The following is a 50,366-nucleotide window of genomic DNA, read 5'->3' as shown; positions in this document are numbered from 1 at the left end:
CCCGGGAACAGTTCGCACCCGCCTCCACTCGTCATAAGCGGCAACATTTCCGATCAGCAAAAGCGATCCGCCACCTGCAACAAAGGATTTCAACAAAGCGAGTTGCTCATCGGAGAGACATTCTGAGTTCGGCAGAATCACAACGTTGTAGCGACCTAGCTCGCGAAGGTTCTCGTCGAAGATCAGATCGAAGGGTATCGACCGCTGAATCAACGTCTGCTCTGCGAGCACAGTACATAGCTGCACCTGAGCGTTGTTGTAGGTCAGAGAGGCATATGGCCTGAAGATCGCAACATTGGCTACGCCTTCCGTACCTTCATAGCTATCCCTGTTCCTCAAATAAAACTCAAGATAGGTCTTCGTAACATCGGACAACGGCCCTGACCCGAGATATCCGATCGTCTGGTTGAACGTGAGACTTTCGCCCAGAGCGAGAGGATTGTTTTCGATATAGGTAATCAGTACATTCGAATAAGCTCGCGCAAGTTTATAACTGCGAACCCTAGTAATCAGTCGGCCATCTTCATGGAGTGCGGGGTCATTTCCTTCCTCGCTCCAGAACGAACGTGTATATTTCAGCAGTCGTGCGTGGTCAGTACCGGCGATCCAAGCATGATTTTGTCCCGTAATGCCTCCCGAATTGATTTCGAGGGCAACCTCCGGATTGAGCGAATGAATGAGGTCGTACATCTGCTTGAGAGCGTCCGCCATCTCCTGGCATCGGAAGTCGATCCATTCTTGAAATGCGGGATCTGAGACAATCTGCATCTTGGCTGGCGGATTCTCGTTGTTCCACTGAGGCGGATTGATAAAATCTACCCGCGAAAATCCGAACCTTTCTCTCAACTGCGCGGGTGTGTACTTCGCTCTCAAGCGATTTCTGAATCCAGTTACACATGCAGGACAGTGGCACGAGTCCGGTTCTGCGTTCAGACCAAAGTTATCGAAGTGAATGAAATCGGTTTTCACATCGACCACCGCGTATCGCACTATTTTTTTTAGATAGTCTAAGTACTTCTGATTACTGAAGCATGGGCAGTAGCGAAACGATTGCTCATAGCCGTAAGGAAGCAGGATCGGTAGTCCTGCCATATCGCGCTGTATCCACTCGGCGGCTGCCGGCTCTTCGCAAAAGAAGGCTTCGTACATCATCGAATTCCATTGGATATAGGTGTCGGCCTTCATTCCAAGACCGTGCGCAAACTCCACCGCCTTTCGAGTTTGTTCCATCTCCTCCTGTTCCGCTTCCATGCCGAAGCCTTTGTAGAGGTGTGTATGAAACACCTCTACCCCCTGCCGGTGCAGCTCGCGAATCAGCTCTTCACTTTGCTGATATGCGCAGGTCTCCTTGGCATCGAGCCGATGGCCGCCACGACGCACCATGAAGATGTACGGCTCATGGAACCCGCCGGCATCGACCAGGCCGTGGTTCATCCAGTTCCCTTGAACTTCGGAAGGAAGTGCGGGTATCGGCCGTTGACTTGCGGGGATTCGTGGAGTAGCCGCCGCCGCGACCATTCCTCCCAGGAAACTTCGGCGATTCACCTTCATCGTCTCTTCTCCCTCAACCGTGAACCTGTATCACTTATCTTGCATGCTGGATGGGAGGATATCCATGAGCTGGGACGAAGACTCGTCGTCCAGATAGACGGTGGCGTCCCGGTGTGTCTTTAGCAGAGTTGCTGGGCACGCATTGGACATCGATTCCTCGATGACCCGGCGCACGATATGCGCTTTGCGTATGCCTGGGACCGAGACAATCAGCTTTGGCGTGCGAATCAATGGCGGGATCGTTAAGGTAATCGCGCGAGCCGGAACATTTTCCACCGTTGCGAACCATCCCTCCGCCACCTGCTGTTCTCGACATGCCGCGTCCAGCGACACTAGCCGCACATCGACCGGGTCATCGAAACTGCAAAGGAACGGATCGTTGAAAGCGAGATGGCCATTCTCCCCAATGCCTAAGAGGCAGAGCCGTGGATTCGCCGCCCTCAGCTTGGCGGCATATTCTCCGCAGAACGAATCGACATCGGAGGAACTTCCGTCGATCTCGTGAAACTCCTTGATCGGTACTTTCTGTAAAAGCTCATCCCGAAGATATCGCCTGAAAGAAGCCGAGTGATCGGCCGAAAGGTTCTCATACTCGTCCATGTGAAAGCCAACGATATGTTTCCATGGCACATCCTCTATGCCCGTCAACGCCCGAAGCATCGCAAGCTGAGATGCGCCCGTGGCGAAGATTACACCCAGGTCTCCGCTCTGCATCACCCCGGCGCGCATTGCTTCTGCCGCCGCGAAGGCTGCTGCACTGCCTGCCGCCTCTCTGCTTTCATACACCTCGAACTTCAGCAAATCTACTTGAAATCGTATTGGCTCAGCATTGGACATCTTGAGAGTACCGCCATCAGCTTGGAGTGGATGCGAGAACAAAACTCAAAGTCCGCAACGTATCGGACTGGTAGATCACGACGCTCAGGGATAGAAGAGATAAAGCTTCGAAATTCGCTCGTTCTCTCCGAGGTACACCGTTCCTTTTTGGTCGGAGACAATCGCCCCCACCACATAAGCCTGCCATGTGTAATAAGGACGGCGATTCACATCCACGAAGCCGAGCAGATCATAAATACCGGCCGACGGATCAAACGAAAACATCCGCGCCATCTCCGGTGCATCTCCGCCTACGCCGTACAACTTACCGTTGGAACCACTCGCCAACCCAGCAATGTGATATTGATTCAGCGGTTTCCCTAGGTTCACGATCGTCAACTTCACCGGGTCGAGCCGAAATAGATAGCCATCGGACGTTCCGCCGTAAATCATGCCCGACTGATCAAGCAGAAATGCATCCACCTTCGTATAGGGTTCTCGACCTGGTATCGCGGGCAAGTGAATCGCCAACTTTTCGAGTGCGCCTGTAGCGATCGCAACCCGGTATATCGCTGCATCTTCTCCCGAGGCGAACACGTTACCGTCCGTATCAACGGTCAGCATGCGAGACATGGTCTTTTCATGTTCGAACTTCTCACCCGGTGGACGATTCCTGGCGAGGATGCCGAGATCAGTAAATTTATTGTCCGCGAGCGAAAATTTGAACAGGTGGGCATTCGGCTTCGTCAGTCCGTAGATGACATTTCGCTGTCGGTCAATCGTGAGCGCGGCGATGCTCTCCCCGGGAATTGCTGTGCCATGGTCTACCACCGTCAGCGGTCTACCAATCTCGATCTGAAGGTTATCCAGATCGCGCGGAACGTATTCGAGAAGATGTCCAGTGGGTGACGCACCCAGAAAAACAGTCCCGGCAGCCGAGATGACGACTGCTTGTGTGATCGCCTGCGCTCCTGGAATCACGCCGAGCGGGACGACGTATCCGTGCTGCGGGTTAATCATGAACAAGTGCGATCTGATGCCGCTGGTAGCTCCAAAGACGTCTCCGTTCGGCGCCACCGACAAGGACGTAATCCCCGATTCTCCATTCGGTATGAGGTCAACTGGGCTGTAACCCAAGTCACGAGCATCGATTCTAGTCTGGGGCACGACGACGTAATCGTAGGCCGGATCGCGCTGTCCCTCAGCACCGATCGCCGATGAGAGCACGAGCACGAACAGAAGAGTTGATAAGAGCAACCTCATCTCAGTTCCCTGCTTTCGGATGATAGATAAACAGAGCTAGACGATAAGGCGTATCACCGATCATCCCCGCGCTTTGACCTTGCTCGCCCGAGATATTTTTCACGCCGATCGCGCCAACAAAGTAGATCGTCCCATCGGGTCCAGTGGTCGCTGCGTTTGTGCCGAGTACAGGCCTGCCATCGGGGAGATGCATCTCGCCAAGATCTTGCAGCTTTCCAGTATGCAAGTCGTATGTCATCAAGTGAGAAGCCTTGCCAGCCTCCCCACTACCGCCGTAATCGAATTCCTTTTCGGCCGCCGCATAATACAGCTTTCGATCATGCCCCAATGTCAGGCTCAGCGTCGCGTACGGAACATACCTCTTGTCTGCGAGGCCCGGCATCGCCATCTGTCCCAGACGCTTGATCGCCTGGTTGGGGGGGGCGGTGGGATTGAACGAAAACAATGCGGTCTCGCTTTCATCCAACCCGTAAAACATCTTGGTCTCGTGATCCCAGAGCACGACTCGCCACGCACTCTCCGACTTTCCATAATCACGGCCTAAAGAAATTCCCTTTTGCCGGATCGGCAACTGCTCCGTCAGTTCCGTGATGGCGTCGGTAGCCGGCGAATATTTATAAATATGACCCTGCCCAAAGCTCCCATAGACATTCCCGTCCTCATCGATACCAAGCGTGCGGCAGATCGAATCCCAGTTGTTCACTCTGCCCTCATCCACCTTCGCACCGCTTGCGACGTCGTAGTACACAAAGTGTCCGCGCGGATGAGTCAGCCCATAGATTCGGTTGTACTTCGGATCATAGGCACCCGTGTTCATCCCCTCAAAGCGAGGCCCAATCCCAAAGTCTTGCATCGTGCCTGTACGCGGATCATAGGCCATGTAGTGCGACCCTGGATAACCCTCTGGCGTTGCGTATCTCGAGTAATCGAACCAGAGTCCGGCATGCGTTGCAAAGTAGATGCGTCCATCCCTGCCCTCACCGAACTTCGCATGGATTTTCGATTGAGGCCCAATGGCGAGACCGCTTTGACCGGTGAGTTTGTTCAGGTCGCCTACATCCACCATCCGGTCCGCCTTCGAATCGAAATAAACAAGGTGGCCATCGCAGCCATGACACGCCAAACCGACGTACACCTTTCCGTCAGAAGCCGCGAGCAGCGCCGCCCAATTCCCGTCCATCTCCGCCAACCCGGGAAACGTTTTGTACTCCACCGTCACGGTGGGCTCGACCGCGCGCGCCGCCGTTCCGAGCAGGATACAAGTCGGCAGGACCAACGGCAGCCACGTGGATTTCATAGTTCTGCGGATTCGGAGCATACTACCCTTCCGTCATTTCTGGAAAATTGCGGGCTCACTCGAAACAAAAGAATCTATTTCGAAACATCCTAGCACGAGAACAGGAAGTACCCTGCAAAATAAGGTATCCGTTAGCAACTGCCTGTTTTCGCCAGTCGTGAGCCGTAGGCGTCTCGTTTCCTCTTGTACTTTTCTGTTACCTTTGCTTGTTACCATCCGACTTATTCAGTAAAGCTTGGAGGGCATCCGCATGAAAATACCCAGACTCAGCCCCACAGCCTATGGTGTTTTTCTGACTATCGTCGCGGGCTTTGGCGGGCTTCTTTACGGGGTCGACCTCGGTGTAATCGCCGCTGCCCTTCTGTATCTCGGTAAAACAGTAAACCTCACGTTGACCCAAACTTCGGCCATCGTCGCCGCGGTGCTCGGCGGCAGCATGGTGTCTTCTCTAATTGCAGGCCTGCTGGCTGACTGGCTTGGGCGTAAGCGCATCATGATCGCCAGCAGCGTGATGTTTGTCGGTAGCGTTGGGTTGATTGTCTTATCCCAGGGATTCAAGCTTCTGTTACTGGGGAGGTTGCTGCAGGGGATGAGCGGCGGCATGATCGCGGTCGTCATTCCGCTCTACCTGGCGGAATGCCTTGGCGCAAAAAGCAGGGGGCGCGGCACGGCGATTTTTCAACTGCTTCTCACCTTCGGCATCGTGGTCGCGTCCATCGCGGGGCTTTTCTACACGCGTGCGGCAGAAGCATCGATCGCCGCAGCAGCGGGCAATCACGCGCTGATCCTTGCTGCCGAGAATCATGCTTGGCGCGGCATGTTTCTCGTGACGATTTATCCGGGCCTGTTTTTCTTCGCGGGCACGCTTTTGCTCGTCGAGTCACCGCGCTGGCTCTTTCGTGTGGGCCGTAATGTCGAAGCCCAACAGGCTCTCCGCCGCCTTGTTCCTGCCACCGAAGCCGATCTCCAGTGGGAGGAGATGCAGGCCATCGCCGCTGAGAACAACCAAAAGACCCAAGGTCACGCACACGATTCCCTAGTACGTAGAAAATATGTCGTTCCGTTTTTGCTGGCGTGCCTTGTTCTCGCCTGCACGCAGGCCACCGGAATCAACTCAGTCCTTGGTTTTTTGGTGGTGATTCTGAAGCAGGCCGGCATGAGTCCCGCACGGGCAACGCAAGGCGACCTCGCCGTGAAAGTGGTCCATTGCCTCGTCACCATTGTCGCCGTGGTCCTCGTCGATAGAAAAGGGCGGCGTTTTCTGCTGAGATTAGGGACAGGCGGACTCGTGGTTTCGCTCTTGTTTTCCGCGGCTCTATTCCATTCGTTCGAATCGCAACGGCTCGACGTCAAAGGGCCCTTGCAAGCAGCAGTTGTGAACGATGCACTTCACCTAGCGCTGGATCCAGGCCGCTTCGGCGCAGCTCATGCCGGTCGAAGCAACGTCCTCACAGTCCTCTACTCGTACGGACATGGTTCTAAAGTGGCCACCGCCCTCGACACCGATCCAGTCCATCGATTGACCATCGCTCCCGAAGGCAAGGAAGTTGGATCCCCGCTCATCATCCAGCGGGCATATTACGGCCCGGTTGCGTCCGAATCCGTCGGTTGGCTAATTACGCTTTGCATGGGAATGTTTGTGTCCTTCTTTGCGATCGGCCCAGGAGTCGTTGTCTGGCTGATGCTGTCCGAGTTGATGCCAACTCGCATTCGCTCCACTGGGATGGGCATCGCTCTTTTGATTAACCAGGGAGTGTCTACCGCCATTGCAGCGGTGTTCCTTCCCGTTGTCGGTAACTACGGATTCTACGCAATCTTTCTATTCTGGGCTGCTTGCACGATCATTTACTTCATCACAGCAACATTCCTTCTTCCCGAAACGAAAGGACGGACGCTCGAAGAGATTGAACTACACTTCGAGCGTGCGAACAGCGAGGGAGTGGCGAGCGCCTCCTGAGCTGCTAATTTTCGATCGGAACCGCGCGACCGCCCTGCATCACGCTTTCGATGTGCATAGTGTGCGACGTATCATCGATCCTGAATCGGATCAAATCAGCGCGCGCGCCGACCTCGAGTAAGCCCCTGCGATTCGTAAATCGTCCCGGATTCACTGTAGCCATCGACAGGGCGTCCGCGAGCGAGATGCCAGTCGCTGCGCAAACATGACCGACTCCTTCTTTCAAGGGCAGCGTGGCTCCAGCAAGATAGCCCGATCCTACAAGTCCTAGCCGGCCATTCGTCTCCAGTTCAACCCGTCCACCGACGGGTGTCGTGTAAATGCCAGGCGGCATGCCCGCGATGGCTACCGTGTCGGAAACGAGAATGGATCTGGCCACGCCCTTCGCTCGTATAAACGTCTTCAGCGCGTCCGCGGGAAGATGGTGGCCGTCAGCGATCATCGCGGCTGACAGGCGGTCATCCGCCAGCTGCGTCCAGATTGCATTTCGGTGACGATCAATCGATGCCGCTATCCCATTGCCTAGATGCGTCGATAATCTCGCTCCTGCGTCCACGGCACTTCGGATTTGCTCCGGCTCAGCATGCGTGTGCCCCAGCGCCACTACTACGCCGCGTTTTGTTACCGCGGCAATGTAGTTTTCAACTCCGGAGAAATGCGGAGACAGCGTAATCATGCCTACCAGCCCTCCGGACGCGTCCTGCCAGCGGAGGAACTCCGCAAGCTCCGGTGGCCGAACGTCAGCCGTTCGATGCGCCCCCCGAAATCCATCCGTATCGCTTATGTGTGGTCCTTCAAGATGGACAAATGGAATCGTCTCGGCCACAACCTTGCTCAAGCGCCTTGCCTGGGCAACAGCCCGCAGAGCAGACGTGATTCTTTGCTCGGAAGACGTAATGATCGTTGGCAAATAAGTGGTGACCCCAAGGGCAAGCATCTTCTTTGTGAGCTCAACCACCGTTTGAGGTTCCAAACCCTCGGCATTCAGATCAGCGCCGCCATATCCATTCACCTGCATATCGATCAGCCCGGCGCTTAGCCACGCTGCATCGTCGTGTTTCGCCTCGCAGACGGAAACGATGACCCCATCCTGTACGATGATTTCGAGCGACATCCCGTCGCTTGGGTTTCTCCCGGTGATGCGCATCTTCAACTCCGGTAGCAGATTGCTCTGCCTCAATCGCGACGACGGATCCGCGTCCATTTCAAGCTGCAATCGTCGCTAACGCATGCTATAACATATCCATTGTTTTATATTGTTTTCTTTCGGATCGGGAAAGGTGGGCACCCGTGGCCAGGCGAACGCCTCTATATCGTCTATCTGTCGCCGCCCTCTTGCTTTCGCAGCCTTCTCTCGCACAGCAGCCTAACAATATCCCCACCACTGCGGCTGTCAGGCACGAGGAGACTTTTGGAAACGGCACAATCGCCGCCACATTCAAGATCGTAGACGGCCACCTCCAGATACTTGCCGTGGAAGATCGATCGGACCATACCTCCCTGCAGCTCAACCAGGCTTTCGTTCTAGTTTTGAAGGATGGACGCGAAATTCCCTCGTCCTCCATGCAAGTCCAGCACGCTCTCGCAGTGACCGAATTACTGCCCGACAATAAGACCGCCCGGGCCGCAGCCGACAAGCCTGGCCACCAGGTTTGCGCCGACCTCTCAGAAGCTCACCTTGCTGGAACCATCCATTGGTGCATGATCTCTCGTGAAGGATCCTCCTATCTACGACAAGAGGTGACGATCACCTCGCCCAGCGAGGCACTCCCGTTGACGGACGTACAGCTTTTTCGTTTTCACGATCCCGCAGCCCAGGTAATCGGCGTCGTGCCCGGGTCCCCCATCACCTCCGGGAATTTCTTCCTTGGGTTTGAGCACCCCTCCTCTTATAGTTCCATCACAAACGGTGACGTAGTGTCCGGGCTGCGGAGGACACTGCCACTCGGGCCAGGTCAGTCCATCACCTACTCTTCCGTCATAGGCGTCGCCCGCCCCGGCCAGATGAGACGCGATTTCCTGGCCTATATCGAGCAGGAGCGAGCGCATCCTTACCGCACCTTCCTGCATTACAACACTTGGTACGATCTTGGTTACGGCGAGCGCTACGATGCTGAAGGCGTTCTCAATCGGATGAACGCTTTCGGAGAAGAACTCGTGCACCGACGTGGTGTGCGTATGGATTCCTTCTTGCTTGACGATGGTTGGGACAATACTCACTCGGGATGGGAGATGAACAGCGGTTTTCCGAGCGGCTTCGCTCCGTTGAAGTCAACAGCAGCCAAATACGGCTTTGGCATCGGCGTTTGGATGTCTCCCTGGGGCGGCTATCAAAAGGAAAAGGACGAGCGGATCGCTTACGGCAAAGCACATGGCTACGAGATCGTTGACGGCGGATACGCGCTCTCAGGACCGCACTACTACAATACCTTCGAAGCTACCTGCTCGAGTTTCATTCGTAACGCCGGAGTCAATCAATTCAAATTCGATGGCACAGGCAATGCCGGCCAGGTATTCCCGGGAAGCCTCTTCGATAGCGACTTCGCAGCAGCGATTCATCTCATCCTGCACCTGCGTGCGCAGGATCCCAATGTCTACATCAACCTGACAACAGGAACCAAACCGTCGCCCTTCTGGCTGCGTTATGTAGATTCCATCTGGCGCTCAGGAGAAGATAACGACTTCACCGGAGAAGGTTCCTGGCGACAGCGATGGATCACCTATCGCGATGCCCAGACCTACCAAAATATTGTGCAAGGGGGACCACTCTTTCCATTGAATTCCGTCATGCTGCATGGTCTCATCTATGCTCAAAAGGCCGAACACCTTTCCGATGATCCCAACCACGACTTTGCCGCCGAGGTGCACTCCTACTTCGGGAGCGGCACACAGCTGCAGGAGATGTACATCACACCTTCCCTGCTTTCCGACTCGGATTGGGACATTCTTGCCGAAAGCGCGAAATGGTCCCGCCGGAATGCTTCTATACTCCGCGACACTCACTGGCTGGGAGGGGATCCCGGCAAAGGAGAGGTATATGGTTGGGCGTCCTGGAACACCGGCGCCGGCATCCTGGTATTGCGTAATCCTTCGGCCCACACGCAGCGTGTCGCTATCGATGCCCAGGGCGCTTTCGAGCTTCCTCCCGAGGCCAGGCAATCGTATAGGATGCACAGCCCTTGGGCAGGCGACACATCCAAGCCCTCCGTGACGCTCCGAACCCATCACCCTCATACCTTCGAACTACAGCCCTTCGAGGTGCTTACGCTACAGTCGATGAAGTGATAGGCGCGGCGGCTAACCAAAATAGAAACTAGAGCCAAGAACAACAGTCTGGAGATACAGTGTTGGCAAACCCGGTCATCGTCGATCGAAGTGACCCACGCTTCGATACGCTCAAACGCGGTAACAACCTCCGCTTCCCCGCAGGCGATGCCGAAGCTCCTGACCGCATCATCCTATGCAGCGATTCTGCGGAGATTGCGGGCGCCCTCCAGCGCGTGGTCACCGCTGGCATGCGGCCGACCATACGCAGCGGCGGCCACTGCTACGAAGACTTTGTTGCAAACAATCCGCACGGCGCCATCATCGATGTCTCCCTGCACAACAACGTGGATGCCGCCTCGCCCAGCGGCCCCTATCGTATCGCAGCTGGAGCTAAGTTAGGCGACGTCTATCAGACCCTCTACAAGAAATTTAATAGGACGCTTCCAGCTGGGACCTGCTATATGGTTGGCGCCGGCGGTCACATCTCCGGCGGCGGCTACGGCCTGCTTGCCCGTCAACATGGGCTCACCGTCGATTGGGTTTCCGCCCTGAAGGTTCTAACCGTTGACGGCCACGGTAAGGTCGTTGAGCACAGGGTCGATCGATCACACGACCCTGACCTCTTCCGTGCCTGCCTCGGCGCAGGCGGTGGAAGCTTCGGAATCGTGACCGACTTCTATTTCGAAAAGCTGCCCGCAGCGCCACGCGAAGTTGCCGAGGCCAACTTGCACTTCCCCTGGGCCAGCCTTACCGCTGACGGCTTGTTTCGCATTCTCTCCGTCTATGGTGAGTACTGGAATACGCGCGGGCGCGACTTCGCAACCTGGGGTCTTGCCGCGGTCCTCACGATCGGTCCTCGACACCCCGGCAACGCGATCAACATCTCGCTACAGTACTGCAATGCAGAAGGCAATGCCGGAAATGGCGCAATTCTTCAGGAATTCATCAATCGCTTCGCCGCACTCAATCCAGCAATTCACGAGCAAGGATTAAAGGTCCAAGGTGTGACTCGACGTCCATGGCTGGAAGCCACGCTCGACGGCAGCGACTCCGGCGACCCCGCACGCGCCAAATATAAGTCCACATACATGAAAATGCCTTTCACCCGAGCTGAGTCCGACACCCTTTACCTCTATCTCACCTCGAAAGATATCGACGCTCATGGCTTTGTCCTCGAGATAGATGGATTCGGTGGCGCAGCCAATACTCCAGCCCGCGCGGGCGACACTTCGATTGTCCAGCGTTCTTCCATCATGAAGCTGCAATGGCAATGCTATTGGGAAGACGAGGCGGAGGACGCGGACCGCCTAAAGTTCATGGATGATTTCTACACGCGCATGTACACCGGTCCTCACGTTCCCCCCGAATTTCAAGGCACTCCCTTCGGCGATCGATATGAGGGTTGCTACATCAACTATCCGGATGCCGACATGCTTCGGTACAGCTATTGGCCCGAGCTTTACTACGGCAGGACCGGCCTCTATCCATTTCTCCAAGCGGTTAAGCGTCGCTACGACCCAAATAACATCTTCCATAGTTCGATGAGCATTCGGTGATAACAGCACTCTCCGAAAGAAAACCAGCGAGGATCCGCATGCATTCGACAACAAAATGGAGCCGCCGCACCTTTCTCTCCACGTCGGGTTTCGTTTCTGCCTCGGCCTTGATTCCGCCGTGGTGCCGCGCTAACCCGACCAACTCCCGCGAAATCGCCGCTCAATCTTATCTGGTGTGCACCCTGTCGCATGATGCAGAAGATGCCTCCCATCCCACGTTGCACGCGTACGTCGTTGAAAACGGCAATTGCCGAAAGCTTGCCAGCATGCAGAGCGACAATGCCATCGGTGCGGTCGCCATCCACCCTCGTCATAGGTTTGTGTACGTCGCTCATGACACCGCAAGTTATCTCAACCTTCCTGGAGCAAGCGTTTCGTCCTTTGCCCTCGATGAGTTCAGCGGCGAATTCGTCCAAATCAGCCGCGAGCCGCTGAGTCTATCGGCAACCCACCCCAGGCACATGGCGATATCTCCCGATGGAAGAATCCTATTCGTGTCAGCCACCGGCGGCGGCGCGTACAACGCACTGTTGATTGCCCCCGATGGGCGCATCCTCCCTCACCCGCGCGTCCTCAAACTAGCCCGCTGTGGCCCCCACCCTCTTCAATCGTCGGCGAGTCCCTTCTTTGCCTCTTTTACTCGCTCAGGCCGAGTCGCTTATGCCTGTGACTTCGGCGGCGATTGCGTCGACCGCCTGCGATTCGCAGAGAACATTCCGAGCATCGAAAGCACTCTTCGTCTCGCACCGGGTACCGGCCCGGTTCACCTGGCCATTCATCCGTCGCAACGACTTCTCACAGTCGTCGGCAGCCTCCGCCCCACCCTGACCCTCGTCGAGACAGACGCACGGACCGAGGCACTGAGCAGGATTACGCAGCAGATTACGCTCCCTGTAGCTGCGTTGGAAGCTGCTTCCTTCAGCCCTTCCGGCCATGAACTCTCCGTCGCAGGACGCACGAAAGCCCGCGAGCGGATGCTCCTTACGTTTGAAGTCAATGCCGCGTCACTTACCGTCAAGCAGACAGGAGCGGAATACAATTCGCACGGCACCAACCCGCACGACGGACCGACACCATACGGCTCCGCGTTTCCTCAGACTCGGCGCTACAGCCTGGTTGCAACAAATGTCCCTGCGCCGTACTCGCCCATGGTGACCTCTCCGGAGAACGTGTTACCGGCACACTTCCCGACAAAAACGTACGGCAAATAATAGCCGCTAGGTCGCATCATGCTTCGCAACGTAACGTGATCCGCTTCGACCTTGCCGCGGATCGCTGCCTGGAAGACTTCGCCTTTATGCTCTCCTGTTAAGCTGTCTCCAATCTGGCGCAAAATAAACTGCTGTTGTCCCACGCCGCGCACGTACTCAATGGAAACGTTCCAGGTTCCGGCAAGGTCTGCCATTGGCCCCGAAAATTGAGAAAGACTTGCAATGTCGCCTGGGTGCCGCAAATATCGACCGACAACTTCTGCGACGACAAGATGATCACCCGGCTGCATCATGTAGGGCATGATCTCAATCGACGAGTTCATCGCGTCGGGCCGATGGCCTTCCCCGCCGCCGACCGCAATCCGCGGCGTACCCCTATCCAGCTTCTCGGCAAGTTCCGTTCCAGTGATGCCGACGGCTCGGCCATCCCAGCGGATCGTCAGCACGGGCGCACGATTGGAGAGGTCCTCGCCAGGTATCTCGATGTGCGTCGTAAGGGTCGGAATGTCCTGCAACGCGCGTGCAATGTCCTTGTCCCAAGCCAGCCACTGCCTTTGTTCCGCCTCGTGATCACGCTTGTACCATTGCCGCACAGCAGCGAGCATTCCCATCGCTTCTTCTTTGCCGACCTTCAGGGCGCGACCCCAGTTATGGTGCGGAGCGGCATTCCAAAAAGCTGCCGCGCACAAATCCTTAGGCCCCAATAGCACCCCGGCCGCCTGCGGCCCACGCATGCACTTCCCACCTGAATATCCAACAAAGGTCGCACCCGCCGCGAGGTGAATGTTAGGGACTACCGGCTCCTCTGCCGCTGCATCGACAAAGACCGGAACACCCTTTTCTTTAGCGATCGCGCAGATCGTACGAATGGACAGAGGCTCTTTGAAAGCTCGCGGTCCAGACATCACATAAATCATCGCGGTCTTGGTTGTGATTTTGGTCCGCAGGTCATCGTCGCTCTCTACTTCAAGGATCTCAGGGCCGCACATCCGTACACCGAAGTCATAAGGGTTGCGGGAATACTTGGGAATGATCACCTGGCGATGCTGAGCGATATAGGGCATCGACTGGGCGAACTCAGGATCAGTTCCGCAGATGCAGGCCACCGTAGCTAACGCAATCGCTGCCTCGCATCCAGTAGTTACGATAGCCATCGGCGCGCCCATATGTTTGGCGATCTCCGCGCCGACTGCTGGCATCAGTTCGTCCAAATGGACAAAGTAGTTGGAAGCCTCGAACATCGCTTCTTTTACTTCGGGCAACGATTGGGAGCCGGAGATAATGGTGTACGTGCCACGCGCATTCAAGATAGGCCGCACGCCGACGTGCGTATAAAGATTTTCTGAGGCGGTTCCGCTTTCGACCAACTGCTTCTTGCCGTCAGCCTGAGTGCGTTTTGCAAAGGCAGGCAGCGGCGCCATCGCTGCCGACGCGGAGATAAAGCCGAATCGCTTCAAAGCCTCTCGTCTGGACCACAGGTTCTTCGCAAAAAACGTCATAACCTCTTGCACCTTCAGAAAGGCAGAGTCGCGGATCCCTTAGGACCCATTGCAGGTGTGGCAACACTAAACAGAAGAAATGCAGTCGATCTCCACCAGCGAATCACCCGGCAACCCTGCCACTGCAACGGTGGTTCGCACAGGGGGAACGCTTCCCCATCGGCCCGCATAAACAGAATTCATCTTTGCATAATTCTTAAGATCGCTAAGGTAGACGTTCACCTTCAGTACCCTATCCATTGACGATCCTGCGAGGATTAGATTCCGCTCAAGCTCGTCCAGAACATGCTTCGTATGTTCTTCGATCGTTCCATCAAAATGAGCGCCGATCCCCGCTATGAACACAAGGCTACCAAACGCAACAATGCTATTGAAGAGCGGCGGCGGCGTAGGCGTTGCGGCGGCACTTGGCGCGGCCGCAATTTGTGCCGCGGGCGATGTGGACGCAGCCTTGTGGATCGCCTTCTTTTCCCACTGGACTGTGCCCTGTGCTTTCGCCTCGCTCGCCAATGTACCAGCGCTTGAAGCAGCAACGGTTGCAGCGGTAACGCTTTTGAAAAAACTTCTGCGCGATGGGCTCTTCATACGGGGCTTCCCTTCCTACGGCTATTGTTGGATACGGCTAAATCCGGCCAAAGTGCTTTACAGCATCTTCTATCGAGTGAAACTTTTCGATGTACGGATACATGCTGTGCTCAGTCTCATCAAGTTGTTGTGCCAAGACAAGGATCTTTGCGGCATCGGCACGGGGAACCACCACGACACCATCCTGGTCTGCAACGATGATGTCGTTCGCCTCGACTCGCGTGCCGTCCACCTCCAGTGCCACATTCATGCCGCCGAAGCGATAATGGGAAACGGAGGTCGATGGAACGACACCCGTGGCGTAGACCGGAAAACCAATGCGCTTGAGCTGCGGTAGGTCGCGGACGCCTCCATCGATTACAGCCCCTGAAAAGCCACGTGAAAACATTGCGGTGCCCATCAGTCCGCCCATGCCGGCGATGTCCTGGCCATCTTCGACTTTCATCACGTACACCGATCCGGGTCCACCGCCGTCGATCGCCGAAAGCATCCCTGACAATGCTTCGGGATCATTATTCTCTTCCTTCTTGAGCAGCACCGTGATTGCTGTTCCTGCAAATTTTGTAGGGAAGATCGACTGCATTCGATGCGACATATAGTGTTTCTCATGCAGCAAACGCTCCTCGGCGTCAGAGACGGATGCGGCTTCCACGTGTCGGAATGCCTCGACCATCTTTGCCGGATCTGCCCGGTATTCTGCTTCCGTGAGAGGCGTGTCCGCTTTGAATGCAAGTGCCGTTCCTGCTGCGGGGAGAAGACCCAACGCGAGCCACATCGTTGCTTTCGATAATTTGGATTTCGCCATAACCCTCCGCTCATCGAGATGCTACGCCAAATCCTCGGAAAACGAAATAAAAAGAAACCGCCTAATTTACGGGCGCTATCTCCCCCTTGATCAAACTCCTGAGAACCCGATCGAGTCCATGCTCATCCAGTCAACGGTCGTTCCGGACGCACTATCAGCCAGCACAAAGCTCCGATCAAGGCCAGGAAAGCGGCTGTACCAAATGAAAATGTCCACCCAAAATGCTTGCCGATCCACGGAGTCAAGGATGCAGTTAACGCTCCGCCAAGCTGGCCGCCAGTGTTGATGAACGAAGAAAACACACCCGCGTGGTCGCCCGCGATGTCCGCCGACACCGACCAGAACGAGCTCTGTGAAAGATAGAGAGCGCCTGCCCCTCCAGCCAAAACCATTGCGGCTAAGCGTGGACTATGTACCTGCGAGCCCACGACTAGAAAGACCGCCGTCATGATGAGCGCACCCGACGCCAGGTAGCACCGACCCACGCGTAGGCCGCGCGTCCGAACGAGGTAGTCGGAGAGAATCCCACCGACCAGGCAAAATGCGGTCATGCAAAGAAACGGCAGCATCGTGTAGCGAGCACTCGATTTCAAATCGAACCCTCTTACCTGGGCCATATACAGAAAAAACCAGCTAAAGAAGACCCACGCAACGTATCCAAAGCTGAAATAGCCTACAACCAGCGCGCCCAGATCTTTTCGTACGAAGATCGCTCGCCACACCGTCGCCCTCGTCTGCGTCGCAAATTGTTGATCGCCAGAAGCCCGCGACGACCTTCCCTGCTCAATAGTACAGAGCTCTCGCGCCGACACCGAAGGGTGCTGTTCCGGGGAGTCGCGAGCAAGCAACCACCACACGATGGCCGCTGCCCATCCACAAACTGCGCTGAACCAAAACGCCGCTCGCCATCCGTGGCCAGCAATGATGACCGAAAGCAGGGGCGGCGTGAGCCCGCTCCCCGCACCCACACCAGCAAAGATCAGCCCATTGACGAATCCACGCTCCTTTTGCGGTATCCACCGCGCCACAAATTGGCTGGCGGCCGGATAGATTACGGATTCACCGGCTCCAAGAGCGAACCGAATCACCAGAAGCAGCGCGAGAGCATGCGGAGCCGCGCCGGGCAACGACGCGGTCAATGCGGTCGCGATTCCCCACCACAACACCCCAAGACTCAATACCAGCCGCGGCCCAAACCGCGCGACCAAGATTCCCGCCGGTACCTGGAAACCTGCGTATCCAACCAAAAATGCGGAAAATATCCACCCCAGACGTTGATTACCAAGCCCATACTCGTGACTGATCTGCAGACCCGCGATCGAGATGTTGGTCCTATCCAAAAAGGACACGGCGCTAAGGACAAACAGCCAAAACGCCAGCAGAAATCGGATTCGTGTCCCGCGACCCAAGTCTCTCGTCATGCTCACGTACCTTCCTGCGCAGGTTTCACATCATACTTTCTCTATGTTATCTTTGTCATCGTTCGTATAACCTTTGCTCTGCTATCTTGACTCCTGGGGCTCGCATGCGCACCGTTTCTCTTCCTCTTCTCCGCGTAGTCTTCCTTGGCTGTATCGGTTTGCCGTGCCTCGCGCTCGCGCAACATTCAACCCTCGCAAGCACTCCGCCTATGGGTTGGAACTCATGGAATAAATTCGGTTGCCATGTGAACGAGGCGCTCATCCGCTCAGCCGCTGACCAGATGGTGGCCTCCGGCATGAACACCGTCGGCTATCAATACGTCGTCATCGACGACTGCTGGCACGGCGAACGCGATGCCCACGGCAACATCCAACCAGATCCCAAGTTGTTCCCTACAGGCATCAAAGCGTTGGCCGACTATGTGCACTCCCGCGGTCTGAAGTTCGGCATCTATACCGATGCTGGCACCAAGACCTGCGCGGGACGACCAGGTAGCCGGGGTCACGAATTTCAGGACGCGCAACAATACGCTGCATGGGGCGTCGACTACCTCAAGGAAGACTGGTGCAACACCGGCACGCAGAATGCCGAGGCTTCCTACGCCACAATGCACGAAGCGCTGGTGGCTGCGGGCAGGCCTATCGTCTTCAGCATCTGCGAATGGGGTACCGCCAAACCCTATCTGTGGGGCAATCAGGTCGGCGGCAACCTTTGGCGCACGACTGGCGATATTGCCGACAAGTTTCAGGGCAAGGATGACTATCGTTTCGGCATGATCGACATCGTCGACCAAAACGCCGACCTGTACTCCTACGCCGGCCCAGGCCACTGGAACGATCCTGACATGCTGCAGATTGGCAACGGCGGCATGTCGCCGGTGGAATATCACACCCACTTCAGTCTGTGGGCCATGATGGCGGCGCCACTCATCGCAGGCAACGATCTGTCCAGCATGTCCGACGATACCAAGGCAATCCTCCTGAATAAGGAAGTCATCGCAATAGATCAGGACCCCTTGGGGGAAGCCGGGCGGCGCGTTTGGCGCAGCGGAAACCTCGAGGTGTGGTCTCGCAACCTGAGCGGAGGCTATCGCGCAGTGGTCCTGTTGAATCGGGGAGCAACGGCCCAGAACATTACAGTGCATTGGTCAGACATCAGCTACCCTGATTCACTCAACGCTCAGATAAGGGATCTGTGGAAGGCAAAGGACCTCGGCAGCTCGAAAGGCTCCTTCACCGCCGAAGTTGCTTCGCACGGCGTCGTTATGCTGACGGTCAAGCCGTAACATCGCGACCATACGCATTCTGCCAGTGCGATCATACGGTGAGGACCATGGCGGTCCACCTCGATCCCAACCGTGTCAAGGAGACTCTTTGGCAAATCCTCGCAAATCGCTTTCTCCTCATGAAGTGGGTTTCTGGAATTCAGCCATCCTCCCCGTTGTCCTCTCGAGCCTTTTAATTTTGTCTCCCACGCAGATGCGCGCACAGGCCAAAGCCTCCATCGGCTCTATTACCCTGCCAACCTATGAAGAAGGATCGCCTGATCCCAACCCTCCCTTCGACATCTATGCCTCCGAAGAATTCAACTATCCCTACACCATGCGTACCAGTCTCACCGGCACGAAGGCCGAACACACATGGCGGGCTCTCATCCTCGAAAATGAATACCTCAAATGCACAATCCTGCCTGACCTCGGTGGACACATCTACACGTGCCTCGACAAAATCAGCGGGCAGCCGATGTTCTACCAAAATCCTTCCATCAAGAAGGCGGAGATCGGTCATCGTGGAGCCTGGGCCGCCTTCGGCGTTGAGTACAACTTCCCCGTCTCCCATAACTGGGCATCGCTGTCACCCGTCGACTTCACCTACGCCACCCATGCCGACGGCAGCGCTTCGGTGACCGTCGGCAACATCGATCGACCCTATGGGATGCAATGGACCGTCGAGCTCGTCCTGAAGCCAAAATCAACTCTTCTTGAAGAGCACGTCATGCTGTACAACCGCAGCGACGTGCGCCACCGCTATTACTGGTGGGATAATGCCGCGGTACAGGTTTGGGATGATTCACGCATTGATTATCCAATGAAGTATGTCGCCTCGCATGGATTTGCGGATGTATATCCCTGGCCTAAGCTGCGTCCTGGTGGTCCCGACCTCAGGATCATCGCGAATCAGAAAGACGGCCCAGTCTCCTACTTCGCCCACGGAAGCCACGAGACCTTCATGGGCATCTGGAATCCGAAGACAGATACAGGCACAGCTCATTTCTCGGAATACAAAGACCTGCCTGCAAATAAGATCTGGTCCTGGGGCACCGACGCCGATGGAATGGCTTGGCGGAATGCGCTTTCCGACAATCAGAGTGCCTACGTCGAAGTGCAGGCAGGTTTATTCCGCAATCAGGAAACCTACGCGTTCCTCGATCCTGGTCAAACGATTCGCTTCACAGAATACTGGATGCCCGTGCGCGGGACAGGAGGTATCTCTCGAGCCAACAAGGCAGCCGTCGTTCATCTTGACGTTCAAGATACAAGCTTGACGGCTCGCCTAAACGTGAACGCCCCTATCCCCGCCGCCAATCTATCGCTTTCACGAGGCAGCCAAATTTTATGGCACGAGACATCGAACCTGGATCCTGCCGCAACCTGGACGAAATCCATACCCATCCAGAAAGCCACCTCCGACATCACCTTCGAGCTACGCGATCGAGACGGTCATTCTCTTCTAATCCAGACGGCTAACCAATACGACCTTGATCCACCAGGCTCCATCAACATAGGCCCGCAGACCTCATACGCAATGCCCGGCACCGAACAGCGTACTGAAGACGATTGGATACAATTTGGCGCAGACCAGGAGCTCAACGGAAAGGTCGTTCAGGCTCTCGTAACCTATCAAACTGCGTTGAGGAAGTTCCCGCATAGCTTCTCACTGAAAGTAGCGGAAGGCCGGCTGGCTGCGTCGCTGCAGCGCTACGCCGAAGCAGTTCCGCTACTCGAGGACGCCCAAAGCCGAGACACGCCCAATTCTGTTGTCGCCTACTATCTCGGGATCGCCCAGCAAGGCCTCGGAAATCTGCGTGCAGCGGAAGCAGCATACGACGTCGCCTACCGCCAGGACGCGATGCGAGCTCCAGCCGCCATCAAGCTCGGACAATTGCGCGCCCGTGAAGGAAAGCACCAGGCCGCCATCGAATTCTTCAACGCCGCCCTCACCGCACGTCCCAGCGACTCCTTGGCGCAAGAGGAGCTAGAGGCCGTCACGCGCGCATCCGGGGCGATTCCGGAAGCCGACTTAGAAGCTCACCACGGTCTTCAACTGTCTCCAAACAGCGACTTCCTCAAGGAGGAGATTGCCGCAGCCGACACAACGCACCTTGCCGCCGACCCCTATCGCGTGCTGCGTGTCGCGGCGGAATATATGGACCTCGGCCTCTACGAAAAAGCCCTCGTGGTCCTCACCCGTACCTACTCGCCCGTGCCGGATGATCAAAGTGAGCCTGGGTCTGTCCTTCCCCAGAATCATCCGCTCGTCATGTACTACGCTGCATATTGCCGCCTGAAGCTTGACAAGAACAGCGCGACGGATTGGGCCAATGCGTCCAAGCTTTCCGCCAGCCTTGTCTTCCCTTCGACCGAGACCGATCGCCTCGTCCTGGAGGCGGCACTCACGCAGAATCCCTCAGACGCTACGGCCCACTATTTACTAGGAACTCAACTGTTTTCCAAGGGTCTGTTCGACTCCGGCATCAAGCACTGGGAGCAGGCGAAAGCATTTGAACCACAGATGCCGGTAGTCGACGCAGACCTCGGGAAGGCCTTGCTACTCATCAAGCACGACGCCCATCGAGCTCAGCAAGCTTTTATGAACGGGTCAACCAGCGATCCCACCAATGCCGACATCTATGTTGGTCTCGACCAGACGATGAGCTTGAATTCGTCACCTGCCGCAGAACGCGCCGATATGCTCTCACGCTATCCAGGCGCCGATAATCCTCAGTCCAGAATGCCCTCTAATCTTGTTTACCAGCTCGCCCTTACGCGAGCCGAAGCCGGTCAATTCGCCTCCGCGCTCTCTCTGTTCAACCGTCGCTTCTTCGCGCGCGAGGAAGGAGGCATCGCATCCGATCAGGTATTGTTCGAAGTGAACCTCATGCAAGCGGAGGCCGATTCATCCAACTCACATTGCGGATCGGCGAAGGGTTTCCTGACCAGCGCGTCGTCTTCGTCGGCGGTCACCAATGCGCCGCGAACGCTCTTTAAACTGGCTCAAATCGCCGAGCATTGCGGCGAGTCAGAGCAGGCGCAGGCACTGCTAAAAAAGGCTGCTGGTGCAAACGCAAGTCCTGAAAATCTCCCTTGGATGATCCGGGCAAGCGAAGCTCTCGGCACCAGCGACGTTGGGCTCTTGAAAGCCGCCATCCAGGCCTCGACCCCTGCCCCAGAACACCTAACCGAGAGCGCTGCGTTTAGTAGTCGCCGCTGGTATGTCATCGGTCTTGACCAAATGGCACTCGGCGATACGACTGCCGCCTACAAATCTTTCAGCAACGCCCTAATGCTTCCGGATTCCTACATGTCCCACCATCTTGCACGCGCCGGGCTAGCCTCGCTCGCAACAGACCATGCTAGGGCCTATTGATCTAGTCAACGATTATCTTGTGAACGTTGCGCATAGAAATTATGTCGCAAATGTCCTACCCCTAACTATCAGCTGCCTGTTCTCGAGGGACTACGTGTGGGCAAAGTTCCGAAACTTTGCCGACATTTGGAATGCCTGAAAGGATGGAGAGGACCACTGGCTTCAGTCGTACGCCATCGTGACTACCGAGACGAACGAACTGATGTCGCGAATCCATTCGCGCATGCCCGTCATACTGCATCCGCGGCGATAAGATTGGATGTCGTTTTCGGCATACGTGAGTCGTCGCGCCGGACTGCAAATCTACCTGATAGCTCGATCAGACTACCGGCCTAGCCAGATTAGGACGCAAATTATGCCCTGAGGATGACCAGACAGGCGTTCGCACCTTAAGCCCCATTTAGACCCCCGAGCCCCAATGGCTTGGAAATGCCATACTCACTAACTTCTGGTGCGGCCTTAAGTGATACATAGAAAAGTATTTAGTGTGGTGCCGGGAGGGGGGGTCGAACCCCCACGAGGTTGCCCTCGGCGGATTTTGTCGCGAATGTCTTTCCTATCCGATGAGCTGCCGCGATATATGGACGGCTACGGTGCGAAATCGCCCCACAATACTGCCGTAGAATCTCTGGGCTCACCACGCTATCTGGGACTATGTCAACCGATATCGCGCAAACAGCCCCCCAGTCGGCCCCTCAAAACCGATATGCGATCCAAATGGACGAGTGCTCGCAGGTTCAGAGTAGCCAACCCGATTCCGATCTTGGCCAGTTCCCTACTCAGCTGTGAAATCGAAGTTGCCTAAAACACCGTTTCCCGGGCGGTTGCGGATTGGTATGCTTTCACGATGGGTATGTTGCTGGCAGGAGCGGAGTACTTCGCAGCGGCTTTGGTTGGATTGGTGATGGCGATTTTCCCGACCCTTTTGGTCACTTATGCCATTTTTCCACCCGACGGACCGATCGGTGAGGGGTTCGCCATAATGTTCATCTACTTCATTGCCTTTTGCGCCTGTGTTCCCGGATACGCGGCTTTGATGAGGCTGCATAGGCAAGGTCGCACAGATACTCGAGGCTTGATCACTTGCGAGATCATCCTGCGAACCTCATTTCTTGTCCCAGCATGCTTTATCTGTTTTATGGCGATAAAGCTTCCCACAGCTACCGTGACAAAATGGCTTACATGTTTGGCAGCAGCGCCTTTTGGTGCATGGGCGATCAAACCGATTTCAATTCTTTGAAAGCTTGGTTCTCGGCAACTTCGCACGCGTCCGCTTCCTAAGACCCCATTGACGAGTACCAACACCCTCGGTCAGAACTGGGGCAGTCCGCTCCGGCTATTTGCAACTGCATTCAGAGCAGCGAGCAACAGAAACAATCCCAGCAAAACCGAAACAATCTGGAGCTTTGCTTTCCTGCTGAAAGGAGGCCTCCTTCCGGTTCATGGCGTATACCCGAAGGCAGCCTGCTCCAACCGCGAATCCATAAATCAAGAGCAGCACTTCGAAAGGAACTGGCCTCATGTGGTCATGCTTTCATGTTTGGATCGATTGGCAAACCGCATACTCCTGTAATGTTGGGTTTTCGGCAACTTCGGCTCTGACGGCGGCCAGGTTTCCCAAAACACCGTTTTGCGGGAATCGCTCGCGGTAGACTCCTCAGATGGCTGGATTCGCAGTTGTGATGACAATCTTCATGGGTGCGATCATCGGGGTCGTCGGCGCTGCCGTTTTGTCCTCCATCCTTTTTTTCGCGGCGCGACGAAAACTGCGAGTTGAAAGCCGGACGGATCGTAGGTTGCTGGTGACGTGTGTGGCCGCGCCATTTCTGGGCCTCGCATGGCTCGTCATAGCCCTACTTGTGCATGTACAAGTTTCAAACAGATTGGCCCACCAAGATTGCGGTTTGAGCGGCGATCCCTATGTCACGCTCCCTAACGGGTATGAAGTTGGCAGTCTCAACACATACAGCGGCTATCTCAAGGCTCCTGGAGCCAAGACCGACGTGCCGGTCGCTGGCCCCGGTTATGTGCGCTCCATCATCAACCTTCACTTATCGGGCGACGTTTTTACTGGCACGCTATTCGACTTCAAAACTTCCAGTGTCCAGCGCTTCACATTCGACACACGCACGCAAGCGTTCCAGTCCGCGTTGGTAGGGCCGAGTTCTTGGACTTCAGCCAATGACGAGTCTCAGTTGGGTGAGGAGTCCTACTGGACAATTTATGCCCAGTACAGACATCACTGGCCTAATTACGTATTGCTCGTAATGATCATTGCAGGGGAGGGCGCAATTGCTCTGTGGATCTGGAAAGCATTCTCCACGAAGCCATTCCGCAGCCTCGAAGATCAGCACAATTCGTTTGTGCCCTGAAAGTCGGGTTTTCGGCAAGTTTGCGGCTCGCGGCTGGCTCGACCAGACCAGGTTGTTGAAATGTGCGAGACAGATCACCGTTCATCAAGCATCTGAGTGGGTGAGGGACACGCATGATCAATGACCTTTGGTACAAAAATGCGGTGATTTACTGTGTCTCCGTGGCCACCTACCTGGACACCAACGGTGATGGGATCGGAGATTTTCAGGGCATCATGCGACGGCTTGATTACCTGCAGGGCCTGGGTGTTACCGCCATTTGGCTGATGCCCTTTCAGCCCTCACCGGGACGCGATGACGGCTACGCGTCGACAAAGAACAACTGCTCATGGAAGACGGCATCGGCTGTGATCGCCGACATATGCGCTTGGCCCGGGTTGGACATGGGCGTGAAACGTCTAGTTGTGATTGGTTCCAACGGTATTGTCTCGTGCGAATGATTCGTCGCAATTGGATACGAGGCGAAGCGAAACTAAAGACGATGCCAAAGGCTCCGACACCAGCATTCGCGCGAACCGCAATTAGTGGGATCGCGAATGATGACCTCCCGGGGGCGAAGAAAAGCCGCCTTACACGGCCACCAAGTTCAAGGGGCAGCCCAGAATACGACAAGGATCAAGGCGATGACTACCACGACAGCAACATCTAGCCAAGGACTTTGATTCGTATCCGATCCTCGTTCGTCTCGCATGACAAGACTGTACTCAAAATAGCTAATGCGGTCTACCATCGCGGTTTCTTGGGAACGGCTCAGTCTGAAAATTGGCCATGGCAGTAGAGGTTCTACGTGTCGGTTTTGTTCGCGCCCTTGCATCCTTAATGCGCTCAAGCACGTAGGCTCGGATTCCTTTGTGGGTGGCTGTTGTATTCTCAAAGCAATGGCCCGCATAAATGGCAACGATGAGACGCTGGACTTATTCGGTTGGCCTAATTCCGCCGAAACCTATCGCACCGCCATATTGATTCCCTGCCACAATGAAGAGGTCGCCATTGCAAAAGTGATTGCTGACTTCAGACACGAGCTGCCCGAAGCTGCGGTCTATGTATACGACAACAACTCTACCGATCGGACAACCGAGGTTGCTCGGAATGCAGGTGCGATAGTCGCATCGGAACGCTTACAGGGTAAAGGGAATGTGGTTCGACGAATGTTCGCAGACATCGACGCAGACGTCTATATTTTGGTGGATGGCGATGACACATACGATGCGACCAGCGCCCCGGCTATGCTCGACCTTCTGTTCAGCGAAGGCGCGGACATGGTTACCGGGACGCGCGTTACGGACATCCCTGCGGCGTATCGTAGGGGACATCGCCTGGGCAACTTCCTACTCACTAGCCTTGCTGCGGGTATTTTCGGCAAACGTATCACCGACATGTTGTCCGGCTATCGGGTGTTTAGTCGGCGCTTCGTAAAAAGTTTTCCAGCGTTGAGTTCGGGGTTCGAGATCGAGACGGAATTGACAATTCATGCCCTCGAAGTGAAGATGCCCCTTGCAGAGATGAAAACCACCTATCGGGATCGAGGAGAAGGCAGCACCTCAAAGCTGAGCACGTACAAAGACGGCGCCCGCATCCTGTTGGTCATTGTCAATTTAATCAAACAAGAACGGCCCTTGCTGCTTTTCTTTATCCTTTCGGCCGTGCTGTTCGTGGTTGCGGTGGTGCTTGGAGTTCCTTTGATGGTTGAGTTTCGCCACACGCACCTGGTCCCGCGGCTGCCAACGGCCGTGCTCTGCGCTGCGATAATGATGCTTTCGTTTCTCTCGCTTGTTTGCGGGCTGATTCTGGACTCGGTATCGCGTGGTCGCAAAGAGATAAAGCGCCTGGCCTATCTTTCGTTACCGGGTCACGCGTGGAATCCTCTGCGGGTTCGAACCAACCGAGATACTTAGCCAGGGAGAATTTTCATAGAGATGAATCAACCATTGGGTCGTCGTCGCATTCACGGTTTCTGCATCGTTCTGCTCGGTTGCCTGTTCTTTGGAATACGCGGATATTATGATCAGACGGAGGCTGTTCAGTCGCGAGATTTTAAGTGTGTGTATACTGGTGCGCGTTGTTTGATCGATGGCTGCGATTCGTATGACTACGTTCAGCTCCGACGGGTGATGCTGGAGCATGGGGGAAATCTTTCCGATCCGGTACCGTTCGCACCGTATACAGCCAATTACCTTCCCTCCGCGTTATTCTTCACAATCCCCTTGGCGATGCTTCCTTACGGCCCTGCTCACGTGATCTGGCTGATCATGAGCATCTTATTGTTTTGCTGCGCGGCATTCTGTATCTCGGATTTGTGCGTCGGCCGGTGCGCCCTGATCGTTCAATGCATTCTCGCGGTGTTTGTAGCTCTGAACACGATGCCGGTGATGTTGGCTCAACCAGCATTGATGTCAATCAGTCTTGTGGTCATCGCCCTATGGTGCTTCCTGCGACAGCGTTGCCTGGCGATTGGTGTCGCCAGCTTCGCAATAAGTCTCGTGTTCAAGCCGCACCTGGGGGCTCTTGTATGGCTGTTCTTACTGCTTTCGAACAGCTGCGGCCTGACATATCCTAATACTTCGGAGACTTCACCTCGTGTTAGGTTTCGGCGACTGGCTCTTCAGATCTTAGTGGTTGCTTTCATTTTGAGTGTTCCGGGAATTTTTCTCGCGTTTCATCATCCAGCTACTTCTCATTGGCCGCAGGAGCTGCGAGCTAACCTGCAGGGCATCGCCGGCCAGGGACATTTGTCTAACCCTGGACCAACCAACGCTGACGCGCCGAGCATTGCCAATCTCCAAGCGCTTTTCAGCCTGATACACGACATACCAAGCTTCTACAATCGCGCCACGATCGCCGTGTTTTTACCGTTATTTCTCATTTGGGTATATCTTGTCGTTCGCCCGATGGAGCATCCCCAACTGTGTTGTTACGGTACGACTAGGTTTACGCTCGCCGAATCACGCGACCTTCTGGCCCTCGCGTCTGCATCCGCATTAACCTTCTTACCTCTGTACCATCGACAGTACGACACGGGGTACCTACTGCTCATGTTTCCCGCGGTTGCGTTACTAGCCTCATCCGATCGAGTGCGAGGTAGACTCGCAATTGCTCTGAGTATTTTTGCAACGATTACGATGACCCATCAGTTTCCTCACCTGGGGACTTTGCTGAGTGATCGTGTTGGCAGATTATCGGGACCTGTGTGGCTCCTCTTCAATCGTCCTCTCCCATTGACGCTGCTTTTGCTGACATGCTTCTTCCTCGGGTGCATGTTCCTGCTGCCGACTGAGAAGCGCCAAGCGTAGAGAATCAGTTTCGTGCAAGTGTTCCGGAAAGCAGGTCACGGTGCTTCTTGGGACTGCGCATGCTTGGCGGCGCATGCGGAACCTGCTAATGAACTGCACGTCCCTGCTCGCAAGGTTGAAGATTGGCAGAGCGGACGATGCAGGAGGACTGCATTGTTCTTATAGGTTAGCAGCGGTCATGGATTGGAAAGTGGCGTATAGCGCACGACGTACAGCGTTCCTGGTGTGCGTGCGAGCCAGCGGGAGTAGTGCGCTGGAGCGAAGGACGCGGGACCGTAGCAGGAGTTGGGATCGAAGGAGACGCCGTAGAGGGCGTGGATGTGTGGCGTGTAGTCGTACCAGAAGACCTTGCAGGTATTGGGCGGCGGCGGAGGGGTGAGAACATACGCATGCGCGGGAACGACGATGGTGGGGAAGTTGATGTGATCGGAGTGCTGAAGCTCGACGTCAAAATTATGTTCCCAGCCATTGTCAACGGAGGTGTCGGGAATGCCCGCGGAGTGCACCTCGGCGGCGAGGGTGACACGCGCGCGATAGAACGCAAATGTGTTGTGGGTGTGAACGACGCCGAAACCTGCCATGATCGCTACGAGTAGAACGCCGGCTACGGGGATGCGGGGACTGATCGTGTCCTGGTAATAGCGGACGAGACAGAGAACGAGAATGACCAGAGGCGCCAGCATGTAGCGATCGAAGAGCAGGTTGGTGGCGCGTGGAATGAGCAGCAGCGTATACGCGGTGGTATAGGGCGCGAGTAGGATCGCCAGTTGCTTCCAGGAAACACGCGGGTAGGGGGAGACCGGTGTCGAGATTTCGGAGGCACGGGAACGAGCGAAGGATGCAAGCAGTCCCAGCAAGCCTCCGATGGAGATGATGGTGATGAGGATCTGCATTACGGTCGGGAGGAAGATGGGGGGTTCGCCAAGAAGGTCTGTGCCTTCATGGATGCTGTGAATGCCGACCCAGCCGCCGCGCGCTCCGGCGGTGGGCTCGAGAAGGAAGTCCGGATGGGAGGGTTTCAAGTGGATGGCGAACAGGAGGTAGATGAGCGAGATGGCCGCAATCATAATCTGAACGCGCGAGCGGCTCTTACGAATCTGCGGAAGGAAGAGAGCGAAGAGCGGGAGGAGGAGGAAGGGCACGTCGAGAAAGGTGTGGACGAACTCGCCGATGGTGTGGGCGATCTCGCCGATGGGATTGGCGAAGGGGAAGACGGTGGGGATGAGGTGCTCGGGAATGGAGTAGGGCTGGTGTTTGAGCCACTGGAGGCAGACGACGATGAAGAGGACGCCGGCGAGTGTGGCGGCGACTCCGGCGATGACCACTTGCCGGCGCGAGCGAAGGAGCCAGAGGGTGGAGGGCAGCATCACGAGAATGCCGAGCCATGCGATCTGGCGGGAAGTTCCAAAGATCGCGTTGGTGATCACGGCGAAGACGAGCCAGGCGATGGCACCGCGATCAGTGGCGGATTGCAGGGCGCGCAGGCAGCCGTAGAGGCAGATAACGATGGCGAAGAGGCCGGTGATGTCGGTGAGGAAGGTTGCGGAAAGTACGAGGTAGAGAGGCGAGAGTACGAGGGCGAGGGTGCCGAGAGTGGCATTGCGCTCGGAGATGCCGACGCGAACCAGGATGCGCTGCAGGACGAAAGCCATAACGCAGGCATTCAGAATGGTGCTCATGCGCACGACGGAGTAAGAGAATCCGAAGAGCTTGACGAAGGCGGCGGCGAAGATGAGTTGCCAGACAAGCATGGGTGCGGCCCAGCCGGTGTATAGGATGTGGCCGGTGGTGGCGAGAGTGTGGACCATCGAGACATAGGGACCGTCATCGGAGATTCCCATTTCAGCGAACGGATGGCTGATGAGTTCGCACACCAGCACGCTGACGGCGCAGAACAAAGCTGGAATGCGGAACCTGCGAACGAGTTGCAAAGAGTCTCCGGGCAAGGCTAAAAGGTTGAATAGGTTGAGCGATGCAGGGCGTCTACCCGCGCTTACAAGATAGTCCGATCATCGATGCAGCGCCGATGGGCAGCGGACAACGTATGGGGCGCCGCGGGCACGGAAGGCGAGCGAGAGGTCGAGTGCTGGCGCGAAAGCCCTCAACCGGGTGTCGGCCGTACAAAACATCCATTGTTGCAGTGTAGTCGGGATGGAAAGCGGAGGAAAGTCTAGACTTGAGGTTGATGGCGGAGGATGAGGCGGGCGGCGCGGCTGTAGGAGCCTAGACTGAATGCCTTGGCATAGCCCTGGCGCTTGAGCCGCTTTGCGGCCAGCTCAGAGCGCAGGCCGGTGCTGCAGTGAAGGAGGAGAATCTGGTTCTTGTCCCGGGCAAGCCGGGGGACGTAGTTGTCTAACTCATTAAGCGGTAGATTAATGGCTTTGGGGAGATGGCCCGCATCGTATTCGGAGGGACTACGGACGTCGATGAGCAGACCACCCTGATTTTGGTACTCGCGGGCATACTTAAGCGCTTCGTGGCTGGAGCGCCAGAGGCAGATGTAGGCAGCCACGAGCACGAAAAGTAACGTTGCAGGAAGTAGGAGACTCATTGGTTTACCATCTTTGAGGGCATTAACGGAGCTCATTACCTGTTGTACAGCGGGATGCACCAAACGGGTGAAGCGTTAGGAGAATCGAGAGAAGTTCTGCCTGTTCTAACTTGAGAGTACCGGAGAAGTTCCGGATGTGCGTAGTGGATTCCGAGGGATCAGCTGGGCAGTGACTTTTCGTGTCGTGAGGACAGCCGCACGTAGAGTATAGTTCGGGAAACTGCAGACTTTTCAGAACAAAAAAGCGTCATGTGAGCGTGAGGATTTCGACATACACACGGCCGAGGCGGCGAAGCCTCCGTGCTACTTCAGCGAGCGCGTAAGAGCCGCCAACAACGGGACCGCGCGCATCCCGGTCGCAATTATACCCAGAGTAAATAGCCAAGACGCAGTGCTCCCAAACATCAACGAATGACAATCGACGGGACATCGTGGATGCCCGATGTATTCTCGAAGCAATGGGCGGAGACTCAATGCTCCAAGAAGCAATAACGGCCGTCGTTTCATTGCCCGCCTCCGAAGGAAAGCCACTCAACCTTTCATCAGAACGATACCAAACTCGCTCCCGCAAAACGGCGTTTTCGGAAACAACGTCTCGAACTTGGCGAAAACCCGACTTTACAGGCGGGTGCCGATATGCCTCCAACGCCCCTCCTTCTGAGTTGTCCTAACTTGCAGCCAGCCAATTAATCGTCACTGATTTCCGATCCCGAACTGCGTCGACGGTTTGGCACTCATTGTGGGAATGCGCATGCGCACGGCGTTTCGCAAATAGCGGGTCGAACTTGCCGAAAACCTGACTTCACGGACGGTTGGCGGAGTCCGCAGCCTCTCATGGGGGCTGGAGGGCACTTGGCCCAATCAGAAAATGAGCGACCGTTCTTTTTTGCGGGACTAGCTAATGAGTTCGGGCTCTGCCGATTCCGGTAAGAAACGTTGGGGCGCAGTGATCTTATAGGCATACCAGGCGATGAATCCGCTCAAAGCAAGGGTGATCACGCCGAGGATGCTTCCATGATCTCCGTCACTCCTGCGCAACGCTTCTCCTATCGCTGGGAGTTGCAGCGAAGCTCGTTCAAGAGACCTTGGGTCATTCAAGTTATCAGCTGACCATGGATACGTACTCACACATGATTCCGTCACTTAGGAATGAAGTCGCCGATCGAATGGACGAAATCTTCGTAACTACTGTCACGGAAGCTGTCACGCCACCCTTAGCGACCGTGAACTGAAGCCAAACTGTTGAATTGATTGGTGCCGGGAGGGGGGGTCGAACCCCCACGAGGTTGCCCTCGGCGGATTTTGAGTCCGCTGCGTCTGCCAGTTCCGCCATCCCGGCCCGGCCCTGCGCGATTGTGCAGGTTGAGGCGTGAGGAGCTACTGATTCTTGAATCGATATCGCAAGTCGCGACTGAGAATCGGTAGCTCTACTCAGGTTTAGTATCGCATAGCCTTGCGGCCGATTCCAATTCGAGCGAGCCGACTGGATGAACGTCGGCGCCGACTTCCTCTCCGGGACGGTTTACTTTAAGTCAGCGATCGTCAGAAGGTCCATGTCGTCATATCGCTGATTCTCGCCGCCCATGCCCCAGCAGAAGCCGTAACTTTTTGTGCCGACGCCGGCGTGGATGCTCCATCCCGGCGATATCGCTACCTCTCGATCACGCACGACCAGGTGGCGTGTCTCGGTGGCGGGCCCCATCAGGTGGAGCACGCGCTGCGACGGATCTACATCGAAGTAAAAGTACACCTCGCTGCGGCGCATGTGCGTGTGCGGCGGCATCGTGTTCCAGTTTGATCCGGGTGCGAGCAGAGTAAAACCCATCACCAACTGGCAGCTGCGAATTCCGTCGAGGAAGATCGCTTTATAGATCGACCGCTTATTGCAAGTTTCCTCGGAGCCAAGATGGACCGGCTCTAAATCGTTGAACTTGGCCAGAGTGGTTGGATAGACCGCGTGGGCGGGATAGCTAAGCAGGTAAAACACCGCGGGCTTGGTGGCGTCGCTGCTTGCGAAGGTCACGGATTTACTGCCGCGACCGACGTAAAGGCAATCGAGTTTCTCCATCGCGAAGGAAGCACTATCCACGGAAACGGTGCCGGAACCGCCTACGTTCAACACACCTAACTCACGACGCTCCAGGAAATAATCGGCGCGAAGTTCCGGTTGCGTTTCGAGGGTCAAGGTTGAATTCGTCGGAACGGCGCCGCCAATGACGGCTCGATCCAGGTCGACATAGCGCGTTTCGATCTCTCCTGCGCGAAAGAGGTCCTCGAGCAGAAACGTCTCTCGCAATTCGGCGTTTGTCATGGTTGGGTAGCGAACGGCGTCCGCCATCTGCACTATCTTCATACTCAATTCCTCACGTTTTACTAGGGCTGCGCTTCGGGCTCACGCACCTTGACGACGTAGATGGTGATGGTCTGGCCCGGCGCTTCGATGGCCTGGTGTGGCGTGCCCGCCGGGATGTGAATGACATCGCCTTTATGCAATACGTGGGGGGTTGCTCCGTCGAGGCCTGTACCGCGCACTTCGCCATCGGGTTGATCTTTCGGGTTGAGCAATGTGCCACCCGTCATCTCGGTTCCCTCGCCCGCTATCACGAAAAGGAAATCGGCATAGTGCTGATGGAGCTCGCCGCCACCACTTTTGGTGCGTGCGGTCAGCATCGTGTAGTGGCCCTTATAGTTCGCGAGCGTGATTCCTGTGCTGCCGTTTCCTGCGCGCGCCTTGGCCAGGAGCGCTTCGCCCTGCGCGGCCAGTGCGTCCAGATTTAATACTTCTGGCGAAGCCTGAATGACGGGAGCGGCGGGTGGCGTAGATGGCGTCGCACCCTGCTGGGAATGCGCCAGAAGCAACGTCGCGCTAATCAGCGCCGCGCCCACGCTCGCGCTCTTTGCTAGTCCTAATAGCTGCATGTTGATGGCCTCCTTCAATATCCATTCCAGAGCATACGAGAGTAGGTACGCGGTCGTCAGCCTACAAGGCTACTGAACGCCACTTGCCGGCCTCAATTGCAGTAGTTCCAGGGCGCAGGCAGCGGCGTTGCGTGCGGAAAGGCGGAGGTTGTCGGCTGCCATCCACAACCAGAACGCGCTTCCCTTCTTGCTTTCAGACGCGGTGACACGCAGGAGGACCTCACCCTTCCCCGCAGCGATTTCATTGCTCGGAGACTCATCCTCGAGAAACTGGGGCTGACCTTCGACGAGCATCTTGCGCAGGGCCTTCTCGTCCATCTGCTGCGAGGTCTCCACAAACACCGATGCTGTGTAGCCATGAAATACCGGAGCCTGGAGTAATTGCAACGCGACAGAATCAGCCGCATCCTTGCTGGTTAGAATCTCGATGTGGCGTCGAATGGTGTCGCGGGTATTCTCAAGATTCGCCTTCGCCACTGATCCGAGAGACGCTAACAGATTGAACGCCACTTGTGCATCGTAGACATCTTTCGGCAATGGCTTGAAGGACAGCAGGCTCACGGTCTGCTGATGCACCTCTTCCACTCCTGCGTTTCCAAGTTGGGACGCTGGCTGCAACACGGTGGCGGCCATGCGCTCCAGGCCGACCGCACTCAATGCCTTACTTGCGAGCGCAAGCATAATCGCCGCTGGTTGAGCTGACACCTCGGCGATCGTTGCCAGGTCGGGTCTGGCGCCACCTGAGACGAGCGGTGAACGCACTTGAACGTGGGGCTGCCCTTCGAGTGCACCCGTGAGGTCGACGATGGCTGCTCCGGCTGCATGGGCGGCCTTCCAAAACTGCAGCGCCGTCGCACCTTCGCTTGCAAAGAAAACCACATCGATGCCGACGAACGAATCGGCTGCAATGGTCTGGATGACCAGGGCCTCATCGCCTGCCGCTGTAATCGTTCCACCGGCATCTTCAGCGTCGAATAGCGTGATATCCCACAAAACTTCTGTGGCACCACTCAACTCTTCGGCAAGCTCTTTACCCAGCAGCGCCGACGCGCCGACAACTGCTCCGCGCCATGTTTTCCCAGCCATCTTTAGTCCTCTTTTGCTTTTTGATGCAGCTCTCTACCGATCAAACCGCATGGAATCGGCGATTCCAGGAGTATGCAAGCCGCGCCATCACCCCCGAAACCAGGTAGCCGAGAGCGATGACCAATAAGGCGATTTGATCCCATTCAACAATGATGCCGATCACCACGACTAACAAAACCAGCAAGCGGCCCGGCTTGCGCGTGTTGGTGTCGATCTCCTTGCCGCTCCAGAAACGCCAGCTGCTGACCATGAGAAATCCAACGAACGCGACCAGCGCCAGCCATACCAGCGAGAGCCACAAGTTGTGGACCGGCGACCCCCCCTCAAAATGAATGACGGCAGCGAGGACGCCTGCGCCTGCGGGGATTGGCATGCCGACAAAGTATTTTCGGCCAGGTCGTCCGGGATTGCGGGGCTGCGGATTGACGCTGATATTGAAGCGCGCCAGGCGGCAAGCTCCGCAAATCAGGAAGAGAAAACATACGACTACGCCGAAGTGCATCACGCGCGCTTCAATCTCGGGATGGATCGAGGGCGGGAGCTGGCGCACTCCCCAGAGGTAAGCGAGCAGGCTGGGAGCAACGCCGAACGTGATCACGTCGGCGAGCGAATCCAACTCTTTGCCGAAGGCGCTGGAGGTATTAGTCATGCGGGCGATGCGGCCATCCAATCCATCGAAGACAATCGCAAAGGCTATCGCGAGAGACGCGTGATCGAATGCAGCGGCGGACAATGCGGGGTCGGCCATGACCGAACCGCGGATGCTCTGCATGATGATGTAGTACCCCAGCGCGATGCTGCCTGAGGTGAACAGCGACGGCAGCACGTACATGCCGCGCCGCGCTGGATGCATTCGTTGCGCCTCAGCCTCGGCCATTAGCTCCGTCCATAGGAGGATTTTTTCGCCGTGTCCTCACCATAACCCGGCAGCACACCCAATATGGATTTGCCACCCTGCACGCGATCGCCCGGCTTCACGCGGAGTTCGACATCAGCAGGCATCAGCACATCCACGCGGGAGCCGAATTTGATCATGCCCATCCGCTGCCCGCGCTGTACGACGTCGCCGGTCTTCACATTGCAGATAATGCGTCGCGCCAAAAGTCCGGCAATTTGCTTGAAGCTAACGCTATTTTCCCCATCCTCGATCACGATCAGCGTCTGCTCATTGAGGATTGCTGATTCCGGACTCATGGCATTCAGGAACTGACCCTCGCGATACTCCATTAGTGTTACTTTGCCGCTGATTGGCACGCGATTGACATGTACATCGAAGACGCTGAGGAAGATGCTGACGCGGAATCGGGCGCCCGCCGTGGTCTCAATCCATTCCGCTTCTTCCACCTTGCCGTCACCGGGGGAGACGATCAGACCAGGTCCGGCAGGGATTTCGCGGTCTGGATCACGGAAAAATATCAGAAAAAACACCGCAAGCAGGAATGGAATCGCCGTCAGACTGATCCAATGCGTCCCAAAATAAACGATTACTGCGACGACCAGCAGCGAAACTCCGTAATAAAGTCCATCCCGAACCATAGGCAACGATTATACCTTCGCGCCCCTCAACCTTCTGCGAAGTGTGGTGACCTTGATCGTATGCAGCATTTGACGTTATAGCCGAGCAGCCATCAGCACGGCATCCTCGGTCGGGTTGCGATAATATTCCCGGCGGCGGCTCTGCTCCAGAAACCCGAGCGAGCGGTAGAGCGCCAAGGCACCGTCGCTCGATGCCCGGACCTCGAGCTCGAGCTCGCTTGCTCCGTTTCGCGACCAATCCATCACCTGCTGGCAAAGCGCCTTGCCGATACCCTTGCGGCGTACCGACGGGGAGACAGCCACGCTCTCGAGCTCCGCCAACTCACCCGTACGGCTGGCAACGGCAAATCCAACGATGCCTCCGTTGCTTTCCGCCACAAAACTCGCGCGCTGGGGCTCGCTCCCCTGCTCGCCGCTGAGAGCTGCCAGCCATAGGGGGTGGGTCCAATGCGGCGCTTCAGCGCAGGCTTGTTCGATTGCAAGTATGGCATCCAGATCAGCGGGTGACGCGCACCGTATTAGCCAATCGGCGGACATCAACCGACCGCCCCAGCTGGTTTCCGGTAGATGTCGCTCTCCTGCCGGACGTAGTTGGCGTCCGTAAGCGCGACATCGCTTCCACCCATGCGCAGCTTGCGTAAGACCGCGCCCCGAGCGTCCGATGCGTGCAGGGTATGGAGGATTGTTTCGCAGCCTTGTAGCTGATCGACCAGACGGCTCTCCGCCAAAGCGATCCGCTCACCATGGCACTGTCGTTGGAGATCGCCGGTGGTGCAGAGCCACTCGCGACCTGTGCTGACCTCGCGCACGTAGACCTCAGAGCGTCCGGCGTCGAGTGCAGCATAGCCATCAGCCAGACCGGTTGCGTTCGCCAAAACCTCCAGGCGGGAGACGGCTGCCATGGGAAGTGCCGCAGCCTCGCAAAGCCCCTTGGCTGTCGCCAGGCCAGCGCGTATGCCTGTAAACGATCCCGGTCCATGAACGATGCCAATCGCATCAAGATTCCGCAGCTGGCTTCCTGGCTGCGACTGCAGAAGCCGGCGGATGGCGTCGATAATCTCTGCCGAGGCGCTTCCGCGGGCGAGATCCCGAGTGGCCAATACCTCTTCGCCACAAGTTAACGCAATACCTGCGGTCTCTCCGCAGGTATCGATCAGCAGCAGTCGTTCGTCTTGGGTCAACGTCCTATCCACACTCCGAGCATACCGCGCGGCGGGCTCTACGGACCGCTGGAAGGCAAAGCCACTTACTCTACCGCGGCGAGGACCTCTTCACGAACTTCTTCGTCCTGGGCTGCCTCGCCGATAGTTTTCGGCAAGGCAACATCCAGTACGTCTTCAATCCGCGAGGCATAGTGGATCGTCACACCGTCAATCTGATCGGCGGACAGATCCTCTTCCACGTTGGTCTTCACGTCGATCGGCAGAATCACATCGCGCACGCCAGCCCGCTTGGCCGCAAGGAACTTTTCCTTGATGCCACCAACCGGCAGTACGTTGCCGCTCAGGGTAATCTCACCCGTCATAGCCAGCAGCGGATGAATCGGCCGATCCAGCAGCAGGGAGACTAGCGCTGTCGCCATGGTGACACCTGCGCTTGGGCCATCCTTCGGAATCGCGCCCGCAGGCACGTGGATGTGCAGATCGATGTCCTTGAGCACATCGTCATCCAGCCCTAAGGAGAGCGCGTTTGACCGCACCCACGTGAGGGCCGCCTGCATGGACTCCTTCATGACATCGCCGATCTGGCCCGTCATGGTGAAGCCGCCCTTGCCCTTCATCTTGTTGGCTTCGATGAAGAGCACATCGCCGCCTGCCGGTGTCCAGGCGAGACCGACCGCTACGCCGGGACGCTTAGTCCGCTCGGCGATTTCGGTGTCGACGCGCACCTTGATGCCGCCCAGAAATTCGTGGATGACCTCAGGCGTGACGATCAGCTTCTCGGTGCGACCTTCGGCAACCTGGCGCGCCGTCTTGCGGCAGACAGTGCCAATAAGCTGCTCCAGGCGCCGCACACCGGCTTCTCGCGTGTAATGGCGCGCGATCAGGCCTACGCTCGCGGTCGGAAACTCGATGATCGCGTCCTGGCCTTCCTTAGGCTCGATGCCGTTCTCCTTGATCTGGCGCGGAATCAAGTAGCGCTCGGCGATGTTGACCTTCTCCTCTTCGGTATACCCGGTGAGTTCGATGATCTCCATGCGATCGAGCAAAGGGGCCGGGATCGTGTCCAGCTGGTTGGCCGTGCAGATGAAGAGCACCTTGCTTAGATCGAAGGGCTGATCGAGGTAGTTGTCGCGGAAGGTGTTGTTCTGTTCCGGGTCGAGTGTCTCGAGCAGCGCACTCGCAGGGTCGCCACGGAAGTCGCGTCCCAGCTTGTCAATTTCGTCCAGCATGAAGACGGGATCGTTAACTTCGACGCGCTTCAAGTGCTGGATGATCTGGCCTGGGAGCGCGCCAATGTAGGTGCGGCGATGACCGCGGATCTCCGCCTCGTCGTGCATACCGCCGAGCGAAATTCTGGAGAATTTGCGTCCAAGGGCGCGCGCGATGCTGCGACCAAGCGAGGTTTTGCCCACGCCCGGAGGCCCGACGAAGCACAGGATCGGCCCCTTCATATCCGGCTTCAAACGCCGGACGCTCAGGTAGTCGAGGATGCGGTCCTTCACCTTCTTGAGGCCATAATGATCCTCGTCGAGGAACTCTTTGGCCTTCTTGATGTCGACCTCACTGGACGAGCTCTTCGACCAGGGCAGAACCGCTAGCCACTCCACATAATTGCGTGTGAGCGAGTAGTCTGCCGCCGCGGGATTCATCCGCGCCAGGCGGGCGAGCTCCTTCAGGGCATCCTTCTTGGTCTCCTCCGGCATGCCGGCGGCTTCAATCTTCTCCTTGAGGTCAGCAACGTCCTTTTGGGTCTCGTCGAGATCGCCCAGTTCCTTCTGGATGGCCTTCATCTGCTCGCGAAGGTAGAAGTCGCGCTGGGACTGCTGAACTGAGTCCTGAACTTCGCTCTGGATCTTGTTGCGCAGCTGCTGAACGCCCAGCTCCTTGGCGAGGTAGCTGTTGATCATCTCCAGCCGCGTCTTCACATTGGAGGTCTCGAGCAGCTCCTGCTTCTCGGCCGTGGTGAGGAAGGGCAAGCTGGCCGCGATGAAGTCGGCCAGGCGCGACGGCTCCTCGATATTCAGTGCAATGGTCTGCAGGTCGTCCGAAAGGGTCGAAGACGACGTAACAATCTCCTGAAATTGCGCGAGAACGTTCCGCTGCAAAGCTTCGGCCTCGGGCGAATGCTCGGGAATAACCTCGTCCAATGCGGTGTAATTTGCCGTCAGAAACGGCTGTGTTTGGTCAAATTCGCCCAGGCGGACGCGTTCCATGCCCTCAGTAAACACAAAAAGGCTCTGGTTGGGCATTTTGACGACCTTGTGGACGGTCGCGCGGGTGCCTACCTGGTGCAGATCGCCACCCTCGGGCGAGTCCTGGCGTGCGTCGCGCTGAGCTACGACCAGGATGGTCTTCTCCTCACCCAGCGACTGGATCAGCTGGATAGAGCTTTCCCTGCCAACCGTCAACGGCAAAACTGCATGCGGGAATAGAACCGTATCCCTAACTGGGAGAACAGGATACGCTCTGCCTTTGCCTTCGGTGCCGGCGGACTTGCTGGTCGGCTTGATCACGCTTACAAATTCATTTGCCATAATTGAGTGTTCCTTTATCAACTTTCTTGAATAGGATGCACTAGGATACGGTTTGGACGCAACCCTTTTGCTCCGGACGCCATCCCGTCCGCCGGCTCCTAAGCAGCCGTCCCAGAGTTCATCGGCGGTTTGCCGTCCTTCGCTAGGCCCTATCTTCCCTACGCCCGGATTCTTCATCGATTGACGCTCGTACTGCTAATCATGGATACGGAATCTGGCAGCAAAAGTTGGGGGCAATTTTCAAGTTCCTTCGTATTGCTTCATGAGATGCGCGGCGATGTCGGCGCAACCAATCAAAATAGGGCAATTCCGACGTTCCGTTGCAAGCCGCCCCGCAAGCCGTTAGGCTTAGATTGATCGCGGGAGTGGTGAAATGGCAGACACGCAGGTCTTAGAAGCCTGTGCCCGAAAGGCGTAGGGGTTCAAGTCCCCTCTCCCGCACCAGTATTCAGTATCCGGAAAGCAGCGACATGAGCCAGACCATCACGCAACCCGATAACACGCGAATTACGCTTGAAAAATCAGCGGATTACCGCGATTCCTATGCCAATAGCGTCCAGGTACGCCTCTCCATTTGGGATTTTTTCCTGGTATTCGGGACGCTCGAGCAGGAGACGCCAGACCAGGTGCGCGTGGATAACTTTCAGGGTATCTACCTCAGCCCGCAGCAGGCCAAGGCACTGGCAAACGTCTTGAACCACAACGTTGCCCAGTACGAGCAGAGCTTCGGAACGATTTCCTTGGAAGGGCCTGGCGTTCAGCGCTTCGCCGTTCCCTCCAACGGTCCCGTCCACTAACTATCGTGGAATCTCCCTCCGATCGAGTTCGCCAGGCGTGCGCCCAATTCGCGGCTCTGCCCGGACTCCTCCTGTTTTTATTGTTCTTCGCAGCGGTTGCCATCAGCCACCTGACGCTGCTGCAGTTGCCCTACTTCTGGGATGAGGGCGGCTACTACATTCCGGCGGCCCTGGACTTTTACCATACCGGCCAACTGGTTCCTCACTTCACCAACGCCCACCCGCCCCTGCCAAATGTTCTGCTCGGCAGCTTGTGGCATATCGTTGGCTACCATATTGTGGCCACGCGATTACTGGTGTGCGCCTTCGCGGCTGCAGGTCTTCTCGCCATCTTCCGGCTCACGCAGCGGCTGCTAGACGTGCCAGCCGCCGTCACGGTCGCGCTACTCACGGCCGTCTATCCAATTTGGTTTGCGCAGAGCTCGCTGGCCCATGCCGACATCTTCGCCGCAGCCTTTACGCTCTGGGCTTTTGCGCTTTATCTTCCGGGCGCGACCAGTGATGCCCCGCGATATCTTTCCGTGGCTGCACTTTTCTCGCTGGCCGCGCTGTCGAAGGAGACTTCTATTCTTGAGCCGGCAGCACTGGGCGCACTCGAGTTGGCGTTGCTTTTTCGTGACTGGCAAAACCCTTTGCTGCGGCGCCGTCGTCTCGGCTGGATCGCCGCCCTTTCTTTTCCGTTACTCCCACTTGTGGCATGGTTTGCGTACCACCACCATGTCACCGGCTTTACGTTTGGCAACCCGGAATTTCTCCGCTACAACGCGACCGCCAATCTCACTGCCGCGCATGTCTTGCAGGCGGTGCGCTATCGCTTTCTGCATCTTTTCTGGCAGCGCAATATCTGGATGCCCATTGTGTTTGCGCTCGCCTGCCTCTTTCTGGCGCGACGAGATGATGCTCCGAGGTCACTGACGCCCAGCGCTCGAACTACGATTGCCGTGCTGGTGGTCGCTAACTGGCTCGCCTTCTCGGTGCTGGGAGGGGCGCTGCTGACTCGTTACCTGCTGCCCATCTATCCGCTCATCCTGATTGTCTGCGTCGATCTATGGCGAACCCACACCCGACGCTGGCCCTTCCTCGCGGCCGCGACTGGCGTCGCATTCGTCAGCGCGCTTTGGGTGAATCCGCCCACGTCCTTTGCTCCTGAGGACAACCTCACCTATCGCGACATGATCGTGGTGCATCAGGAGGCGATCGATTTCGTCGCCCAACACTATCCGGACGCGACCGTGCTCACCGCGTGGCCGGTTGCCGCTGATTTATTTCGTCCGGAGCTCGGTTATGTAAAAACTCCGATCAAGGGGATATCGATCGACGATTTTACGCTACCGCAGATTCGAAAGGCCGCGCAGGAGCCCGAGCGCTATGACACTGCCATTGTCTTCACGTCGCACTTCGTGTCGCCGGCTTTCCGCAGCTACCTGATGAGCCATCCCAACACACGCCGGGGCAAGGAGTTTGCCGTGAGCCGCGACCTGATGCCGGCTGAGATCGCAGCGCTGCTTGGCGGTGAGATCGTCTGGCAGGATGACCGCGGCGGCGAGTGGGCTGCCGTGTTGCGCTTTCATCGCAGCTACGATGCCCTGCTAATGCCGCTGCGGCGGTAATTCTTCTGCTGCCAGCCGCTGCTACTTTCCGCCCGTTTCATTCCAGAGAAAACCAACTTCATCCGCCATGTCGCTGACCAGTTGATCGACGCTGATCCCGGCGCTGTGTCCGTTCTTCACGTCGTAGTGGAGAAGGACGGGCCGGCGGTCGGCCTCTGGCTCGGCCATCACCGTCGCCTGCATGAGCGCCGCCATCTTGCGCGCGTGCAGAGGAGCGACACGGGTGTCACTGTCGCCGGTAAAGAACATGATCGCAGGATACTTCACACCGGGTCGTACGTTCTGATAGGGCGAGTACTTCAGAATATAGTCAGACTGCTGCGAATTTTCGGCGGAGCCATACTCGGTCGTCCACCAGCGTCCCACGAGGAACCTCTGGAACCGCGACATATCGAGCAGCGGATATCCGCAGAAGATGGCGCCAAACAGGTCCGGGCGCTGCGTCATGGACGCGCCCATGAGCAAGCCTCCATTGGACCGGCCCGTGATTGCCAGCCCTTTGCTGGTGGTGTAGTTATTCGCGATGAGATACTCCGCCGCGGCATACCAGTCGTCGAAGACATTCTGCTTATGCTCAAACATTCCAGCCTTGTGCCAGGTCTCACCGTACTCCCCGCCACCGCGCATGTTGGGCAGCGCGAAGAAGCCGCCCTGCTCCATCCACCAGGCATACTTCGCATTGAAGCTCGGCGTTTCGGAGACGAGAAATCCGCCATAGCCGGTCATCATGACCGGCGCGCTTCCGTCGCGCACCAGGCCTTTGCGACCGGCGATGAACATGGGCACGCGCGTTCCGTCCTTCGAGGTGTAGAAGACCTGCTTCACTTCATACTTGTCGGAATCGAAGGGCACCTGCTCCCGGTTCCACACCGTCGATTTTCCGGTCGCAATGTCATAGTGATAGATTGTCGGCGGCACGGTGAACGAGGAAAAGTTATAAAACCCGATCTTAGAATCGGCGCGCCCTCGCACCACCGTTCCAGTTCCGATCGTCGGATAGGCAATCGCGCCAAGCTTCTTTCCGTCGAGACTGTATATAGTGGTTTCCGACTTCACGTCGACCAGACGCCCGATGAATAGTTTTCCTCCAGCGATCGAGACTTCGTCGATCGGGCTCTTGCCTTCGGGAATCACCACGGGCCAGCTCTTCGTTGTCGGATCCCCAAGACTTGCCCGCAGCACCTTGCCATTAGGAGCGCCAAAGTCCGTGCTGACAAGCATGCGATCACCGTCAAGATGCAACTGGAAACGAGAGTCAATTCCGAAAACCAACGGTTCGAGCTTCGCGCCGGGTTTACGCAGGTCCTCTAGCAGGATGTCTTCGCGCGTCGACGGCACACCGTGGGCGATCGTCACAATCAGCCAGTGCCCGTTCTCAGAGACGTGGCATCCCACCAGATCCAGCGGACCCAGCTGCTCCCGGTTATAACTGCCTGCGAGGACTTCAACATCTTTGTCGGCGGGTGTGCCCAGAGCATGCGAGAACACCGCGCTGCTTCCGCTGGTGACGATCTTGGAGTAGTAAAGCGTTTTGCCATTCAGGCTGACACCCATATAGCGGGCGAGTGGAAGCATGTCGCTCAGCGTCTGCTTGGTGTCCACATCCAGCAGGTGGATTGACTCTTCGTCGGCCCCGCCACGACGCTCGCCGTAGACCAACAGTTTGCCATCCGAAGAGACGTCCGAGATGCTCACTGATGCGTTGCCGTCGGCGCTCAACGTGCCCGCGTCGATCAGCTTGATCTCGGGTCCTTCGAGTCCATCGCGGAAGTAAATAGAAGCCTGATTCTCTGCCGCCAGGCGCTTGGTGTAGAAGAGCCGGCCGTGTCGTTCTGTCGGCGGAGTCACCGAGTCCACGCGCTGCATCTCGGTCAACCGCGTCACCAGCCGTTCTCGCAGCGGTTTGATCTGCGCAAAATAGGTATCGGCGTATTGCTGTTGTGCCTGGATGTAGGCTCGCGTATCTGCAGCCTTCTGATCTTCCAGCCAGCGATAGTTGTCGGTAATCTTATGACCGCCAACATCCTCGGTCACCGGCTTAACGGTGACAGCCGGCGGAGGCCCAAGAACGACCCCGTTGTCTCCATGAATTGCTACTGTTTGAGCACTCATCGTTCCTACGTACCCGCCCAACATGATCGCTACCAGCGCAGAGCCAAGTTGCATCCTAGTCTCCTGAAAAATTCTGATGACCTCAATGTATCGCAGACGGTACGGATCGGCCGCATTTCGACATCATTCGTCGGCTGAATGCAGAGGCTTGTGGAATACCCACGCATCGATTCCCCGACCATAAAAATCATTCTCCCGATGAGACCGCACGAAACCGCGGCCGGCGTAGAAACGTATCGCCGGCTCATTTCCGGTGAAGACATGGAGCACAACAGCAGCACAGCCCTCACGGAGAGCCTCTCGCTCCACTTGCTCCATCAACTGCCCCGCAACGCCCCTACGTCGATATCCTGGAGATATATCTAACGTGACGATGTAGCCGAACCGCCCCTCTTCGGTTTCCTCGATATCCAGGATGACGAAGCCCACCAACGCGTCGTTATCTTCCGCAATGACCACTCGCGCTTTTTTCGCTTCGGCAAAACGTCGCATCGCGCCGCGGGAAAAGCGGAATGGCTTATCGAAGCACTCCACATCCAACGCATGCATCGCGTCCAGATCATTCACGCGATACGGACGTAGTGTGATGCCCACCTTCTTCACCCATCATCAACGTCACCATCGCAATCCGTTCAGCGCTGATTCGGCTAAATGGTCTTCAATACATGCGCAGAAGGTCTTAGTGCCGCCCTCGCTACACCGCGACGGTGAAGCTGTCTTCGCTGCGTGTTACCGCGCGGTAGAGGGTGTCGCGCTCAAACGGAATGCGCCCTGCCTCGGTGATGAGTCGGACCAGATCCTGGCGCCGCAGGCCTTGCGGCGTATTCGCGCCCGCGTCATGATAGATCTTCTCTTCCACAACCGTTCCGTCGATGTCGTCCGCGCCGAAACGCAGCGAAATCTGCGCCATCTTCGGCGTCACCATCTGCCAGTAGCTCTTGATGTGTGAGAAATTATCCAATAGCAAGCGGCTGACGGCAATCTGCCGAATGTCCGTCATGCCACTGGACTTGGGTAGATGCCCGAGCGCCGTATTGTCCGGATGAAAGCTGAGCGGAATAAATGTTTGGAATCCGCCGGTGTCGTCCTGCACCTCGCGCAGCTTGAGCAGGTGGTCGACACGATCCTCATCGTTTTCGATGTGACCGTAGAGCATCGTCGCGTTGGATCGCAAACCAGCCTTGTGCAGCAACCGAGCCGTCTCCAGCCACTCGCCGCCGTCGATCTTGTGGTCGCAAATAATATGACGCACGCGGTCAGCGAAGATCTCGGCGCCGCCGCCAGGGCAGGAGTCCACGCCCGCTGCCTTCATGCGCTCGATCGCCTCTGGAATCGACATCTTTCCAATCTTTGCCAGGAAGGAAATCTCCACCATCGTGAAGGCCTTGATGTGGACCTTAGGGTAGCGCTCTTTCAAGCCTCGCACGAGGTCCATGAAGTACTCGAACGGTAGATCAGGATGCAGACCGCCAACAATGTGAAACTCGGTGACCGCCTCTGTGAGCCCCTGGCCGGCTGTCTCCCATGCCTCTTCCAGAGCCATGGTGTAAGTGTCGGCCTCACCCTTCTTTCTGCCGAACGCGCAAAGCCTGCACGACGCCATACAGACGTTCGTAGGATTGATGTGCCGATTCACGTTGAAGTACGCGACATCGCCATGCATGCGCTCACGCACCAGATTCGCCATCCAGCCGACGGCAAGGATGTCTCCGCTGCGATACAGGGTAAGACCGTCATCGAAGCTGAGACGCTTTCCTGCCTGAACCTTCTTCGCAATGGGTTCAAGCGAAGGGTCGTCGGTCTGAAACGAGTGGCGTGGGCGTGGCGTGGACATAGTTGCTTCCATACTTCTCTATTCTAGCGCCGTTATGTGCCGCCGGTTCCAGCGCTATTGAGAGCCCGCTCCAGCACTGCTTGCCTTAGGCGCAGTCCCGGAGAACTGCTTACCAAACTCCGAGTCCACCATCTTCGGTTGAATAACGACGCCGTCATACAAGGTGGCGGCTAGCAGATGGGTGCCCATGGGCCGTGCAAAGCGCAGCCTCCAACCGGTTTCCCAGTATCGGACCGTGTGATCTGGAAGCTGAACCGCAAAGACCATTGTCGAGTTGGCTGTGGTCAGCAGTATCCGATTGCCGGTGCGATCGAAGTAGATTCCGTCTACCTGTGGAATCTCCAGGTTGTGGATTGGCCGCCACGTGGCGCCACTGTCTGACGAATAGAAGACGCCCTCCCGGCCGCCCACCCAGAGATTCATGTTGCCATCGACGGCAACGGCGGAGATCTGTGTGAGCGCCGCAGGCAGTGCGAGGGATGCCCATCGAGCGCCTCCGTTCGTGGAGAGCGACATCCGCTTCAGGCCCGCTGCCAGCATGATTCCCCGCTCCACGGCAAAGAAGCGCACCTCGCCCATATGTAGCGTCGACATCGGAGTCCACGCAACGCCATCGTTCTCGCTGTGCACGAGACCGTCGGACGTTCCGGCAAAGGTCGAGACGTTTCCGTCCGAAACCATGGAATAGACGATCGAATCGACCATGGGCTGGTTCGTCAGGCGACTATCATCGCGCGAAGGTACTGCAGATTTGGCAGCCGGCCGTTTCTCGTGCGATACATTTTTGAGCCACTGGCCTGTGTTCACCCAGATCTCGCCTTCCAGTCGAAAGATTCCGTGGGTGGTTCCGGCGAGCAGCGTGCCTGCAGGCGTCGAAGCAAGGCTGTACACGTCGCGTCCGTTCAGACCTACGCTATCCTGCCGCCAGTGAACACCGCCATCGACGCTCTGGAAGACGCCGCCTTCCTCTTTGTCGTTCACCACACCGGCGTAGACCACGGCAGGGTGAATGGAATCGGTCGCGAATGCCACCACCTGGCGTGCCGAAAATCCCGTGTTTGATTGGTGAAAGCTTGCGGCAAAGTCGTCACTGCGCAGAACCCCTGCGTGGTCGGTCGCCAGCAAGACATGTCCAGAGTCCTTCGGATCGACATAGACGTCGTTCACAATCACGTTGTCAGGAGTCAAGGGGCCCCAGGTCTGACCAGCATCCAACGTGCGATAGAGCCCTTGTGTAGTGCCTGCATATACCGTCGACAGATGACCTGGATCTTGTAGGAGCTTGCGGGTGCGACGAGCTGCCGAGGGAATACCCGGCGCCTTCTTGAACAGGGCGCCCGCGTTAACGCTCTTGTAGATTCCGGAACACGCGCTTAGATAAACGGTCTGGGGCTGGGTTGGGTCTATAAGGATTGAGAACACATCCGAGTCTTCGATGATTCCCTGCTTGATGTTTTCCCAGTGAGCTCCGCCATCGACGGTTTTCCACGGCAGATGCCATGTGCCGGCATAGATGATCTGCGGATTCTTCGGGTCGATCGCGACCGACTGTACCTCATGAATCTCTGTGCTTCCGGCCGGACTGATCTGGTTCCAATGCAAGCCGTTGTCGATGGTACGAAACACCCCCTGCAGCGTTCCCGCGACCATCACGTCGGGGTTGGAATCCGACCGCGTCAGCGACCGCACGGATTGACCATGCATCTGGGGAACGTCATTCCAGGTCTTGCCGCCGTCTTCGCTGATGAACATTCCGCCATCGGGATGATCGACAATCCACGCGCCAACAACAAGGCGCCGTGGGTTCCTGGCGTCGGTGCGAATGTGATCGATGATTAGGTCGTTGCGATCGCGAATTTGACTTAGGCGCGACCAGGTCCCTCCGCCATCACGCGACTCGTAGATCCACCCGCTGGCGGTCCCCAGGTAGAGATGCTTCGAGTTTCCAGGATCCGCGGCGAAACAGCGCGCATCTCCGCCATAAGGTCCTAAGGGAAACCAGTTCGCCGCAGCATGCATCGGAAGGGCAAATGTCCCACTCAGGACGAGGGCAGCAAGCACACGCAGGGACAGGGATTTCAGACTTTTCAACAAATTGCTCCTATTCCATAAGGCTAACCTAAACCTCGTCCATTCGGCACGCACGAAGGGAGCGGGACTTATCTAGCCTGATGCGTCCGGACGGAGCGCGAGGCAGGCAGGATTGTTCACCCTTAAAGTACAACGGCCGGCTGGGATCGCTCCCGGCCGGCCGTTGAGGTTTATTGAGGCAGGTTTACATCGTGGCCGCTGCTGCTGCCGCCTTGCGGCGGCGGCGAGGAGCCGCTGCCTTGCGGGGCACAGCCTTGACCGCCGTCTCATCCACTGGGGTGAGTCCGGTCTGGTCAAGCGTTGCTCCGGCAGGGATCAGCGTGGTGGCAGCCGAGTTGGTTCCCGCAGTTCCGGTGTAGACCGAGATGCTCGAGGCATCCAGACCCTTCTCCGTTACCAGGTAGTTCTTCTCGTTGACCGCACGCTCTGCAGCGCGCTTGTTGGCCCAGTCAGTCGCCATCTGTTCCTTCTTCGGGGTCGACTTACCGCGAACCGGCACAGGAGCAGAGTTACCAACGATCGCAAGCTTCGCGGTCGTGTCACGCTGCGCCGTCAGGGCGATGTCGTCAAGGCAAGCCTTGGCTTCATTGTCCACACGGGTTGGGCGTGCCTTGTCCTTGTCGAAGGTGATGGTGCACAGGCTTTGGGTCACAGGTGCCGGCGGCGGCGGCGGCGCGTTCAGCGTAACCGTCGTTTGCGCGGAGGCAGTCTGGCCCTTGTCATCAACTACGTTGCAGGTCACGGTAATCGTCGTGCCAGGAGCCGCACCGGCCGTCGACAGGGTCGCCGAAGCAGTGTTGCCGCTGATCGATCCAGCCGTAGCGCTGTAGCTGTAAGTCAGAGGACGATTCTGCGGGCTTACGCCAGCAGCCGTGATGGTGGAAGGATCACCCGCATTGAGAGTGCTTGGATTCGCCGAGCAGGAGATGGTCGGCGGCTGGAATGCCGTCACAGTGAACGGCACGGTGCAATCTGCGAACATGCCGGGCTTTGGACCCTGCTCAACGTGACCCTTGACCGTGTAAGTTCCGGCCGAAAGCGTCTTGGTGTCGATCGCCGCAACATTGGACTCACCCGATACCGTACCGCCATCCGAGGTCCACGTGTAGTGCGCGTCCTTCTTGGGGCGTAGGTTGGTCGCTGTACCGGTGACCGTGACCGGGTCGCCAGGATAGATTGTTCCCGTCGGCGCCGTCACTGCGCAGGCATAGGTAACCGGCGGCGGTGGGACTATGCTGCCGAAGTGGAACAGTAGACCGGTGCTCAGCTCCGCGCCGGACAGGTTTGCGCGTCCGCCCTGAAGGTAGATCGCCGGATTTGCCGGACCGAAGTCAATGTGCGTGTAGCGATAATCCGCCTCAAACAGGCGCAGACCGAGGCGATGATTGAAGAAAGGAAGATCGTAGTCCATACCGCCGCCAGCGATTAAGCCAACACCCCACTGGTACGGGTTGTAGCCAACGCCGCCGGGGTTGTTGGGTCCAACGCCATCAACGCCGCCTACCATACCGTGCGCAAAGAGCGTGTAGTTCTGCATCGGAAGGCGGAAGATCGGGCCGGCATAATAGCCGTAAAAGCCGTCACCGTTGCCGTTGGGGTTGGCGATCATAGCGACTTCGCCGCCAAAATACCTGTTGAAATAGTAAGCGCCGCTACCGATGGCGCCCTCATCTACGGAGCCAAACTGTTCACCAGAGGGCTGATTAAGACTGTGCAATCCGTAGTAGGAGTAGCCCGTGAATATGTCTACACGCGATGGATTGGGAGCGTTGGGCATTGTGCTCTGCGCACCCGCGATGGCTACTCCAAAAGTGACCGCACATGCAGCCAGAGCCAACCGGCCGATATTGCGAAATGGGCGATAAGACATTCGACGATCCTCCAAGTCAAGCTTCTAATTCAATGTTCTATGGTTATTTATTAGTGGTTAGCCTTCTAACTATACCTATAACCATTCCCGAAAAGTGTACCTCGAATGCCCGATCGTGCAATAAAAATCTTCAGCAGCCCCAAAGCACCCAGTTCTTCACATAACAACGCTACAGCAACTCCATCCCGTCCTTGTTCCTGATTTCGAGATGAACCCTTTCTGTTAAGGTCCGAATACAGGCCATTTTAGTCCAGAAACTCTGCATTCAGTCCAGATTCAGCGTCTGCCGAACCGTTCCGCGGCTGGCCTGAATCTTCTCTTGCAAAAGCGTGATCGCGTACAACAACTGCTCCGGCCGAGGCGGGCATCCCGGCACGTACACATCGACCGGTATTACTTGATTAACCCCCTGCAGGAGCGCGTAGTTATTAAAAACGCCTCCAGAAGTCGCGCATGCGCCCATAGAAATCACCCACTTTGGTTCGGGCATCTGCTCGTAGAGCCTGCGAATGACGGGCGCCATCTTCTGCGAAACCCTGCCCGCGATGATCATCAGATCGCTCTGCCGCGGCGACGGCCGGAAGACTTCTGCGCCAAACCTTGCAATGTCGTATCTTGATCCACCCATGGACATCATTTCGATGGCGCAGCATGCCAAACCAAAGGTCATGGGCCAGATCGAATTCTTTCGTACCCAATTAACAGCGGCATCCAGGGAAGCCAGCA

General features: G+C 56.9%; 36 protein-coding genes, 2 tRNA genes and 4 pseudogenes (1 of these 42 only partly in view). 16 read left to right on the top strand and 26 right to left on the bottom strand.

Annotated elements, in window-relative coordinates; all coding sequences use genetic code 11:
- The 4 genes and pseudogenes from GSQ80_RS05660 to GSQ80_RS05645 form a co-directional block, all read right to left on the bottom strand.
- Positions 1-1,551 (bottom strand): annotated as a pseudogene (locus GSQ80_RS05660) (alpha-amylase family protein); the annotation flags it as partial.
- Between the two features lie 30 nt (positions 1,552-1,581).
- The gene (locus GSQ80_RS05655; protein ID WP_158786679.1) at positions 1,582-2,388 is read right to left on the bottom strand and encodes a 6-phosphogluconolactonase; all 807 of its coding nucleotides are present in this window, start codon (positions 2,386-2,388) and stop codon (positions 1,582-1,584) included.
- An 84-nt stretch (positions 2,389-2,472) separates the two neighbouring features.
- Positions 2,473-3,630 carry a hypothetical protein gene (locus GSQ80_RS05650; RefSeq protein WP_158786678.1) on the bottom strand — a complete coding sequence of 386 codons (1,158 nt, stop codon included), beginning with the start codon at positions 3,628-3,630 and terminating at the stop codon, positions 2,473-2,475.
- A 1-nt stretch (position 3,631) separates the two neighbouring features.
- Positions 3,632-4,927 (bottom strand): hypothetical protein, encoded by a 1,296-nt coding sequence (locus tag GSQ80_RS05645; RefSeq protein WP_158786677.1) that lies wholly within the window; start codon positions 4,925-4,927, stop codon positions 3,632-3,634.
- Between the two features lie 250 nt (positions 4,928-5,177).
- Between GSQ80_RS05645 and GSQ80_RS05640 the strand changes: the two genes are divergently transcribed.
- A complete protein-coding gene (locus tag GSQ80_RS05640; RefSeq protein WP_158786854.1) occupies positions 5,178-6,884 on the top strand; it encodes an MFS transporter in 1,707 nt (568 codons plus the stop codon).
- Between the two features lie 4 nt (positions 6,885-6,888).
- Here the strand turns inward: GSQ80_RS05640 and GSQ80_RS05635 are convergent, their stop codons facing one another.
- Positions 6,889-8,031, bottom strand: coding sequence for an N-acetylglucosamine-6-phosphate deacetylase (locus GSQ80_RS05635; RefSeq protein WP_158786853.1), 1,143 nt, complete (start codon positions 8,029-8,031; stop codon positions 6,889-6,891).
- A gap of 143 nt (positions 8,032-8,174) precedes the next feature.
- On the opposite strand from GSQ80_RS05635, the gene GSQ80_RS05630 reads away from it, so the two are divergent.
- From GSQ80_RS05630 to GSQ80_RS05620, 3 genes are all read left to right on the top strand, one after another.
- Positions 8,175-10,169, top strand: a complete 1,995-nt coding sequence (locus GSQ80_RS05630; protein WP_158786676.1) for an enterotoxin — start codon at positions 8,175-8,177, stop codon at positions 10,167-10,169.
- A 62-nt stretch (positions 10,170-10,231) separates the two neighbouring features.
- On the top strand, positions 10,232-11,707 hold the full coding sequence (locus GSQ80_RS05625; protein ID WP_158786675.1) for an FAD-binding oxidoreductase: 1,476 nt from the start codon (positions 10,232-10,234) through the stop codon (positions 11,705-11,707).
- 38 nt (positions 11,708-11,745) lie between these two features.
- Positions 11,746-12,918, top strand: a complete 1,173-nt coding sequence (locus GSQ80_RS05620) for a beta-propeller fold lactonase family protein (protein WP_158786674.1) — start codon at positions 11,746-11,748, stop codon at positions 12,916-12,918.
- On the opposite strand, the gene GSQ80_RS05615 is transcribed toward GSQ80_RS05620, so the two are convergent.
- The 4 genes from GSQ80_RS05615 to GSQ80_RS05600 all read right to left on the bottom strand — a co-directional run bounded on the left by GSQ80_RS05615 (position 12,813) and on the right by GSQ80_RS05600 (position 17,228).
- On the bottom strand, positions 12,813-14,375 hold the full coding sequence (locus GSQ80_RS05615) for a PLP-dependent transferase (protein WP_254059462.1): 1,563 nt from the start codon (positions 14,373-14,375) through the stop codon (positions 12,813-12,815). The two genes, GSQ80_RS05620 and GSQ80_RS05615, sit on opposite strands and share 106 nt — an antisense overlap.
- 108 nt (positions 14,376-14,483) lie before the next feature.
- Entirely contained in the window at positions 14,484-15,002 is a 519-nt protein-coding gene (locus tag GSQ80_RS05610) for a RidA family protein (protein ID WP_158786672.1), read from the bottom strand.
- A 37-nt stretch (positions 15,003-15,039) separates the two neighbouring features.
- Complete coding sequence (locus GSQ80_RS05605; protein ID WP_254059461.1) at positions 15,040-15,807, bottom strand: RraA family protein; 768 nt, start codon at positions 15,805-15,807, stop codon at positions 15,040-15,042.
- 122 nt (positions 15,808-15,929) lie between these two features.
- On the bottom strand, positions 15,930-17,228 hold the full coding sequence (locus tag GSQ80_RS05600; RefSeq protein ID WP_158786671.1) for an MFS transporter: 1,299 nt from the start codon (positions 17,226-17,228) through the stop codon (positions 15,930-15,932).
- Positions 17,229-17,437: 209 nt separating this feature from the next.
- Here GSQ80_RS05600 and GSQ80_RS05595 point away from each other — a divergent pair, with 209 nt between their 5' ends.
- The 8 genes and pseudogenes from GSQ80_RS05595 to GSQ80_RS05560 all read left to right on the top strand — a co-directional run bounded on the left by GSQ80_RS05595 (position 17,438) and on the right by GSQ80_RS05560 (position 27,537).
- Positions 17,438-18,514 carry an alpha-galactosidase gene (locus GSQ80_RS05595; protein ID WP_254059460.1) on the top strand — a complete coding sequence of 359 codons (1,077 nt, stop codon included), beginning with the start codon at positions 17,438-17,440 and terminating at the stop codon, positions 18,512-18,514.
- An 88-nt stretch (positions 18,515-18,602) separates the two neighbouring features.
- Positions 18,603-21,875, top strand: a complete 3,273-nt coding sequence (locus tag GSQ80_RS05590; RefSeq protein WP_158786669.1) for a DUF5107 domain-containing protein — start codon at positions 18,603-18,605, stop codon at positions 21,873-21,875.
- 160 nt (positions 21,876-22,035) lie between these two features.
- A pseudogene (locus tag GSQ80_RS23825) lies at positions 22,036-22,128 on the top strand (SOS response-associated peptidase family protein); the annotation flags it as partial.
- Between the two features lie 600 nt (positions 22,129-22,728).
- Entirely contained in the window at positions 22,729-23,115 is a 387-nt protein-coding gene (locus GSQ80_RS05580; RefSeq protein ID WP_158786668.1) for a hypothetical protein, read from the top strand.
- Positions 23,116-23,536: 421 nt separating this feature from the next.
- A complete protein-coding gene (locus tag GSQ80_RS05575) occupies positions 23,537-24,247 on the top strand; it encodes a hypothetical protein (protein WP_158786667.1) in 711 nt (236 codons plus the stop codon).
- A 113-nt stretch (positions 24,248-24,360) separates the two neighbouring features.
- Positions 24,361-24,552: pseudogene (locus GSQ80_RS05570) on the top strand (alpha-amylase family glycosyl hydrolase); the annotation flags it as partial.
- Positions 24,553-25,125: 573 nt separating this feature from the next.
- Positions 25,126-26,142, top strand: a complete 1,017-nt coding sequence (locus tag GSQ80_RS05565; RefSeq protein ID WP_158786666.1) for a glycosyltransferase family 2 protein — start codon at positions 25,126-25,128, stop codon at positions 26,140-26,142.
- 21 nt (positions 26,143-26,163) lie between these two features.
- On the top strand, positions 26,164-27,537 hold the full coding sequence (locus GSQ80_RS05560; protein ID WP_158786665.1) for a glycosyltransferase family 87 protein: 1,374 nt from the start codon (positions 26,164-26,166) through the stop codon (positions 27,535-27,537).
- Between the two features lie 176 nt (positions 27,538-27,713).
- Here the strand turns inward: GSQ80_RS05560 and GSQ80_RS05555 are convergent, their stop codons facing one another.
- Positions 27,714-29,468, bottom strand: a complete 1,755-nt coding sequence (locus GSQ80_RS05555; protein ID WP_158786664.1) for a glycosyltransferase family 39 protein — start codon at positions 29,466-29,468, stop codon at positions 27,714-27,716.
- A 239-nt stretch (positions 29,469-29,707) separates the two neighbouring features.
- A complete protein-coding gene (locus GSQ80_RS05550; protein ID WP_158786663.1) occupies positions 29,708-30,088 on the bottom strand; it encodes a rhodanese-like domain-containing protein in 381 nt (126 codons plus the stop codon).
- 1,022 nt (positions 30,089-31,110) lie between these two features.
- Between GSQ80_RS05550 and GSQ80_RS05545 the strand changes: the two are divergent.
- A pseudogene (locus tag GSQ80_RS05545) lies at positions 31,111-31,320 on the top strand (hypothetical protein); the annotation flags it as partial.
- A 20-nt stretch (positions 31,321-31,340) separates the two neighbouring features.
- Here the strand turns inward: GSQ80_RS05545 and GSQ80_RS05540 are convergent.
- The 9 genes from GSQ80_RS05540 to lon all read right to left on the bottom strand — a co-directional run bounded on the left by GSQ80_RS05540 (position 31,341) and on the right by lon (position 39,326).
- Positions 31,341-31,427, bottom strand: a tRNA-Leu gene (locus GSQ80_RS05540).
- 183 nt (positions 31,428-31,610) lie between these two features.
- Positions 31,611-32,441: a 5-dehydro-4-deoxy-D-glucuronate isomerase gene (kduI, locus tag GSQ80_RS05535; protein WP_158786662.1), complete on the bottom strand. Its 831-nt coding sequence runs from the start codon at positions 32,439-32,441 to the stop codon at positions 31,611-31,613.
- Between the two features lie 20 nt (positions 32,442-32,461).
- A complete protein-coding gene (locus tag GSQ80_RS05530) occupies positions 32,462-33,007 on the bottom strand; it encodes a hypothetical protein (RefSeq protein ID WP_158786661.1) in 546 nt (181 codons plus the stop codon).
- Between the two features lie 69 nt (positions 33,008-33,076).
- Entirely contained in the window at positions 33,077-34,093 is a 1,017-nt protein-coding gene (locus tag GSQ80_RS05525; RefSeq protein WP_158786660.1) for an Asd/ArgC dimerization domain-containing protein, read from the bottom strand.
- Between the two features lie 40 nt (positions 34,094-34,133).
- A complete protein-coding gene (pssA, locus tag GSQ80_RS05520; RefSeq protein ID WP_254059459.1) occupies positions 34,134-34,970 on the bottom strand; it encodes a CDP-diacylglycerol--serine O-phosphatidyltransferase in 837 nt (278 codons plus the stop codon).
- The gene (locus GSQ80_RS05515; RefSeq protein ID WP_158786848.1) at positions 34,970-35,629 is read right to left on the bottom strand and encodes a phosphatidylserine decarboxylase family protein; all 660 of its coding nucleotides are present in this window, start codon (positions 35,627-35,629) and stop codon (positions 34,970-34,972) included. Before GSQ80_RS05515 ends, pssA begins: the two co-directional genes overlap by 1 nt.
- 75 nt (positions 35,630-35,704) lie before the next feature.
- Positions 35,705-36,166, bottom strand: coding sequence for a ribosomal protein S18-alanine N-acetyltransferase (gene rimI / locus GSQ80_RS05510; RefSeq protein WP_158786659.1), 462 nt, complete (start codon positions 36,164-36,166; stop codon positions 35,705-35,707).
- Positions 36,166-36,810 carry a tRNA (adenosine(37)-N6)-threonylcarbamoyltransferase complex dimerization subunit type 1 TsaB gene (tsaB, locus tag GSQ80_RS05505; RefSeq protein ID WP_158786658.1) on the bottom strand — a complete coding sequence of 215 codons (645 nt, stop codon included), beginning with the start codon at positions 36,808-36,810 and terminating at the stop codon, positions 36,166-36,168. The genes rimI and tsaB overlap by 1 nt, the downstream gene beginning before the upstream one ends.
- A gap of 65 nt (positions 36,811-36,875) precedes the next feature.
- On the bottom strand, positions 36,876-39,326 hold the full coding sequence (gene lon / locus GSQ80_RS05500; protein ID WP_158786657.1) for an endopeptidase La: 2,451 nt from the start codon (positions 39,324-39,326) through the stop codon (positions 36,876-36,878).
- Positions 39,327-39,685: 359 nt separating this feature from the next.
- Here lon and GSQ80_RS05495 point away from each other — a divergent pair.
- The 3 genes from GSQ80_RS05495 to GSQ80_RS05485 all read left to right on the top strand — a co-directional run bounded on the left by GSQ80_RS05495 (position 39,686) and on the right by GSQ80_RS05485 (position 41,733).
- A tRNA-Leu gene (locus GSQ80_RS05495) sits at positions 39,686-39,770 on the top strand.
- A gap of 26 nt (positions 39,771-39,796) precedes the next feature.
- On the top strand, positions 39,797-40,123 hold the full coding sequence (locus GSQ80_RS05490) for a DUF3467 domain-containing protein (RefSeq protein ID WP_158786656.1): 327 nt from the start codon (positions 39,797-39,799) through the stop codon (positions 40,121-40,123).
- A gap of 5 nt (positions 40,124-40,128) precedes the next feature.
- A complete protein-coding gene (locus tag GSQ80_RS05485) occupies positions 40,129-41,733 on the top strand; it encodes a glycosyltransferase family 39 protein (protein WP_158786655.1) in 1,605 nt (534 codons plus the stop codon).
- A gap of 21 nt (positions 41,734-41,754) precedes the next feature.
- On the opposite strand, the gene GSQ80_RS05480 is transcribed toward GSQ80_RS05485, so the two are convergent.
- From GSQ80_RS05480 to GSQ80_RS05455, 6 genes are all read right to left on the bottom strand, one after another.
- A complete protein-coding gene (locus GSQ80_RS05480; RefSeq protein WP_158786654.1) occupies positions 41,755-43,899 on the bottom strand; it encodes a prolyl oligopeptidase family protein in 2,145 nt (714 codons plus the stop codon).
- A 69-nt stretch (positions 43,900-43,968) separates the two neighbouring features.
- Positions 43,969-44,448, bottom strand: a complete 480-nt coding sequence (locus tag GSQ80_RS05475; RefSeq protein ID WP_158786653.1) for a GNAT family N-acetyltransferase — start codon at positions 44,446-44,448, stop codon at positions 43,969-43,971.
- Positions 44,449-44,539: 91 nt separating this feature from the next.
- A complete protein-coding gene (mqnE, locus tag GSQ80_RS05470) occupies positions 44,540-45,679 on the bottom strand; it encodes an aminofutalosine synthase MqnE (RefSeq protein ID WP_254059458.1) in 1,140 nt (379 codons plus the stop codon).
- Positions 45,680-45,733: 54 nt separating this feature from the next.
- Positions 45,734-47,770 carry a hypothetical protein gene (locus GSQ80_RS05465; protein ID WP_216850148.1) on the bottom strand — a complete coding sequence of 679 codons (2,037 nt, stop codon included), beginning with the start codon at positions 47,768-47,770 and terminating at the stop codon, positions 45,734-45,736.
- Positions 47,771-47,954: 184 nt separating this feature from the next.
- Entirely contained in the window at positions 47,955-49,640 is a 1,686-nt protein-coding gene (locus tag GSQ80_RS05460; protein WP_158786651.1) for a hypothetical protein, read from the bottom strand.
- Between the two features lie 265 nt (positions 49,641-49,905).
- Positions 49,906-50,366, bottom strand: the 3' portion of a protein-coding gene (locus GSQ80_RS05455) for an NADH-quinone oxidoreductase subunit B (RefSeq protein WP_216850159.1). 46 nt of this gene lie beyond the right edge of the window; 461 of the gene's 507 nt are visible here — the last part of the coding sequence; its start codon lies off the right edge, out of view — the gene reads right to left on this strand; its stop codon occupies positions 49,906-49,908.

This window comes from Granulicella sp. L46, from assembly GCF_009765785.1.
Taxonomy (GTDB): Bacteria; Acidobacteriota; Terriglobia; order Terriglobales; family Acidobacteriaceae; genus Granulicella.
This window is presented reverse-complemented; position numbering and strand designations above follow the sequence as displayed.

Coding starts and splice junctions, on each gene's coding strand:
- GSQ80_RS05605 (WP_254059461.1), bottom strand. CDS start 15,807: ATGGCGAAATCCAAATTATCGAAAGCAACGATGTGGCTCGCGTTGGGT.
- GSQ80_RS05610 (WP_158786672.1), bottom strand. CDS start 15,002: ATGAAGAGCCCATCGCGCAGAAGTTTTTTCAAAAGCGTTACCGCTGCA.
- GSQ80_RS05490 (WP_158786656.1), top strand. CDS start 39,797: ATGAGCCAGACCATCACGCAACCCGATAACACGCGAATTACGCTTGAA.
- GSQ80_RS05655 (WP_158786679.1), bottom strand. CDS start 2,388: ATGTCCAATGCTGAGCCAATACGATTTCAAGTAGATTTGCTGAAGTTC.
- GSQ80_RS05525 (WP_158786660.1), bottom strand. CDS start 34,093: ATGGCTGGGAAAACATGGCGCGGAGCAGTTGTCGGCGCGTCGGCGCTG.
- GSQ80_RS05550 (WP_158786663.1), bottom strand. CDS start 30,088: ATGAGTCTCCTACTTCCTGCAACGTTACTTTTCGTGCTCGTGGCTGCC.
- GSQ80_RS05560 (WP_158786665.1), top strand. CDS start 26,164: ATGAATCAACCATTGGGTCGTCGTCGCATTCACGGTTTCTGCATCGTT.
- pssA (WP_254059459.1), bottom strand. CDS start 34,970: ATGGCCGAGGCTGAGGCGCAACGAATGCATCCAGCGCGGCGCGGCATG.
- rimI (WP_158786659.1), bottom strand. CDS start 36,166: ATGTCCGCCGATTGGCTAATACGGTGCGCGTCACCCGCTGATCTGGAT.
- GSQ80_RS05620 (WP_158786674.1), top strand. CDS start 11,746: ATGCATTCGACAACAAAATGGAGCCGCCGCACCTTTCTCTCCACGTCG.
- GSQ80_RS05595 (WP_254059460.1), top strand. CDS start 17,438: ATGGGTTGGAACTCATGGAATAAATTCGGTTGCCATGTGAACGAGGCG.
- GSQ80_RS05600 (WP_158786671.1), bottom strand. CDS start 17,228: ATGACGAGAGACTTGGGTCGCGGGACACGAATCCGATTTCTGCTGGCG.
- GSQ80_RS05565 (WP_158786666.1), top strand. CDS start 25,126: ATGGCCCGCATAAATGGCAACGATGAGACGCTGGACTTATTCGGTTGG.
- GSQ80_RS05635 (WP_158786853.1), bottom strand. CDS start 8,031: ATGCGCATCACCGGGAGAAACCCAAGCGACGGGATGTCGCTCGAAATC.
- GSQ80_RS05580 (WP_158786668.1), top strand. CDS start 22,729: ATGTTGCTGGCAGGAGCGGAGTACTTCGCAGCGGCTTTGGTTGGATTG.
- GSQ80_RS05515 (WP_158786848.1), bottom strand. CDS start 35,629: ATGGTTCGGGATGGACTTTATTACGGAGTTTCGCTGCTGGTCGTCGCA.
- GSQ80_RS05645 (WP_158786677.1), bottom strand. CDS start 4,927: ATGAAATCCACGTGGCTGCCGTTGGTCCTGCCGACTTGTATCCTGCTC.
- lon (WP_158786657.1), bottom strand. CDS start 39,326: ATGGCAAATGAATTTGTAAGCGTGATCAAGCCGACCAGCAAGTCCGCC.
- mqnE (WP_254059458.1), bottom strand. CDS start 45,679: ATGTCCACGCCACGCCCACGCCACTCGTTTCAGACCGACGACCCTTCG.
- GSQ80_RS05650 (WP_158786678.1), bottom strand. CDS start 3,630: ATGAGGTTGCTCTTATCAACTCTTCTGTTCGTGCTCGTGCTCTCATCG.
- GSQ80_RS05575 (WP_158786667.1), top strand. CDS start 23,537: ATGGCTGGATTCGCAGTTGTGATGACAATCTTCATGGGTGCGATCATC.
- GSQ80_RS05480 (WP_158786654.1), bottom strand. CDS start 43,899: ATGCAACTTGGCTCTGCGCTGGTAGCGATCATGTTGGGCGGGTACGTA.
- GSQ80_RS05640 (WP_158786854.1), top strand. CDS start 5,178: ATGAAAATACCCAGACTCAGCCCCACAGCCTATGGTGTTTTTCTGACT.
- GSQ80_RS05530 (WP_158786661.1), bottom strand. CDS start 33,007: ATGCAGCTATTAGGACTAGCAAAGAGCGCGAGCGTGGGCGCGGCGCTG.
- kduI (WP_158786662.1), bottom strand. CDS start 32,441: ATGAAGATAGTGCAGATGGCGGACGCCGTTCGCTACCCAACCATGACA.
- GSQ80_RS05460 (WP_158786651.1), bottom strand. CDS start 49,640: ATGTCTTATCGCCCATTTCGCAATATCGGCCGGTTGGCTCTGGCTGCA.